Origin of the sequence: Alloalcanivorax mobilis (genome assembly GCF_002864685.1) — a bacterium.
Lineage (GTDB): Bacteria > Pseudomonadota > Gammaproteobacteria > Pseudomonadales > Alcanivoracaceae > Alloalcanivorax > Alloalcanivorax mobilis.
On record NZ_NMQZ01000010.1, the window covers coordinates 1 to 56,357 of the forward strand.

Annotated in this window: 53 protein-coding genes, 1 tRNA gene, 1 other RNA gene and 1 pseudogene (1 of these 56 running past the window's edge); 19 read left to right on the forward strand and 37 right to left on the reverse strand. The window is 64.0% G+C overall.

What is annotated here, in order from left to right:
- The 6 genes from dnaX to CGS25_RS07380 form a co-directional block, all read right to left on the reverse strand.
- On the reverse strand, nucleotides 1–1,277 hold a 1,277-nt coding region (gene dnaX / locus CGS25_RS07355; RefSeq protein WP_101675067.1), incomplete at its 3' end, for a DNA polymerase III subunit gamma/tau.
- Nucleotides 1,278–1,391: 114 nt separating this feature from the next.
- Nucleotides 1,392–1,488, reverse strand: an RNA gene (ffs, locus tag CGS25_RS07360) — signal recognition particle sRNA small type.
- Between the two features lie 98 nt (nucleotides 1,489–1,586).
- Entirely contained in the window at nucleotides 1,587–2,105 is a 519-nt protein-coding gene (locus CGS25_RS07365) for a hypothetical protein (protein ID WP_089032581.1), read from the reverse strand.
- A gap of 267 nt (nucleotides 2,106–2,372) precedes the next feature.
- Nucleotides 2,373–2,813, reverse strand: coding sequence for an Hsp20 family protein (locus CGS25_RS07370; protein WP_089032582.1), 441 nt, complete (start codon nucleotides 2,811–2,813; stop codon nucleotides 2,373–2,375).
- 153 nt (nucleotides 2,814–2,966) lie between these two features.
- Nucleotides 2,967–3,563, reverse strand: coding sequence for a 2OG-Fe(II) oxygenase (locus CGS25_RS07375; RefSeq protein WP_232802306.1), 597 nt, complete (start codon nucleotides 3,561–3,563; stop codon nucleotides 2,967–2,969).
- 116 nt (nucleotides 3,564–3,679) lie between these two features.
- Complete coding sequence (locus CGS25_RS07380) at nucleotides 3,680–4,150, reverse strand: YbjN domain-containing protein (RefSeq protein ID WP_089032583.1); 471 nt, start codon at nucleotides 4,148–4,150, stop codon at nucleotides 3,680–3,682.
- Between the two features lie 160 nt (nucleotides 4,151–4,310).
- Between CGS25_RS07380 and CGS25_RS07385 the strand changes: the two genes are divergently transcribed.
- From CGS25_RS07385 to CGS25_RS07415, 7 genes are all read left to right on the forward strand, one after another.
- Nucleotides 4,311–4,985 (forward strand): hypothetical protein, encoded by a 675-nt coding sequence (locus tag CGS25_RS07385; RefSeq protein ID WP_089032584.1) that lies wholly within the window; start codon nucleotides 4,311–4,313, stop codon nucleotides 4,983–4,985.
- A gap of 335 nt (nucleotides 4,986–5,320) precedes the next feature.
- Nucleotides 5,321–5,869 carry a PadR family transcriptional regulator gene (locus tag CGS25_RS07390; RefSeq protein ID WP_089032585.1) on the forward strand — a complete coding sequence of 183 codons (549 nt, stop codon included), beginning with the start codon at nucleotides 5,321–5,323 and terminating at the stop codon, nucleotides 5,867–5,869.
- Nucleotides 5,866–6,681: a DUF1853 family protein gene (locus CGS25_RS07395; protein ID WP_101675068.1), complete on the forward strand. Its 816-nt coding sequence runs from the start codon at nucleotides 5,866–5,868 to the stop codon at nucleotides 6,679–6,681. Before CGS25_RS07390 ends, CGS25_RS07395 begins: the two co-directional genes overlap by 4 nt.
- 32 nt (nucleotides 6,682–6,713) lie before the next feature.
- Nucleotides 6,714–7,754, forward strand: coding sequence for a DUF2804 domain-containing protein (locus CGS25_RS07400; protein ID WP_101675069.1), 1,041 nt, complete (start codon nucleotides 6,714–6,716; stop codon nucleotides 7,752–7,754).
- Nucleotides 7,748–8,290: a DUF4282 domain-containing protein gene (locus tag CGS25_RS07405; RefSeq protein ID WP_101675070.1), complete on the forward strand. Its 543-nt coding sequence runs from the start codon at nucleotides 7,748–7,750 to the stop codon at nucleotides 8,288–8,290. The genes CGS25_RS07400 and CGS25_RS07405 overlap by 7 nt, the downstream gene beginning before the upstream one ends.
- A gap of 75 nt (nucleotides 8,291–8,365) precedes the next feature.
- A complete protein-coding gene (locus CGS25_RS07410) occupies nucleotides 8,366–9,817 on the forward strand; it encodes a protein adenylyltransferase SelO (protein ID WP_101675071.1) in 1,452 nt (483 codons plus the stop codon).
- Nucleotides 9,818–9,879: 62 nt separating this feature from the next.
- Entirely contained in the window at nucleotides 9,880–10,794 is a 915-nt protein-coding gene (locus tag CGS25_RS07415; RefSeq protein ID WP_101675072.1) for a pirin family protein, read from the forward strand.
- A gap of 64 nt (nucleotides 10,795–10,858) precedes the next feature.
- Here CGS25_RS07415 and CGS25_RS07420 read toward each other — a convergent pair whose 3' ends face one another.
- From CGS25_RS07420 to CGS25_RS07440, 5 genes are all read right to left on the reverse strand, one after another.
- On the reverse strand, nucleotides 10,859–13,012 hold the full coding sequence (locus CGS25_RS07420) for an acetyl-CoA hydrolase/transferase C-terminal domain-containing protein (protein WP_232802307.1): 2,154 nt from the start codon (nucleotides 13,010–13,012) through the stop codon (nucleotides 10,859–10,861).
- Nucleotides 13,013–13,206: 194 nt separating this feature from the next.
- A complete protein-coding gene (locus tag CGS25_RS07425; protein WP_157933795.1) occupies nucleotides 13,207–13,731 on the reverse strand; it encodes a ZrgA family zinc uptake protein in 525 nt (174 codons plus the stop codon).
- A gap of 10 nt (nucleotides 13,732–13,741) precedes the next feature.
- A complete protein-coding gene (locus CGS25_RS07430; protein ID WP_089032592.1) occupies nucleotides 13,742–14,725 on the reverse strand; it encodes a CobW family GTP-binding protein in 984 nt (327 codons plus the stop codon).
- Nucleotides 14,726–14,727: 2 nt separating this feature from the next.
- Nucleotides 14,728–15,765 (reverse strand): dihydroorotase, encoded by a 1,038-nt coding sequence (gene pyrC / locus CGS25_RS07435; RefSeq protein WP_101675074.1) that lies wholly within the window; start codon nucleotides 15,763–15,765, stop codon nucleotides 14,728–14,730.
- Between the two features lie 214 nt (nucleotides 15,766–15,979).
- Nucleotides 15,980–17,158, reverse strand: a complete 1,179-nt coding sequence (locus CGS25_RS07440) for an acetyl-CoA C-acetyltransferase (RefSeq protein ID WP_101675075.1) — start codon at nucleotides 17,156–17,158, stop codon at nucleotides 15,980–15,982.
- Nucleotides 17,159–17,574: 416 nt separating this feature from the next.
- Between CGS25_RS07440 and CGS25_RS19280 the strand changes: the two genes are divergently transcribed.
- Both CGS25_RS19280 and CGS25_RS07445 read left to right on the forward strand, forming a co-directional pair.
- Nucleotides 17,575–17,706, forward strand: coding sequence for a hypothetical protein (locus CGS25_RS19280; RefSeq protein ID WP_255406646.1), 132 nt, complete (start codon nucleotides 17,575–17,577; stop codon nucleotides 17,704–17,706).
- A 16-nt stretch (nucleotides 17,707–17,722) separates the two neighbouring features.
- Nucleotides 17,723–18,781, forward strand: a complete 1,059-nt coding sequence (locus CGS25_RS07445) for a 3-deoxy-7-phosphoheptulonate synthase (RefSeq protein ID WP_101675076.1) — start codon at nucleotides 17,723–17,725, stop codon at nucleotides 18,779–18,781.
- A 30-nt stretch (nucleotides 18,782–18,811) separates the two neighbouring features.
- Here the strand turns inward: CGS25_RS07445 and CGS25_RS07450 are convergent, their stop codons facing one another.
- The 4 genes from CGS25_RS07450 to CGS25_RS07465 all read right to left on the reverse strand — a co-directional run bounded on the left by CGS25_RS07450 (nucleotide 18,812) and on the right by CGS25_RS07465 (nucleotide 26,204).
- The gene (locus tag CGS25_RS07450) at nucleotides 18,812–20,458 is read right to left on the reverse strand and encodes a methyl-accepting chemotaxis protein (protein WP_101675077.1); all 1,647 of its coding nucleotides are present in this window, start codon (nucleotides 20,456–20,458) and stop codon (nucleotides 18,812–18,814) included.
- A 169-nt stretch (nucleotides 20,459–20,627) separates the two neighbouring features.
- Nucleotides 20,628–23,651: a parallel beta-helix domain-containing protein gene (locus CGS25_RS07455; RefSeq protein ID WP_232802308.1), complete on the reverse strand. Its 3,024-nt coding sequence runs from the start codon at nucleotides 23,649–23,651 to the stop codon at nucleotides 20,628–20,630.
- Nucleotides 23,652–23,806: 155 nt separating this feature from the next.
- The gene (locus tag CGS25_RS07460) at nucleotides 23,807–24,304 is read right to left on the reverse strand and encodes a PaaI family thioesterase (protein ID WP_089032597.1); all 498 of its coding nucleotides are present in this window, start codon (nucleotides 24,302–24,304) and stop codon (nucleotides 23,807–23,809) included.
- A gap of 619 nt (nucleotides 24,305–24,923) precedes the next feature.
- Complete coding sequence (locus tag CGS25_RS07465; RefSeq protein ID WP_101675078.1) at nucleotides 24,924–26,204, reverse strand: MFS transporter; 1,281 nt, start codon at nucleotides 26,202–26,204, stop codon at nucleotides 24,924–24,926.
- A gap of 210 nt (nucleotides 26,205–26,414) precedes the next feature.
- On the opposite strand from CGS25_RS07465, the gene CGS25_RS07470 reads away from it, so the two are divergent.
- Together CGS25_RS07470 and CGS25_RS07475 are read left to right on the forward strand one after the other, a co-directional pair.
- Nucleotides 26,415–27,098 carry an ArsR/SmtB family transcription factor gene (locus CGS25_RS07470; RefSeq protein WP_101675079.1) on the forward strand — a complete coding sequence of 228 codons (684 nt, stop codon included), beginning with the start codon at nucleotides 26,415–26,417 and terminating at the stop codon, nucleotides 27,096–27,098.
- A 35-nt stretch (nucleotides 27,099–27,133) separates the two neighbouring features.
- Complete coding sequence (locus CGS25_RS07475) at nucleotides 27,134–27,949, forward strand: thioesterase family protein (protein ID WP_157933796.1); 816 nt, start codon at nucleotides 27,134–27,136, stop codon at nucleotides 27,947–27,949.
- A gap of 12 nt (nucleotides 27,950–27,961) precedes the next feature.
- On the opposite strand, the gene CGS25_RS07480 is transcribed toward CGS25_RS07475, so the two are convergent.
- The 8 genes from CGS25_RS07480 to CGS25_RS07515 form a co-directional block, all read right to left on the reverse strand.
- Nucleotides 27,962–28,420: a TM2 domain-containing protein gene (locus CGS25_RS07480; protein ID WP_101675081.1), complete on the reverse strand. Its 459-nt coding sequence runs from the start codon at nucleotides 28,418–28,420 to the stop codon at nucleotides 27,962–27,964.
- 100 nt (nucleotides 28,421–28,520) lie between these two features.
- On the reverse strand, nucleotides 28,521–29,414 hold the full coding sequence (locus CGS25_RS07485) for an efflux RND transporter periplasmic adaptor subunit (RefSeq protein ID WP_198588719.1): 894 nt from the start codon (nucleotides 29,412–29,414) through the stop codon (nucleotides 28,521–28,523).
- Nucleotides 29,415–29,422: 8 nt separating this feature from the next.
- Entirely contained in the window at nucleotides 29,423–29,635 is a 213-nt protein-coding gene (locus CGS25_RS07490) for a DUF1656 domain-containing protein (RefSeq protein ID WP_101675083.1), read from the reverse strand.
- A gap of 2 nt (nucleotides 29,636–29,637) precedes the next feature.
- Nucleotides 29,638–31,695 carry an FUSC family protein gene (locus CGS25_RS07495; RefSeq protein WP_101675084.1) on the reverse strand — a complete coding sequence of 686 codons (2,058 nt, stop codon included), beginning with the start codon at nucleotides 31,693–31,695 and terminating at the stop codon, nucleotides 29,638–29,640.
- On the reverse strand, nucleotides 31,692–32,162 hold the full coding sequence (locus CGS25_RS07500; RefSeq protein WP_089034533.1) for a MarR family winged helix-turn-helix transcriptional regulator: 471 nt from the start codon (nucleotides 32,160–32,162) through the stop codon (nucleotides 31,692–31,694). Before CGS25_RS07500 ends, CGS25_RS07495 begins: the two co-directional genes overlap by 4 nt.
- A 215-nt stretch (nucleotides 32,163–32,377) precedes the next feature.
- A complete protein-coding gene (locus tag CGS25_RS07505; RefSeq protein ID WP_101675085.1) occupies nucleotides 32,378–33,229 on the reverse strand; it encodes an aldo/keto reductase in 852 nt (283 codons plus the stop codon).
- A gap of 72 nt (nucleotides 33,230–33,301) precedes the next feature.
- Nucleotides 33,302–33,892, reverse strand: a complete 591-nt coding sequence (locus tag CGS25_RS07510) for a flavodoxin (protein WP_101675086.1) — start codon at nucleotides 33,890–33,892, stop codon at nucleotides 33,302–33,304.
- Between the two features lie 16 nt (nucleotides 33,893–33,908).
- On the reverse strand, nucleotides 33,909–34,901 hold the full coding sequence (locus tag CGS25_RS07515; RefSeq protein ID WP_232802309.1) for an aldo/keto reductase: 993 nt from the start codon (nucleotides 34,899–34,901) through the stop codon (nucleotides 33,909–33,911).
- Nucleotides 34,902–34,986: 85 nt separating this feature from the next.
- Here CGS25_RS07515 and CGS25_RS07520 point away from each other — a divergent pair, with 85 nt between their 5' ends.
- Nucleotides 34,987–35,880 carry a LysR family transcriptional regulator gene (locus CGS25_RS07520; RefSeq protein ID WP_101675088.1) on the forward strand — a complete coding sequence of 298 codons (894 nt, stop codon included), beginning with the start codon at nucleotides 34,987–34,989 and terminating at the stop codon, nucleotides 35,878–35,880.
- Here CGS25_RS07520 and CGS25_RS07525 read toward each other — a convergent pair.
- The 9 genes and pseudogenes from CGS25_RS07525 to CGS25_RS07565 all read right to left on the reverse strand — a co-directional run.
- Nucleotides 35,868–36,245 (reverse strand): annotated as a pseudogene (locus CGS25_RS07525) ((R)-mandelonitrile lyase); the annotation flags it as partial. The gene CGS25_RS07520 and the pseudogene CGS25_RS07525 overlap by 13 nt on opposite strands.
- A gap of 321 nt (nucleotides 36,246–36,566) precedes the next feature.
- A tRNA-Ser gene (locus CGS25_RS07530) sits at nucleotides 36,567–36,656 on the reverse strand.
- An 88-nt stretch (nucleotides 36,657–36,744) separates the two neighbouring features.
- On the reverse strand, nucleotides 36,745–36,936 hold the full coding sequence (csrA, locus tag CGS25_RS07535; protein WP_089032605.1) for a carbon storage regulator CsrA: 192 nt from the start codon (nucleotides 36,934–36,936) through the stop codon (nucleotides 36,745–36,747).
- A 172-nt stretch (nucleotides 36,937–37,108) separates the two neighbouring features.
- Nucleotides 37,109–38,335, reverse strand: coding sequence for an aspartate kinase (locus tag CGS25_RS07540; protein WP_101675090.1), 1,227 nt, complete (start codon nucleotides 38,333–38,335; stop codon nucleotides 37,109–37,111).
- Between the two features lie 126 nt (nucleotides 38,336–38,461).
- Nucleotides 38,462–41,062, reverse strand: a complete 2,601-nt coding sequence (alaS, locus tag CGS25_RS07545) for an alanine--tRNA ligase (RefSeq protein WP_101675091.1) — start codon at nucleotides 41,060–41,062, stop codon at nucleotides 38,462–38,464.
- A 139-nt stretch (nucleotides 41,063–41,201) separates the two neighbouring features.
- Entirely contained in the window at nucleotides 41,202–41,969 is a 768-nt protein-coding gene (locus CGS25_RS07550; RefSeq protein WP_089032607.1) for a sulfite exporter TauE/SafE family protein, read from the reverse strand.
- Nucleotides 41,970–42,127: 158 nt separating this feature from the next.
- Nucleotides 42,128–42,637, reverse strand: coding sequence for a regulatory protein RecX (locus CGS25_RS07555; protein ID WP_101675092.1), 510 nt, complete (start codon nucleotides 42,635–42,637; stop codon nucleotides 42,128–42,130).
- Nucleotides 42,606–43,664 (reverse strand): recombinase RecA, encoded by a 1,059-nt coding sequence (recA, locus tag CGS25_RS07560; RefSeq protein ID WP_089032609.1) that lies wholly within the window; start codon nucleotides 43,662–43,664, stop codon nucleotides 42,606–42,608. Before recA ends, CGS25_RS07555 begins: the two co-directional genes overlap by 32 nt.
- Before the next feature lie 89 nt (nucleotides 43,665–43,753).
- Entirely contained in the window at nucleotides 43,754–44,236 is a 483-nt protein-coding gene (locus CGS25_RS07565) for a CinA family protein (protein ID WP_101675093.1), read from the reverse strand.
- 244 nt (nucleotides 44,237–44,480) lie between these two features.
- Between CGS25_RS07565 and CGS25_RS07570 the strand changes: the two genes are divergently transcribed.
- Nucleotides 44,481–45,644: a zinc-dependent alcohol dehydrogenase gene (locus CGS25_RS07570; protein WP_089032611.1), complete on the forward strand. Its 1,164-nt coding sequence runs from the start codon at nucleotides 44,481–44,483 to the stop codon at nucleotides 45,642–45,644.
- A 57-nt stretch (nucleotides 45,645–45,701) separates the two neighbouring features.
- Nucleotides 45,702–45,965, forward strand: a complete 264-nt coding sequence (locus CGS25_RS07575) for a DUF7218 family protein (protein WP_089032612.1) — start codon at nucleotides 45,702–45,704, stop codon at nucleotides 45,963–45,965.
- A gap of 130 nt (nucleotides 45,966–46,095) precedes the next feature.
- On the opposite strand, the gene argC is transcribed toward CGS25_RS07575, so the two are convergent.
- Both argC and hmpA read right to left on the reverse strand, forming a co-directional pair.
- Nucleotides 46,096–47,046, reverse strand: coding sequence for an N-acetyl-gamma-glutamyl-phosphate reductase (gene argC, locus CGS25_RS07580; protein ID WP_089032613.1), 951 nt, complete (start codon nucleotides 47,044–47,046; stop codon nucleotides 46,096–46,098).
- Nucleotides 47,047–47,128: 82 nt separating this feature from the next.
- Nucleotides 47,129–48,337 (reverse strand): NO-inducible flavohemoprotein, encoded by a 1,209-nt coding sequence (gene hmpA, locus CGS25_RS07585; protein ID WP_101675094.1) that lies wholly within the window; start codon nucleotides 48,335–48,337, stop codon nucleotides 47,129–47,131.
- 82 nt (nucleotides 48,338–48,419) lie between these two features.
- Between hmpA and CGS25_RS07590 the strand changes: the two genes are divergently transcribed.
- Complete coding sequence (locus tag CGS25_RS07590) at nucleotides 48,420–48,845, forward strand: Rrf2 family transcriptional regulator (protein WP_101675095.1); 426 nt, start codon at nucleotides 48,420–48,422, stop codon at nucleotides 48,843–48,845.
- A 28-nt stretch (nucleotides 48,846–48,873) separates the two neighbouring features.
- On the opposite strand, the gene CGS25_RS07595 is transcribed toward CGS25_RS07590, so the two are convergent.
- From CGS25_RS07595 to CGS25_RS07605, 3 genes are all read right to left on the reverse strand, one after another.
- A complete protein-coding gene (locus CGS25_RS07595) occupies nucleotides 48,874–50,721 on the reverse strand; it encodes a chloride channel protein (protein WP_101675096.1) in 1,848 nt (615 codons plus the stop codon).
- An 84-nt stretch (nucleotides 50,722–50,805) separates the two neighbouring features.
- Entirely contained in the window at nucleotides 50,806–51,126 is a 321-nt protein-coding gene (sugE, locus tag CGS25_RS07600; protein ID WP_101675097.1) for a quaternary ammonium compound efflux SMR transporter SugE, read from the reverse strand.
- A gap of 107 nt (nucleotides 51,127–51,233) precedes the next feature.
- Nucleotides 51,234–52,079, reverse strand: a complete 846-nt coding sequence (locus CGS25_RS07605) for a LysR family transcriptional regulator (protein WP_101675098.1) — start codon at nucleotides 52,077–52,079, stop codon at nucleotides 51,234–51,236.
- A 104-nt stretch (nucleotides 52,080–52,183) separates the two neighbouring features.
- Between CGS25_RS07605 and CGS25_RS07610 the strand changes: the two genes are divergently transcribed.
- The 4 genes in view from CGS25_RS07610 to CGS25_RS07625 are tightly spaced (at most 16 nt apart) and all read left to right on the forward strand, a layout consistent with a single transcriptional unit that may run on beyond the window.
- On the forward strand, nucleotides 52,184–53,923 hold the full coding sequence (locus CGS25_RS07610) for a diflavin oxidoreductase (RefSeq protein WP_101675099.1): 1,740 nt from the start codon (nucleotides 52,184–52,186) through the stop codon (nucleotides 53,921–53,923).
- A gap of 9 nt (nucleotides 53,924–53,932) precedes the next feature.
- Nucleotides 53,933–55,636, forward strand: a complete 1,704-nt coding sequence (locus CGS25_RS07615) for an NADPH-dependent assimilatory sulfite reductase hemoprotein subunit (RefSeq protein ID WP_101675100.1) — start codon at nucleotides 53,933–53,935, stop codon at nucleotides 55,634–55,636.
- Between the two features lie 16 nt (nucleotides 55,637–55,652).
- Nucleotides 55,653–55,979 (forward strand): DsrE family protein, encoded by a 327-nt coding sequence (locus tag CGS25_RS07620; protein ID WP_101675101.1) that lies wholly within the window; start codon nucleotides 55,653–55,655, stop codon nucleotides 55,977–55,979.
- Nucleotides 55,980–55,987: 8 nt separating this feature from the next.
- Nucleotides 55,988–56,357, forward strand: the 5' portion of a protein-coding gene (locus CGS25_RS07625) for a DsrE/DsrF/TusD sulfur relay family protein (RefSeq protein ID WP_101675102.1). 44 nt of this gene lie beyond the right edge of the window; 370 of the gene's 414 nt are visible here — the first part of the coding sequence; it begins with the start codon at nucleotides 55,988–55,990; the stop codon falls past the right edge of the window.

The following is a 56,357-nucleotide window of genomic DNA, read 5'->3' on the forward strand; positions in this document are numbered from 1 at the left end:
GGGTCCGGCCGGGCGGGCGGCGCGGGCGCCACCGGGCGAGCCGGTTCGGCGGGCGGCGCGGAATCGCTTAGCCCGGCGGCGCTGGAGGCCGCGCGTCCCGTATCGAGCAGCGCACGCAGGTTATTGGAGTCCGCCACCGGCGCCGCCGCCGCCGGTGTGGCCCGTTCAGGCTTTTTTGCCGGGGCGCGGGCCTCCCCGCCCGGCAACACGCCGCGGGGAGAGAACACCACCATGCGCAACAGAATCATCTCCAGCGCCGCGCGGGCGTCGGGGGCGTCCTGAAGGTCGCGGCGGCCACGCAGAGCGACATCGTAATAGAGCTGGATCTGTTCGGCGGCAAAGGCGCCGGCCAGTTCCGTCATGCGCGCTTCCGCGCCTTCGCCCAGCACCTGGGTAATGACCAGTTCATGCAGCGCCGCCACCAACTCATCGAGCAGCGCCTGCTCGTCCGGGGCGTGCTCGGCCACCGTGGCCAGCGCCTTCAGCACCGGCGCCGCTTCACCACCTGCCAGGGCGGTCAGCAAGGTCAGCACGTGGGCCCGGTCGACGGTGCCGAGCATGGCACTGACCGCCTGCTCGGTAAGCTGCTCGCCACCAAAGGCAATGGCCTGGTCGGTGAGGCTCAAGGCGTCGCGCATGGAACCTTGAGCGGCGCGCCCCAGCGACAGCAACGCCGGCGCCTCGAAGCGGATCATTTCGCGCTCCAGCAGCACTTGCAGATGCCCGGCGATCTGCTCGGCGGGCAGGGCCTTGAGGCTGAATTGCAGGCAACGGGAGAGCACCGTGACCGGTAACTTTTGCGGATCGGTGGTGGCGAGCAGGAACTTCACGTGCGGCGGCGGCTCTTCCAGCGTTTTCAGCAACGCATTGAACGAGTGCGCCGAGAGCATGTGCACCTCATCGATCAGGTACACCTTGTAGCGCCCCCGCGTGGGCGCGTATTGCACGTTTTCCAGCAGCTCGCGGGTGTCCTCCACCTTGGTGCGGCTGGCGGCATCCACTTCGATCAGATCCACGAAGCGACCTTCGCCGATTTCCTTACAGGTAGCGCACACGCCGCACGGGCGGCTGCTGACGCCCTCTTCGCAGTTCAGGCAACGGGACAAAATACGCGCGATGGTGGTCTTGCCAACCCCGCGGGTGCCGGTGAACAGATAGGCGTGGTGAAGGCGGTCCTGATCGAGCGCGTGCATCAACGCCCGGGACACGTGTTCCTGGCCCACCAGTTCATCGAAGGTGCGCGGTCGATACTTGCGGGCAAGAACCTGATAACTCATCGCTTTCCAGCCAAATATAGGGACGTCAGGGAAAGCCGTATGCTAGCGAATTCGAGGCGGTTAAGACAGCGCGGAGGGAGGGGCTGAGCACGGCGGCGGAAGGATTGGAGGCCTTCCCGCCAGCCACACCCCGGCACACGAGTCCACTGCTACCGTTGCTCCCTTCCGGGCCTGGCGGAGTTCACAGTTTGTCATTGCGGGGGGACCGGCAGGTCGGCCATTACGCGCCAATCAGCGAGCGCGCATTGTGGCCAAAGCCGTTTGCCAATGCAAGCCATGGCGAACACTTGATCGGCTTCTTGGCGGCACTCAATCGAACGGGCTGTAGTGATCCTCGCGGCCCACTTGGCGGACTTCGCGGTGCTCGCGATTCATCATCTCGTCGATGCGCCGGGCCTGGCGGTCGTCGTCCGCGTCCACCATCACCAGATACTGCCCCTTCTCCACCTCCGCCCAGAATGGGCGCAAATGATGATTGCGCGATGATATGCCGAAGATCCCGCCCATCCAGGCACCGAGGCACAGGCAAAAGGCGGTGGTCACCACCACCACGCTGAGATCGAGCTGCCAGCCCCAGGGATCAAGCCCGGCCAGGGCGAAGCCGAGCACCACCCCGGTCAGGGCACCGAACAGCGCGCCCAGAAACCCGGTGTGCATGATGTCGGTGTCTTCCAACAGGGTGCTGGCGCGCAGGCGGGCGCGCGCCAAAGGCCCCGCGTCCCGGCCGCTGACGTGCACGCGGGCACCGCCAACCCCGGCGCGATCCAGATCCTGGCTGATGCCCTGCACGCTGTCGATGGAATCCGTCAGGTAGTAAAAGCGCTTCATAAAGCCTCTCCTTACCCATCGGGCGGCTGTCCGGAGAGCCACGTGTCGGCGCCCACCGCTGTGCCCGCTGCGCCCGTTACCGCGAGCCCTGCATTGATTTTGCGCCGCTTGGCGCGGGAAGGAAGGAAAAGCACTAGACCGCTTTGCTCTATGGCGGGGATGCTGATAACCGGCGGGAATGAGCGGCCTCTTGCAGGCCTCGGGGAAAAACAGGCAAACGTTGCAGGCGGCCCCTCTCCCGCGTGGGGAGAGGGGCTTTTATCGCGGTTATTGGTCGTTCAGGGTGCGCTCGCCGTTGATCGGCACCTGGCGCGGCTTGTGCGACTCGGGAACCACCCGGGTCAAGGTGACCACCAGCAATCCGTCGTTGAGGCTGGCGTCTTCCACGCGTACGTGCTCGGCCAACCGGAAGGTGCGCTCAAAGGCGCGCCGGGCGATGCCGCGGTGCAGCCAGTGGCGGCTTTCCGAAGGCGTCTGCTCCGCCGGCTTACCGGTGATCCGCAACACGTTTTCCTGCACCGTGATGGTCAGGTCTTCACGGCGGAAACCGGCCACGGCCATCACCACCTGGTAGCTGCCCTCGCCTTCACGCACGATGTCATAGGGCGGATAGCCGTTGGACTGATCGGAGCGCAGCGCTGTCTCCAGCCACTCGTCGAAACGGTCAAAACCCACGGTATGTCGAAACAGGGGTGCCAAAGTATTCATCACATAACCTCCAAAACGTCTCACGGGATCCCCGCAGGCGATCGCGCGAACTCATAGATGGGTGACGTGACTCTCCGGCCGGATTGGGTCACGGAGAATAAATAGGGTCATGCCGAGAATTTTCAAGGGCAGCGAACCGAAGCACTGAAACCGCTATCTGGGCGGGTCGAGCCGTTCGGCGGTGGTGGTATTGCAGCGGAACCAGCCGGCGATGCTGATCCGCTGGCGGTGCGCTTCCAGCACCTCATGGGGAATGCGGTCGCTGAGAAAGCACACCAGGGTGCCGGCGCTGGGCATCACCTCGGTGGCCGGGTGCAGGGCGTTGTTGTCCGGCCAGATGCGCAGCCGCCCGCCTTCCTCGGCCTGCCAGCGATCATTGAGATAAAGCACCACCGACAACACCCGCCCGTTGTTGCCGTTGAAGGCATCCAGGTGGCGGCGGTAATAGGCGCCCGGGTCGTAAAGAGCGAAATGCGCTTCCAGATCGAACAGCCCCAGAAACAAGGCCCGGTTGACCGCCAGCCGCAGTTGCTCCAGCTCTTCCAGCAGGCGGCATTGCGCCAGGGTGGAGCCGTCCAGCCAGCGGGTGCGGTCGCGGCGTACGCGGCGATTGTGCTGGTGGTCCTGGCGGCGGCCAATGCCGGCGACCTGGAATTCATCGCGCCGGTCGCGCAGCAACGCCTCACGGCGCAAGGCGCGAATCAAATGCGGGGGGAAATAGCCGGGCGCCACCGCGAAGTGGCGGGCCACCAGATCCTCGATCAGCCGCTGGCAGCGGTCGCCGCCGGCGCCATCGAACGAGTCAGCTCGGTTTTCCAGGGCCGTATCCTCAGCTCGCCCTTCTCCAGGGCCTATCGGGGAGTCCGCTAGTGCAGAGGCCCGGGTTCGGTCACCGGGGTCTCTTCGTCGGGCCAGAACAACCAATCGGCCTGTTGGCAATCGTCCAGCAACTGCACGGTGCCGTCCACCGTCGCCTGCACGAAGTAGATAAACTGGTCGAACGTGACGCCACAACGGCCAAGCAACAGGTCGCAAGCGACCAGACGTGGCATCGAGTCGTCGTTCACGTCCAGGAACAGTTTCAGCGACGGAAACTCCATGTTCAGACGCGACAACTCCGCCTGCACCGCGAACAGCGCGGCCGGGCGCACTTCCAGTTCAGTGGAGAGCAACAGGCCGTCTTCTTCCACGAACAGGCGCGCATCGACCACCCCTTCCCGGCTTTGCAACTCCGAGAGGTGCAGGCCGTGGCACTGGTCGCAAATATAATGTTGGATGTTGGCCTGTTCCAACCAGCGCGTTACTTGCTCCGCGTCCGGCGTGACAACCGTCAGCATCGGTTCACTCCTCTGTTCGGGGGCGCATCATCCGGCATTCGCTGGCCAAAGGAAAGAGCGCGCCGGCATTTCCGGTCCCGGCGGGCCAAAATCCACGCCGTCTCCGTGCGCCCGTCGCCGGGCGTTATGATACCCCTTCGACCCAGAGCGAGAGGCAGCAATGACAACGACCTATGTGGCGTTCCGTTCCAGCGACGCCCTGCACCGGATGACCGACGGCTTTATTCAGCGCATGCAAGCAGGCGCCAGCGAGCCGGAGCCGAAGCAGGTGGAGAAGATCATGACCACCTTTATCGAAGAGGCTCTGAACGCCTTCTTTCTCGAGCCCGCCTCGTTTTCCGGCCTGAGTGGCACACAGATGCGCCTGATTCGCATCGCCACGGACACCATCAACAAAGCCACCGCGCTGGTGATCGGACGCAGCGCCCGCAAAATGGATTTGCAACAGAACCAGGCCGCCGCCGCCTATATGGACGAGATCCGCATCGCCGCCCCGGACCACAGCTTCTGGTATGTCGCCTTTCCGATCAGCGAGGCGCTCGCCGAGCAGGGCCGCCGGGTAACCGCGACCCACCAGGCCGGCGATGCCGACACCGCCCGCCGTGAGTTGGTGGCGTACCTGCGCGGCGTCACCGATCAGGCTTTGCTCTGGTATTTCGACAAGCCCGTCGAGCTGCTGCGCTTTGGCCCGATTCTGCGCAAGGTCGCTGCGGTTGGCGTGGACACCACCCGCCGCGCCAGCTACGGCGTGATCAACAAGATCATCCCCAATCTCGCCGACGAACAGTTTCTGCAATCCGCCGAGTACTATCGCGGCATGCAATTGACACGCTGAAAGAACGCGCCAGGCGGTCCGCGCAGCGAGCCGCCTTAACCGTAAAATCTTTTTAACCTTCACGCGGCCACGCAAATTCCACGGCAAAATGTTCAGTTGAGTCGACGCGTCTGATCGACACGGAGAAACGCAAACCCGATCACATTTTTTTGTCGTTGTTATCTTTTTGACACAGTCGGTGACACGATTTCACTACAAAACATTACCAGGGTACCGGCGACTCCACGAACGACACTAAGTTTTTACAAAAGTGCTTATACAACGGATTGCGCAGCGCTTAGAGCGCTCTCTACTATCAAACCAGCACTATCATAATCATTAACGAGGAGTCAGCCGTGTCACTGCGCCACGCCATTCTTGTCCTTCTTCAAGACCAGGAAGCCAGCGGCTATGACCTCGCCAGAGAGTTTGCCAACAGCATCGGCCTGGTCTGGAATGCCACGCACCAGCAAATCTATCTGGAACTGGGGAAACTTAACGATCAGCGCATGGTGAATTTCCGTCATGTGCCACAAGAGGGGAAACCGGATAAGAAGCTCTACAGTATTACCGAGGAAGGCCGCCAGGAATTGATTCGCTGGCTGCGCAAGCCCGCCGGGCCGGCGCGCATTCGTGACGCCTTCATGGTGAAAGTGGCCGGCGGAGAACTGGCCGACACTCAAACCTTGATCAATGAACTCGAACTGCTGGCCAAACAACGAAGAGAACGGCTTGCCACGTTCGAGGCACTGGCGAAAAAACTGGATGAACAGGGCCGCGAGCAAAACCTGTTCAGCTACCTGACCGTGCGCCGGGGCATCCTCGATCAACGGGCCTGGCTGCAGTGGGCGGAGGAAGTGCGGCAATCGCTGCACACCGACCTGGCTAACGCCTCCGCCACATGAGCGATCCGGCCGCGCTGGCCGGAGAGTTGCGGTGGCTGCTGGAGGCGCCCGCGCTGTTGAACACACCCGCCGGGGTGGACGACGGCGGGCCATGGCTGGCTCTGGCAAGCGCCGCGCAGCCCGGCCTGATCGAGACGGCGGCGCGGGCGCTGGCACGGCAACCTCGCCCACGCCGCCTCGGCGTGCATTTTGAAAATCTGGTCGCGGCGCTGATCGAACACAGCGAACGTTTCGAGCTGGTGGCCCGCAACCTGCCCTTGCGCAACGGCGGCCAGACACTGGGCGAGCTGGACATGCTGGTGCGCGACCGTGCCAGCGGCGAGCTGGCGCACTGGGAACTGGCGCTCAAATTCTACCTGGGCCTGGCCGATCACGGCGCCTGGCCCGGCCCCAACCCCGCCGACCAACTGGCCGACAAAGCACGTCACCTTCAGCGATATCAGTTAAAGCGCACCCACGAGCCGCTGATCGCCACGCAACTGGCCGGCGCCGGTTATCACGTGCGGCGCCGCGTTCTGCTCACCCGTGGACGGCTGTTTTATCCCGCGCACACCGCCCTCCTCAGCCCGCCCCAGGCTTACGCGGATCATCAACGTGGGCTTTGGTGGCGTAGCGCGCCGCGGCCCGCGCGCTTGATCCCCCATGACCTCTGGCACTGCCCGGAAAGCTTGTCCGACAACCAGACGCCCGAGCTTGCCGCTGCCGCCCTCGCCGACTATGTTGAGCAGCAACACAGACCGATGATGATCGTCACCGAGCAACGGCGTATCGGCTTCCTGGTGCCTTCGCACTGGCCCGGCAGCCGCACCTGATAATTCCAATAACACGCCGGCCAGGAGAAACCATGCATTTCGACCCACCGCCGGAGACCGTGATTGGCGCCGATGGCCGCCCACGCCTGGGCCTGTTCACGGACACCCTGGCGCGCATCAATGGCCGTGATCACGATTACCACACGCCCATGGGGCGGCCCGCCTCACGGTTTGCCCGGCATTTCCACTATAAGCAGTTCCAGTATTTCGGCGTGCTCAGCGACTCGTTGCTGATCGGTTGCGCGCTGGCGGACACCGCCTACCTGGGCATCGCGTTTTTCTATCTTTACGACACCGCCAGCGGCGAGCTCAGCGAATACACCTGGCGCTCGCCCCTGGCCCGGGCGCTGACCCTGAGCGACTCACCCACCCAGGGCGAGAGCCGGTTTCAGCAACGCAACGTGTCGATCCACATGGGCTACCGGGCCACGCCCGACGGCCAGCGGGAAAAAAGCCTGGCCGTGGCGTTACCCGGGCTGGATCTGCAGGCCAGCCTGATCGAGCCGCCCGGGTATGCGCCGATGTCGATTTGCACACGCACCGGCATTAATGGCTGGACCTACGCCAATAAAGTGGCCGGCGTGCCGGTCGCCGGGGTGTTGCGCCGCCACGGTCGCGAACAGGATCTGTCGCGGCTGCAGCGGGCCGGCGCCCACCATGATTTCTCGGCGGGCTACATGCGCCGCGAGACGTTCTGGAACTGGGCCTGCCTGTCCGGTCAGATCGAAGGGCGGCGCCTGGGCGTGAATCTGTCCTGTGGCGTCAACGAAACCAGCGTCACGGAAAACTGCCTGTGGCTGGACGACCAACTGATCAAGGTGGAGGGCGTGGATTTCGACTATCACCCGCGAGACCTGGACCAACCCTGGCGGCTGCGCAGCCACTGCGGCCAGATCGATCTCACCTTCACCCCCCGCGGACGCCACCGGGAACGTCTTAACGCCGGTCTGTTCGCCAGCAATTTCCAACAACTTTTCGGCCACTTCGAAGGGCACATCCGCCCTCATCACCAGGCCGCCATCGCCGTGCGCGATTTGCACGGCTTCGTCGAGGAGCAGTACGCGAAATGGTAGACGATACCCCCAACGATCCGGCCACCCGCACCCCGCCCACTGAATCGGAGCCACCGCCGGCCGCCGGCGAGGCGGTCAACGAAAAGCTGCGTCGGCTGGCTTTCTGGAGCCTTCAGTATTGGCGTGAGCTGTTCAGCTTCAAGTTCGATAAATACATGATCATCCAGGTAATCCCCGGCGTTTACGGGGTCGCCCTGGTGGGCATCGCCCTGGGCCTGCTGTATTTGTGCGTGGACGCCTTCACCGTGTCCACCTGGCGCGGCCTGTTTTTCCTGTTCATCGGCGGCCCGATCGGCTTTCTGGTGCTGGCCTCGACACTGCGTGCCCTGCTTGAGTTCTATATGGTGGTGTTCAAGATCTCCCAGCACGTGGACGAGCTCGCCGGCCTGCGCGACACCGTGGATCGCCTCTCCGGCATCAGCGACTCGGTGGACGAGATGGTGTCGGTAACCCGTCGCATTCCGTTCTGGAAGGCCCTGAGCGGCGGCAAGCCGAATCGCGGCGCGGACCGATCCACCGACCGGGACGGTCCTTAAGCATTGCCTCGTCGGGCGCTGGCGATAGCCGCCCGCGCCCTTGTGAAACGCGCCTCTCACCCCGACTACTGCGACATGAGCCGACTCCAATTCGATAACCGTTTCCGCACCCTGCCCGCCTCGCTGTGGAGCGACGTCTCCCCGCAGCCGCTGGCCAACCCGCGTCTGATCGTGCGCAGCGACGACGCCTTGCAACTGCTCGACGACACACCCAGCGCCTGGAGCGATCAGGACCTGCTGGAGGCTTTCAGCGGCGCCACACTGATGCCGGGCATGGCGCCCATCGCGCAGAAGTACACCGGCCACCAGTTCGGCGCCTACAATCCGGAGCTGGGTGACGGCCGCGGCCTGTTGCTGGGCGAGGTGGTCAACCCGCGCGGCCAACACTGGGACCTGCACCTTAAGGGCGCCGGGCGCACGCCGTACTCCCGTTTCGGCGATGGCCGGGCGGTGCTGCGTTCCTGCATTCGCGAATTTCTCGCCAGCGAAGCGCTGCATCATCTGGACATCGCCACCACCCGCGCGGTGGCGGTGATCGGTTCGGACACGCCGGTGCAGCGCGAGACCGAAGAGCGCGGCGCCATGCTGCTGCGGCTGGCGCGCAGCCACGTGCGCTTTGGCCACTTCGAATACCTGTTTCACAGTGATCAGCAGGCGGCCATGGACGCCCTGCTCGAACAGGTGCTGGCGCTGCATTTCCCCGATCTGGCCAACGATAAAGACCGGCACTTTCTGCTGTTCCAGGAAATCACCCGGCGTACCGCCATCACCGTGGCGCGCTGGCAGGCGGTCGGCTTTGCTCACGGGGTGATGAACACCGACAACATGAGCATTCTTGGCGACACCTTCGATTACGGCCCCTACGCCTTCATGGACGGCTTCGACCCGGGCTTTATCTGCAACCACACCGACGCCGGCGGGCGCTATGCGTTCAATCGCCAGCCCCAGGTGGCGCTGTGGAACCTCAGCTGCCTGGCCCTGGCGCTGTCCAACCGCATCGACCGGGAGCGCCTGAAAGCGGTGCTGGACGGCTACGGCGACATTCTGCACGGCGAATATCTGGGGCTTTTGCGGCAAAAACTCGGGCTGTTCGACACCCAGGCCGACGACGAAGGGCTGATCAACGATCTGCTCACCCTGATGGCCGGCCAACGTGCTGATTACACCCGCACCTTCCGCGCCCTGTGCCAGCTCGACAGCGCCAGCGGCGACACCCCGGCGGAAGACGAATTTTCGGATCGCGACGGTTTCCGCCGCTGGGCCCGCCGTTACGCCGCCCGCCTGCGCGACGAGCCCCTCAACGACGCTCAGCGCGGCGAACGCCTGCGCCTGCGCAACCCCCGCTACATTCTGCGCGGCTACCTGGCCCAGCAGGCCATTGAAGCCGCCGAGGCCGGCGACAACGCGCCCCTGCACACTCTTTTCGCGGTGCTCAGACGGCCGTTCGACGAGCAGCCCGAGCATGCCCGCTACGCCGACCTGCCGCCGGACTGGGCCCAGGGGCTGGCGCTGAGTTGCTCAAGCTGAATCGCGGCGCCGGGTGTATGCTGTCCCTTCACGGCGCCCTCGCGCCGACAGGGAGAGTTTGAATGGAATTGATCAAACCGGTGACCCGGGACATTGGCTTTCCGGTACGTCGCCTGTTGCCGGCGGCCGGCCGGCAGCGGGTCGGCCCCTTTATCTTTTTCGATCACATGGGCCCGCACCGCTTCCCCGAAGGCAGCCACGACGGCGACGTGCGTCCGCATCCGCACATCGGCCTGGCCACCGTAACCTACCTGTTCTCCGGCGCGATGATGCACCGCGACAGCCTGGGCACGGTTCAGCGCATCGAGCCCGGCGAGATCAACCTGATGAGCGCCGGGCGCGGCATCGTTCATTCCGAGCGAATGCCAGAGGATGTGCGCGCCAGCGGGGTGCCGGTGGAAGGCATTCAGACCTGGCTGGCGCTGCCGGAAGCGTTCGAGGACGACGAGCCGGCCTTCAGCCATCACCCCATCGACACCCTGCCGGTCTATCAAGACCGTGGCGTGCGCGCCCGGGTGCTGCTCGGCGAGGCGTTCGAGCTGCGCTCACCGGTGGTCACCGATTCCCCGGCCCTGTACCTGGACATCGAACTGGAAGCCGGCGCCTCGCTGCCGCTGCCGCCCAGTGTTCTGGAGCGTGCCATCTATGTGGTCAGTGGTGAACCGCGCGCCAGCGACGAACCGTTACCCACCCACCATGTGATGGTGCTGGAAAGCGGCCGCAGCTGGTTGCTGGAGGCCCTCGACCGGCCAGCACGGCTGATGCTGTTCGGCGGCGAGCCACTGCCCGGACGCCGCCACATCCACTGGAATTTCGTGTCGTCCCACCCGGAGCGCATCGAACGCGCCCGCGAGGACTGGCGCCACCAACGTTTCGCAGCGGTGCCCGACGAGCACGAATGGATTCCCCTGCCGGAAGATCAGGGCCGCGAGCCGCTGGCCCCCACCGGCGGCGAACGCATCGAAGAAGACAACTGAGGCGTTGTGCCCGCGCCCCGTTTTTTTGTAGGAGAGGCCGGGCTGCTTTTGGGCGCAGGCGGCGCTAGCGGGTCTCGTCCAGCGCCGCCACCAGCAACCGCTGGTAGAGGTGCTCGCGCAGGCCCTGCGGGTCGGCCAGGCCCATGCGCTCCAGTTCCGCCGCGTAATCGCGGGCGTGATGATCCTGAAACAGCGCCCGGCGTCCCAGCGCCAGATATTCTTTTTGGGAAACCCGCTCCTTGAGCCAGGTCAGCGCCTTCATCAGGCGCTGTTCGCGCGCATCGAAGTCGGTGCCCAACGGGAAGGTGGTGAACGCCTCGCGATCTCCGGCTTGCGCGACCTGCCGCAGAAACTCCGGGTTGTTGTGGCGGAAGCGTTCGGGGATCACATAGTCCTTGCGCAGCTTGCCCGCCGCCTGGGCCTGCTCCATCAACTCCGCCTGAAAGCGACTGTCGGCCACGTTCAACATCGCCATCACCACTTCTTCGTCGGTCTTGCCACGCAGATCGGCCACCCCGTATTCGGTCACCACCATGTCGCGCAGGTGCCGGGGGATGGTGTTGTGGGGATAGGAAAACACCACGTTGGAATGGGCCTCGCCACCGCGCTCGCGCCAGGCCCGGGTCATCAGGATCGAGCGCCCACCGGGCAATTCGTGGGCCTGGCTGACAAAGTTGTATTGCCCGCCCACACCACTGAGCACGCGGCCATCGTCGAGCTGATCGGACACCGCCGCGCCCAGCAGCGTGACCGTGAACGCGGTGTTGATAAAGCGCGCGTCGCGCCGCTGCAAGAGGCGCAGGTCCTCGCCGCCGTACAGATCGTTGATAAAGTTGACGCGGGTCATGTTGATCGCCGCCCGGGACTCGTCATCCAGGTCACGCAGCCGCTGATAGAACGACTCCGGCCCCAGGAAGAAGCCGCCGTGCATCACGATCCCGCCGCTCAACGAAGCACCGAACACCGACTTCATTGCTTCCCGGGTAGCGCTGTCGTCCAGATCGTTGGCCACGCGCACGTCGTGGGGCAACAGCAACTCATCACCAGATAACGCCAGCCGCGCATCAACGATGCCGTAATCGACCAACCGCTCGAGCTGCTTGTCGGTGAGCGGCGAGCCCAGTTCACCGGCCTCGCGCAGAGCGTCCAGCAACGGCCAGCCCGGCGTCAGGTCCGGCTGTTCCAGCACCCGAGCCTGCAGCGCCGGCCAATCGTATACGCGGCGGCGGATAATGCCCTCGTCGATCAGTTTCAAAAGACCGTGGGTCATCATCTCACTGCAGCCATACAGGCCCTGGCCGAACGGTGCCTCGCCGCCCTCCGCCTGGATCAGGCGCTGGTGTTCAACGGGCAGATCCAGCGCGGCGATCACCTTGCGGTAATCCTCGGGCTGTTGGTCGCGGCGAATCGTGTGGTGCACCAGCGCATCGCCCAGCGCGCCAATGCCAATCTGCAGGGTGCCGCCGTCACGCACCAGGCTGCTGGCGTGCAGGCCCACGAAATGATCCTGCAACACCACCGGCATATTCGGGGTGCCGAACAGGCGCGTCTGCGCCTCGGGGTCATCGATCAGAATGTCCATCTCGGCGAGCCAGCCACCCAGGCGCGCGTCGTTTTCCATAAACGGCAGCTGATGGTGAATCTGCCCCACCGCGACAATGGTTTCACCGGCGTCCCGACGCGCCTTTAACAGCGGCAGCAATTCCAGGGTCACTTCCGGGTTACAGGCAAAGCTGTATTGCCGCTCGCCGTCGCGCTCCCGGGTGGCCAGCATCTGCGCCACCACGTTCACGCCACGGGCATTGATGTCGCGGGCGGCATGGGTGTAATTCACGCTGATGTAGTGGCGCTGCGCGCTGGTGCTGTTGAGCATGGAACCGGGCTGAAAAAAGAATTCGAACACGCGAATGTTGGCGGGCAAGGCATCCCGTTTGGACGGCTTCAGGTAGGCCAGTTCCTCGTAGTCCGCGAACACGCGCTCGGCGAACGGTTCCAGAAAGCGCCGTTCCAGATCGCTGCCGGCGCCGGGCTTGCCCAGCGACAGCGCGGTATAGATATCCAGCGTAATGTCGGGATTTTCCTCGGCGCGCCGATAAAGCGCATTGACGAACCGGTTGGGCTTACCCAGCCCCAAGGGCAACCCCAGGCGGATCTCGCCACCGGTGAGTTCAATCACTTTATCCGCCGCCGCCAGGGCGCTGTCCATGTTCTCGGGCACGCTGATCTCCCTGTGCTGATTAGTTGCTGTCGCGCCAGTTGCTGTCGTGACCCGCCCGCACCGGGCGTGATTCAAAGACGTCTACCCGAGCATACCGAAAAGCCCGACCGTACCGGGTATAAGGTTTGCAAAAATAAAGAACCAACAGCACCACTGAACACTGAAAACTGAACACTGAAAACTAGAGCAGCCCGCTAAGGCTGCTCAACAATCGGCAATCGCGTCTGCGGCGCCGCCAGTATCAACGAACGCTGCCCCTGATCGGTCACCACCAGGGTATCCAGCGCCACGCCATTGAGAAATTCCAGCAGCGGCACATCCACCGCCAGCAGGGCTTGCGGGGTGGCGCAATGCCAGGCATAGCGGGCCTGGAACGCCGGGTTGGAGGCCGGCTTCGAGGCCGGTGCATCGCCCTGCTCCAACGGCGCCAGGCCGGTTTCCACGCCTTCGCGGGTCACTTCACAGCCGGCCTCGGCGAGCGGCTCCAGCACATTGCTGGCCTTTCCCAGTCGCGCCAGGGCGTCGGTGACCGCCATGTTTTCGTCGTCGCCGGCCGGGGCGTGGTCAAAGCCCACCACCACCGGGGCGGGCAAGCTCAGGTGCGCCACCAGGGCCTGGCCCTTGAGCGCCATCCGCAGCTCGCCCCGGGCGGCGTCCGGCGGGTCCGCCATTGCCATCATTGGCAGCAACGCCAGCAGTATCCAAATCCGTCCGTGCATCGCTCTCTCCTTAGCCGCTGTCCACATCACCAGCATCCACGATCGCGCGCACCCGTTCCAGGCACGCAACCGGGAAATCCGCGTCTCCGTCGGTAATCAACACCAGCCGGCTGTGCCGTCCGTCTTCCGGCCACACCGCCAGCGGCGTCATCTCCAGCGGTTGCGATGCCACCCCCTGCACCAGCAGGGGGCCATCGAGCTTATCGACACACAACAAGCCCTTGAGCCGGATCAGCCGCTCGCCACTGAGGCGCGAAAGCTCATCCAGAGCCTCCCGCCAGAGGGCATAGGGACGCGCGCCGTCAATCCTCAATACCGCTGGATATAGACCATGGGCATGGCGCTGAGTGCCCGACGCGCCAAGCGGGGTCAGCGTGCCGGTGATCCGGCAACGGCGCGAGAACGTGAGCGCCAGAGGGTCCTGCTCGCTGTCGCCGTGGCGTACCGGCCAGCGCGGCGCACCGGGATTGAGGGCGCCGAGCGTTTGCTCCAATGCCTGGTAATCATCGGTACGGTCGGTTTTGGTGAGCAGCAGCAGATCGGCGGCGGTGACCTGCTCCAGGGCCTCCGGGTGGCGTCGCAACACCTGTGGGCCGGCGCTGGCGTCCACCGCGGTGATCACCGCGCTGAGCGCGAACCGCTTGCGCAGCCAGGGGTCCTGCTCGAGCACCCCGATCACGGCGAACGGGTCGGCGACGCCGGTGGTCTCCACCACCACCTGCGTGAACGCCGGCAGATCACCGGCGGCGCGCGCCATGAACAGATTGCGCAGCGTGGTTCGCAAGGTGCCTTGCACCGCGCAGCACACGCAGCCGCCGGCCAGCAAGGTGACCGGCGTGCCGACCGCCCGCGCCAGGTGCTGGTCAATGCCGATCTCGCCCAGTTCGTTGATGATCACCGCCAGGTCGTCGCGGGCGGCGATCCATTGGTTGAGCAGCGTGGTCTTGCCGCTGCCCAGAAAACCGGTCAGCAGCACCACCGGCGTGATCGCCATGGTTATACCGCCAGCGCCCAGGGCAATTGTTCACCGGCCATGAACGGCACCAGCTCTTCGCCGGCGGCGCTCAACCGCTGCGGGACCTGCCAAGGCTGGCGCAGCAGAGTGATGGTGTCGGGATTGGCCGGCAGGCGGTAAAAGGCGGCCCCGAATTCGCTGGCGAACCCCTGCAGTTTGTCCAGCGCGCCGAAGCGATCCAGAAAACTGGCGTACAGCGGCAACGCGGCCCGCGCGGAGTAACAGCCGGCGCAGCCACAGGCCGCTTCTTTCTGGTCACGGGCATGGGGCGCCGAGTCAGTGCCCAGAAAGAAAGCCGGATGCCCCTCCAGCACCGCCTTCTGGATCGCCTGTTGATGAGTGCGGCGCTTCAATACCGGCAGGCAATAATTGTGCGGGCGCACACCGCCCACCAGCAGATCGTTGCGGTTCATCAGCAGGTGCTGCGGGGTCACCGTGGCGGCGGTCAGTTGGCCGGCTTCGCGCACGAAATCCACCGCTTCGCCGGTGGTCACGTGCTCGAAGACAATGCGCAGCGCCGGAAAACGCTCACGGATATCGTTCAGGTAGCGGTCAATAAACACACGCTCCCGGTCGAAGATATCGATCTCCGGCTCGGTGACCTCGCCGTGCACCAGCAAAGGCACGTCGTATTTCTCCATCGCCTCGTACAGATGGAGAATGCGCGCCGGGTTGGTGACACCGCTGTCCGAGTTGGTGGTGGCGCCAGCCGGGTACAGTTTGAAGGCGTGCACGAAGGGGCTGGCAGCGGCCCGCGCAATCTCTTCCACCGGCGTCTGGTCGGTCAGGTACAGCACCATCAGCGGCTCGAATTCCACCCCCGCCGGCACCGCCGCCAGGATCCGCTGCCGATACTCGCCAGCGCGCGCCACCGTGGTCACCGGCGGCGTCAGATTGGGCATCACGATGGCACGGCGGAACACGCGAGCGGTGGCGGGCACGGTCTCAGCCAGCATCGCGCCATCGCGAAAATGCAGATGCCAGTCGTCGGGGCGGGTGATGGTCAGGGTGTCAGGCATATCGAGATCCAATCGGGCGGTGGAGTTTATGATACGGGAAAGCGACTTCATGCGTTGGGTGGGTTGGACGCTGGACGCCAGACGCTAGACGCTAAACCCTGACGTCAAGCCATGAAGTGTTTCCTGACCGGTTTTCATAAACTGTCAGGAAACACTCCGATCATTTCAGGCATGGGTTTAGCGTCCGGCGTCCGGCGTCTGGCGTCCAAGCCCTTTAACGCTCCACCGCGAGCGCCACACCCTGCCCACCCCCAATGCACAAGGTGGCGAGGCCCTTTTTCACATCGCGGCGCTGCATTTCATGGAGCAGCGTTACCAGCACCCGGCAGCCGGAGGCGCCGATCGGGTGGCCCAGGGCGATGGCGCCGCCGTTCACGTTGACCCGCGCCGCGTCCCATTCCAGTTCTTTGCCCACCGCCAGGGATTGCGCGGCGAACGCCTCGTTGGCTTCAATCAGGTCGATCTGATCCAGGCTCCAACCGGCGCGCTCCAGGCAGCGGCGGGTGGCCGACACCGGGCCAATGCCCATGATCGCCGGGTCCACGCCGGCGCTGGCCTGGCCGGCGATGCGGGCGAGGATCGGCAGGCCCAGCTGGTTGGCGCGCGCTTCGCTCATCATCAGCACCGCGGCGGCGCCGTCATTGAGCGCCGACGCATTGCCGGCGGTCACGCTGCCGTCTTTCTTGAACGCCGGGCGCAAGCCGGCCAGGGATTTCGCCGTGGTATCGCCACGGGGCTGCTCGTCGGTGTCGACGATCTTCGGCTCGCCCTTGCGCTGCGGCACCGCCACCGGCGTGATCTCTTCCTTGAAGCGTCCGCTTTCGATGGCGGCGGCGGCTTTGCGATGGGAGGCGGCGGCGAATTCGTCCTGCTGCTCGCGGGTCAGGCCGTATTTGGCCACCAGATTCTCGGCGGTGATGCCCATGTGGTAATCGTTGAAGGCGTCCCACAGCCCGTCCTGAATCATCGAGTCCACCAGGGACGCATGGCCCATGCGCAAACCGGTGCGCGCCTTGGGCAACACGTAGGGCGCCAGGCTCATGCTCTCCTGGCCGCCGGCGATGATCACATCGGCCTCGCCACAGCGAATCGCCTGGCTGCCCAGGTGCACCGCCTTGAGGCCGGAACCGCAGACTTTGTTGATCGTCAGTGCCGGCACCTGATCCGGCAGGCCGGCCAGAATCGAGGTTTGGCGCGCGGTGTTTTGCCCGGCGCCGGCGGTCAGCACCTGGCCAAGAATCACCTCGCTGACGGCGGCCGGCTCCAGGCCGCTGTCCGCCAGTAGCCGCTGCACCACCGCCACGCCCAGGGCGGTGGCGGGCACATCGGCGAGACCGCCCTGAAAGCGGCCGATGGCGGTACGGGTGGCGGCGACGATGACGACATCCTGCATGGTTCTCTCCGAATACGATCAAACGACAAAGGCCCCGGGGGGCGAACGGCGGCTATATTATCACGGCTTCGGCGCGCCGGCGTCTTGCGCCGGGGCCGTGGCTTGGCTAGCATGGAGCTTCGGATTTGGAGATCGTCATGAACGCAGGCCTTATTCACAGCATTGTTCGCACTCACGCCCTGGTGGCGTCGGTGTGCGCTGCTGTCTGCGTTTTTTACGGGTATTGGTTTAGCCGCTCACGCGCCTGACCGCTACCCGGACAGGCGCCCGAAAAGGGACGCCTGCCGAAGATTCTGAAACCCCCGGTTGGCTCCCAACCGGGGGTTTTTCGTTTTCAGGGCACGGCTGTTTCCATGCCGGCAAAATCACGGCAAAGACCGCGCCCAAACCCGACACCGTTAATGAGGACAGCCGCCATGACCACTGAATTTCGTTATCCCACCCGCGCCGCCCTGTGGCTGTTTGACGCCACCGTATTGTGCTTGCCGTGGTTTGCCCGGCAACCGCTGCAACGCCTGACACCACTTTTGCGCTCGTCGCGCCGCTGAACACTAAGGAACGCCCATGAACGCCACGCTTGCCGCCGTCCGCCAGGACACCCCCGCTGCGTCGGAGCACCGCCGCGTGCAGCCACTGCCCGGCCCCGCCACCCTGCGCGAGGCTCTGCCGTTGGACGCCGCCGCCGCGCAGCGGCTTGGCGATCACCGCCAGGCGGTGCGCGCCATTCTCAACGGCGACGATGACCGCCTGCTGGTGGTCACCGGGCCCTGCTCACTGCACGACCCGGAGGCGGCGCTGGATTACGGACGCCGCCTGGCGGCGCTGGCCGGCGAGCTGGACGACCGGCTGCTGCTGGTAATGCGCGCCTATGTGGAAAAGCCGCGCACCACCGTGGGCTGGAAAGGGCTGCTCTACGACCCCCACCTGGACGGACGCCATGATCTCGCCGAGGGGCTGCGGGTTTCCCGCCGGCTGCTGCGTGACCTGGCCGCCCTCGGGCTGCCACTGGCCAGCGAATTGCTCAATCCGCTGGCGGCCGCCTACCTGGAAGACCTGCTCAGTTGGGCGGCGGTGGGCGCGCGCACCACCGAATCCCAGATTCACCGCGAACTGGTCAGCGGTCTGGATCTGCCGGTGGGGTTCAAGAACGGCACCGACGGCGGTGTCGGCGTGGCCCGCGATGCGATGAGCGCGGCCGCCCACCCGCACGCCCATCTGGGCATGGACAGCCATGGCCAGAGCGCACTGATCCAAACCCCCGGCAACCCGGACACCCACCTGGTGCTGCGCGGCGGCCACGGTGGCCCCAATTACCACCGCCAGGCGGTGGACGCCGCCCGCCAGGCGCTGCGCCAGGCCGGGCTGAATCCGCGCGTGATGATCGACTGCAGCCACGCCAACAGCGGCAAGGACCCGCGGCGGCAGGCGCTGGTGCTGCAAGACGTGATCGAGCAACGGCGCGATGGCGACGCCGCCCTGGTCGGCGTGATGCTGGAAAGCCATATCAATGGCGGCAATCAGAAGTTTGGCGAGACGCTCCAATACGGCGTTTCCATCACCGACGCCTGCCTCGGCTGGAACGAGACCGAGCAGGCGCTGCGCCAACTCCACGCCCACCTGTGACGGGGGGCGCCAGAGCGGCGCCAAGCGACTCTAGAACGCTCCGGGGAACATCACAGCCGGCCCGACAGTGGGCTCCGGGGCGCCAAGCAACGGCGGTGGCGCGTCCCGGTGCCGCTCCTGATCCGCCAGCACAACGGTTTCCACCCGCGCCGTCAGTATGCGCACCTGTTGCTCCAAACTTTCCCCGGCATCCGCCGCCTGGCGCACCAGGCGGGCGTTATCGCGGGTCACCTCGTCGATGCGCACCATCGCCACGCCGATCTGTTCCACGCCATGGCTTTGCTCCCCGGCGGCCAGCGCGATCTCCGCCATGATGGTGCTGACGCCGGCGGCGGCGTTTTTTATCTCTTCCATGGTGTGGCCGGCATGGCGGGCACGTTCGGCGCCCTGGTCGGCCTCCGCCAGCGCGTCGGCGACCAGCCGGTTGATGTCCCCCACCAGCCGCGTGCTGTTCTCCGCCAGGGTGCGCACTTCGGCGGCCACCACCGCGAAACCGCGCCCATGCTCACCGGCGCGCGCGGATTCCACCGCCGCGTTCAGCGCCAGCAGCCGGGTCTGGGTGGCCAGCGCCTCGATGGCGCCGCCGATGCCGCCGATGTCGGTGGCCCGTTCGCCGATGCGCTGCATCGCCGCCACCACCTGGTGCACCGCCTGGTCGCCACGCACGGCCACCTCGCGGGCATCACCGGCCAGACGATCGGCCTGGTGCGCGTGTTGTTCGGTCTGCTTGACCGTGGCGGTGATCTGCTCAACGCTGGCGGCGGTTTGTTCCTGGGCCGCCGCCAGTTCGTCGAAGCGCCGCGACAGCTCCGCGTTGCCCCGTGCGATGCGCGCGCTGTCGTGGTCAATCCCGGCGCCACTGGCGCGCACCTGGCCGACCAATTCCGCCAGGCTCCCCTGCATGGTGGCCAGGCCCTGATAAAGCTGACCAATTTCGTTGCCGCCGCGTTTCGGCAGCGGCTCGCTCAGATCGCCGGCGGCGATGCGCCGGAAGTGCCCGACCATCTCGCCCAGCGGACGAATCACGTTGGCGGTCACTTTCCACAGCACCAGGGCCACCAGACCCAGGGCCAGCGCGATGACGCCCGCCAGCGCCAGATCCAGCCGCGCCACCATGCGCTCGAACGAACCCACCAACCCACCGGCCTGCTGCTCGGAGGCATGCAGAAAACCGTCCGCGCTGCCCATGAACGCCTGGCCCATGTCGTTCAAACGGGAGCGCCCGGAGCGATAACCGGCGAAGTCATCGTCTTCGAGCAGCGCCAGTTGCAGGGTCAGGCCGGTGTTCATCAGCGACGCGAACGTGTCTGACAACGCCTTGATCGCCGGCGCCTGTCGCGGTTGGGCGGGCGCGTCGATAAAGCGCTGGAAAGCAGAGCGCGCGGCGACCATGAACGCTTGCGCCTGCTCGATCACCGGGCCCGGCTCATCGAATGACGGCACGCGGATCAACTCCGCCGCGCGGTCCATGGCGACCTGCGCCTGCAGCGCATTGATGTAGGCGCGATGCAACGCCGTGGTCTGCTCCACATGAATGTGATTCAGGGTGCCAAACGCCGAGCGGCTGTAGTGACTGGCGTACAGACTCAAACCGCCGACAAACAGAATCAGCAGGGTGAACGCCAGCAGAACCAGTCCCCAACTGAGTTTCACCGTCATCGAGTCGATCAGTTTCATGGCGCCTTCCGGTCCGGTTGATGAAAGGCGAACACGGTAAGGAAAAAGTATGACGGTTCGGGGAAAGAGGGGGTGGTGTTCAGTTTTCAGTTTTCAGTGGCCAGTGCCCAGTGGCAGTGGCAGTGGCCTCGCCACGGCCGGTGACGGCCGTGGCGAGGGGGGAGCAGTGTCAGGGGCAGGCGGCGCCGTTGATGTAGCTGTCGTCGACCACGGTGTCGATCCATTGCTTCATCAGCGCCACCGCGTCGTCGTGGGCGACGCTGCGGGCAATCGGCGGCATCATGCGCTCCGGGTCCTGCTCGGCGGCGAGCCGGCAGGTGACGATGGAATCGTCGCTGGAGCCGGGCACCACCACGTGTTGCCGTCCGCAGGAGCCGCCGCCGGTGGCGGTGGGCTTCTTGCAGATGCCGTAGCCGGCGTCCACCGCCCGGAAATGATCCAGATAGTAGCCGGTGTTGGACGCCGCGCCACGGTCGTTGTGGCAGTGCTGGCAATTCACTTCCAGGTAGGCACGCAGGCGTTGCTCCACGTCCGCCGCCGAGCCGGCCACTTCGCCGCCGTCGCCGGGCACGTTCCAACGTGGCAGGCGTTCGATGTTGGTGGCCACGCCCTGGCCGTTGATCTCAAGCTCCGGCGCGCCGCTCAGCAGGCCGTGCTCGATCCAGTACTGCAACTGGTTGACCCGTGGGAAGCCACCCTGCCCGCTGCTGCCCATAAAGCTGCTCTCGGGCATATAGGCCCGGTTCAGGTTACGAACTTTGGGGCCAATCGGAGCGCTGCCGCTGGGCCGGTCGTCGTTGCCGTGGCAGGTGATGCACTGGTTGGCGTTGGGCACGGAATAGCGGTCGGTGCTGCCGCTGATCAGGTTGCCGGTGTTGGCGTCGTGGAAGTGCCAGGTCGCGGCGCGGCGACCACCGCCCAGCGCCAGCCGCGCCACGCCATCCTGATCCCAGATGTAGGGCAGCCCGGCCCAGAACGGTTTGCCGCTCTTGCTGGTACGTTTGATCAACAGCCGGGTTTCCACCAATTGCTCGGAGGACGTGGCTTCATCGGTAAACGCGAAGGTCTTGACGATCACCGTGCCCACCGGAAACTCCAAGGTGCCGTTCAGGTTGTTGCCGTTCTGGCCGTCCTTGTAGAGTGCTGGCTGGCCCGGCGGCAGGAACGCCACCCGGTATTTGCTCGCGTTGTCGGAGAACAGCTTGGTGTTGAGCACGAACGGCACGCCGCCTTCATGGGGCAGGCTGCGTGGATCGGCGGCGTCCTCGAACAGGTTGTACTGATCCAGACGCGGGCAGTCCACCTCCAGGGCGCCACGATTGATCTCGCCGGTCTCCACCGGCATTTCGCACAGGTGCGCCACGTATTCGTCGGTGTTGGCCGGGTCGTACTCACCGCTGCGCTCGAACGGCGGGATCGTCACCCTGGGCAGCGGCGCAAGCACTTCGCCAAAGCGGGTCTGGCAGTCGTGATCGGAGAGCCGCGTGTCGGAGGGAAAATTCAATAGCCCGCCAATGATGTCCACCAGCCCGCCCGGGGTCAGGATCGACAGGTCCTGATCGAGCAGGCCGATCACCAGTTCCAGACCATCAGTGCCATGGAAGTTCAGATAAGGGGCGCTGTCGTCGCCCAGGTCGTTATCGTGGATGCACGACCCCCAGGTGGGCAGCTTACGCTCGCCATTGCTGTTGAACTTGTAAGCGTTGTAATGGCAGGACGGGTTCGGGTCCTGGTTGGTGAGAATCGGTTTGCCGTTGGCGTCCTTGGGCACCGGCTGGCCGTTGGCGTCCACCGGGTAGGGGCAATCCGCGTCCAGATCGTCGCGCAGACCGTCCCAGATAATGTGCGCGCCGCGCCCCAGGTTGGCCAGGTTCTGCAAGCTGCCGAGCAGCTCCGCCGGATTGTTCAGGGTGGGCAGATTTTTTAAACCGATCAGCGTCGGCAGCACGCTCTCGATGTCGCCGGCCAGGGTCTTCTGCAGATCCGGCGGCGGCAGGTCGTAACCGGAATGGCGCATCACGTTGTCGTGGATGTGCAGGCCTTCGGTGTAGGGGTCGAGTTTCTTGTCGGCGGTGGCGCCGGGGCCGTCGATCAGCTCATAGCTGATGTGTAGCACCGCGGCGGTGCTGTGGTCTTCGAACAGATTGTCGTAGACCTCGATGTTGTCGTAGCCGAGGGTGATAAAACCGACCCCGCGCGGCACCAGTGACACGATGCCACTCTGCGCGAAGTTGTAGGTGTTGTTGTTGCGGGCCACGTTATTGAGCATCACCGAGGTGTCGCCGTACTGGGTGATGTTCTCCAGATCGTAGATCAGGAAGCCGCCGGTGTTGCACTCGGCCACGTTGCTGTCGTATTCGCCGCCCTGCACATTTTCGATTTCAAAGCCCATCACGTTATACGCCGCGCGGCTGTCGCGGATGATGGCGGTGTTGGTCTGGCCCACGTAGATGCCCGCGTCCGACGCGCCCACCGATTCCGAGCCCTCCACCAGAATGTTTTCCGATTCCACCGGGTAAATGCCGTAGCGGCCGCTGGCGGCGCTGGGCACGTAATCCGGGGTGGGGTCTCCTTCGTTGAGCGGCGGCGCGCTGCAGGACACCTTGATGCGCTGGGCGTAGTTGTCCTGGGTAATCAGGCCGCCACCGCCGGACCAGATCGCCCGCACGTTGCGCAGCGTGCCCCATTTCACGCCCTTGAGTTTGAAAGCATCGCCAGGGGAATCCAGGATGGTCAGATCCTGCACGGTGATGCCGCGCACGTTGAGCGCTTCCAGGCCGGTAACGTTGATGCTGTCGCGAAACGACAGCACGGTCTTGTCCTTGCCGCAGCCCTTGATCAGCACATCTTCGGTGGCCTGGATCAACAGGCTCTCGTCGAGATCGAAAAAGCCGCAGGTGAACGCCAGGGTGTCACCGGGCTTGAGCTGAATCATCGCCTCGACCATGCGTTCGGTGGCGTCCGCGCCCGGTGAAATGGTAAAGGTGCGGCCCTCGGTGAACTGATCCGGATCGTCGCCGTCGCCGTCGCCATTACCGGGATCGTCCGGATCACCCGGCTGATTGGGGGTCGGGCCATCCGAAGCACCCCCGGAACCGCCCCCGCCGCCACCGCAACCAGGCAGCGCCAACACCAGCGCGATCAAGACCACGCCCCAGAACCGCCACAGTGCTCCGCTCGTGCCCATGCCCATGCCCTCTTCTTTTTGTTTTTCGCGCTCCGGCGTCAGGCGCCGGGAGTCGATGATTTCGCGTCTCCTATTGGCACGTTTGTACTATGGGCGGGCGTGAAGGGCTGTATCGTTATTGTGCGCCGTTGGTAAAGAGGGTTGTCGCATTGGCGATGGTGTCAGGAACGACCGTGAGCGGCGGCCTCCAGCCCGGCGGTGTCGACGCGCACGAACACCGAATCGGCCGAGGCGGTCAGCACCTCCCCGGCCCACACTTCGCAGATCACCCGGCTCTTGCGGCCCACCTCGCCTTCCACCCAGGCCCTGAGTGTCAGTTCCACGCCCATCGGCGTGGGTTTGATATAGCGGATATTCAATTGCCCGGTGACGCAACCGATGCGCGGCGCACTGCCCGGCTCGCGCCCCTCCGCCCGGTAGTGATAGGCCATCACCGTCCAGTTGGAATGGCAGTCGATCAGCATGGCGATCAGACCGCCGTACACCAGCCCCGGCCAACCGGTGAAGTCTTCGCCGGGGGTGTGCGTGCAGATCACCTGTTTACCGTCTTCATGCCAGTGGCTTTTCAACCGTAGCCCACGGGGATGGGCGCTGCCGCAGCCGTAACAAATCCCTTCCGGGTGCCCCAGATCCTGCAAAGCGGTGACTTCACTGTTCACTTGTTTCTCCGGTTGAGTTGCTGTCTTTAAGAATGGGCGCTGGCAGCTCGGATTCGCGGTCGATGACCGCTCCCACATAAGAATCCGACCCTATCGCGAGACCGGCTGTTTCCTGTTCCGGTCTCGCTACAACGCCGCTGTAGGAGGTTCTATGGTGTCCTGCAAGAGCAATGACCGTGAGAAGATATCTCATGCCGCTGTTGACGCCCTGCTGGGCGTCCTACTTTCTTGCTTGTCCAAGAAAGTAGGCAAAGAAGGACACCCCGTTGTGTCGCCCTTCGGGTTCCCGAGGCGCGGGAAATTGATGGCTGGGTCGGCGACGAGACGACATCCTGTCGTCCGCCGCCTCAGTTGGCCGTCCCTGGCCAACTGACCCTATCAATTTCCCGCGCCTCGGCGACACAACAAGGGGGAAAGGCCCTCCAGATCGGTACTGGGCGCACCGTAGCGCTGCCCTCTCTACAACGTCGCTGTAGGAGCGGTCCTTGACCGCGAACCGGCGCAAGCCGGACGGCCTGCCAGCTCCCAGCAGGCTTATTTACCGACCGAAACCCGAAGCCCACCGATGGTAGAAATCATGCTCGGGGTCATTCCCGTTAATCCGCGACCAACCAAAAACCTATGACGCCTGCGCGCGCCGGCCCGTCGGCCCCACCACGTGCAGGACCGAAGCGGGCAGGCTCAAGGAGGTGAGCCCCGCCACGATCAGCACCGCCGCGGCGGCGCCGAACGCCACCCAGTGGGTGCCATAGTGGTCAAAGCCCCAGCCGCCCAGCCAGGAGCTGATGGTGGCGCCGATCTGATGGCCCAGGTACGCCCAGCCATACAGCACGCCCACCGTGCGAATGCCGTAGATGTCGGCGAGAATCGCCGACGACAGCGCGATGCTGCCGGCCCACACCACGCCGGCGATGGCGGCGACCAGATACAGCTGGCTGCTGGTGGCCACGGTCAGCAACGCCAGAAAACCCAGCGCCCGAATCAGATAAATCGCCGCCAGCAGATTGCGGCGCGGCAGGCGGTCGGCGAGTTGACCCAGCACCAGGGTGCTGGGGATCGCCACCAGGCCGATCACGCCGATGCCCAGCGAGGCGGTCATGGCGTCGAAGTGATGGTCCACCAGCATCGGCACCCCCTGGGTGCCGAGCAGGTTCATGCTGAAGCCGCAGGCGAACATGCCCGCCACCACTTTCCAGAAGTAGGCGGTTTTCATCGCTTCGCCGGTGCGCAGCACCGCCAGCGGCGCCACGCCGGTTGCTCCCGGAGCGCCGCTCACGGCGCTGCCGTCGCCGCCGGTGTCGGTGCCCGGCGGCGCCTGCTCGCGCATCACCCGAAACGCCACCGGCACCACCAGTGCGATAAACAGAACGTTAAAACCGATCAGGGTGGCCTGCCAGCCCAGGTGTTCGATGGCAAAGTTGAGCAGCGGCGTCATGATGGCGATGCCGGCCATCGAGCCGGTGGAGAGATAGAACAGCGCCTTGCCCCGGCGGCGGGTGAACCAGCGGCTGATGATCGGCGTCAGCGCCACCGGGCTGGTGAACGCCAGGCCCAGTGAGAAAAGAATTCCGAACGAGAGAAAAAAACCAAAGGCGCTGGTGGTCAGTACCGCCCAGATGATCGATACCGTCACCGTGACGACCCCGAGCAACAACACGAAGCGGCTGCCCCGGGTCTGGGCCAGATGCCCGGCCAGCGGCATGCCCAGCCCGTACGCCAGCATACCCAGGGCGACGATGGTGCCCAGCACGGTACGGCTGATGCCCAGATCCTTGACCAACGGAATGAAGAACGGACCGATGCCCATGCGCATGCCCACGGTCAGCAGCGTAATGCAGGTCGACGCCACCACGATGTTCCAGCCGAAATACCACCGGCCTCCAGAATCGGGACTGCTCATTTCTCCGGCCTCTCAAAGTCGTGCTTGTTTTTATGTCAGCGGAATAGCGGCACTTGCGCGGGCAAAACCGGGCCCCTATCATTCAGATATTAATCAATTAAAGCGTTGAATGTTTTAGTGACCCGCGCCGCCGATGTCAAGGGAACCTCTCAACAGGCGACCAATGATTCGTGCGTATCGGCACACTTCACGACGACGATGGCAACAATCATGACCACCCCTCCCGGCTCCCATACCGCGAGCCCCAAACTCACGGTGCTCAAACAGTTCGCCCGAGTCGCCAAGGCGCTCGGCCATGAGTACCGTCTGGTGCTGCTTGAGCTGCTCGCCCAGGGGGAGCAAAGCGTGGAGGGCCTGGCGCGGCACTGTCGCCAGCCGGTCGCCAATATTTCCCAGCATCTGCAGCAGTTGCGCCGTGCCGGCCTGGTGCAGGCCAGACGCGATGGCAAGTACGTGCGCTACCGTCTTTCCGGCGACGAGGTGCTGACGCTGGTCAGCGCTCTGGAGCGGGTGGCCGAACGGAACCTCACGCAGGTGCGTGACACCGTGCAACTTTACTACCACGCCCGCGACGACCTGGAACCGGTCACCGTGGACGAATTGATGAGGCGCCTGCGCGACAGCGAGGTCACCGTGCTGGATGTGCGCCCCGGTGACGAATTCGTGCAGGGCCACGTGCCCGGCGCCATCAATATTCCCTTCCATGAGTTGGAGGCACGCTTGCACGAGTTGCCCGATGACCGCGAAATCGTCGCCTACTGCCGTGGCCCTTACTGCATGCTCGCGTTTGAAACCGTGGCGCGCTTACGCCACGCCGGGCGGGCGGTGCGGCGCCTCAAAGAGGGCTTCCCGAAATGGCGGGAACAGGGCCTGCCAACGGAAGTGGGCGTCTGACCCGCGGGCCACTTAACAATAAAAGGATCACACCCATGACATCCGCTTTGTTTATTCGTGAAGGGCAACTTTTTCTGCCCACCCAGGCCGCGGGCGGGCCCTGGAGCCCCGAGTACCTGCACGGCGGCTCGCCGGCCGGCCTGCTCGCCTGGCAATTGGAACAGGCCACCGCCGACACCGGCCTGCGGCTGGCCCGCCTGAGCGTGGATCTGCTGCGCCCGGTGCCGGCGAAACCCTTGCAAGTGGAGATCGAGGTGGTCCGCTCCGGGCGTCGCCTGCGGCTGCTGGCGGCCAACCTCAACGCGGACGGTGTCACGGTGTGCCGCGCCAGCGCCCTGTATCTTGAGCAGGTGCCCGTGGACGTACCCGATTTCGGCCGCTTCCCGGCCGAGACGCTGCCGCGCGGCGACCACCCCGCCGCCACCCTGGTGGAGGTGGCTCAGCGGCAACGCAAAACGCCGCCATTGACCCTGCCCGGGCTGCACAGCACCGCGCAGGTGGGGCTGATCGATGGGGTCGATGGGCGCGGGTGGGGCCGGGTGTGGATGCGCTTGCCGGTGCCGGTTGTCGCCGGCGAGCCCTGCTCCAGTACCGTTCAGGCGGCCACCTTGTCCGATTTTGGCAATGGCATTGCCCAGCTTCGGGTGGCCGAGAACACCGGCAGCATCAATGCCGACATCAGCCTCTATCTGCACCGCGAGCCGCGCGGCGAATGGCTCGGCCTGGATGCCCGCTCCCGCATGGAAGGCCACGGCAACGGGCTGGTGGAAACCACTCTCTATGATGAAACCGGGCCAGTGGGCCGGGTTCTCCAGGCCACCCTGGCGATGCCGGTGTACGCCGGCGAATAGCCGCCAGCGGCCTCAGAACCAGGGCTTTTTGTTGAGCACATAGGTTTGTTCGAACTCTTCATCACTCTTGGTGAGATAGATGATTCCCTCGACAAACGCGATCACGCCCAGCACCAGATTGGGCAGGCCGAACAAAAACGCGGTGATCACCCACCCCACCGTGTTCACCAGCAAAAAAACCAACCCCGGGCCGATGTAGCCGAGGTAGAACTTGTGAACGCCGAAGCCGCCCAATAGCAACGCGAACAAACCGGCGGCAACCTTGCTCTTGGCACCGGGCGCGCCGGCCACCGCCACCCGGTACACCGCGGTGGCCTCGGTGCCTTCCAGTTGGAAATCCACCGCCATGCCCGGCACCGGCGCCGCCTCACCTTTCCACTGGGCACCGACAAAGGTGTAGCGATAACCGTCTTCGCCAGAGATTATTCCCGCGCCGCTCTGCACGGAAAATTCCAGAATTTGCCCTCTCACCGCACTCTCCCTTGTTCCCATTGAAGACGCCAACGGCACACGGTAACCAGGGCACGCGGCCCCAACAACCTTTTCAACACATGCTGAGTGGGACTCCGCCTCAGCCTTTCTCCGCGTGGTCGGGTCTGACGCTCACGGTGGCGGTCAGGCCGGCCACCAGGCGCACGTCCTCGGGCACATCCTCCAGCGCGATGCGCACCGGTACCCGTTGCGCCAGGCGCACCCAGGTGAAGGTCGGGTTGATGTTGGCGAGCAGCCCGGAACCGGTGCTGCGTTCGCGATCCTCGATGGCGGCGGTGACGCTCTCCACCCGGCCGTGCAACAAGGTGCCCTGCCCCATCAGATGAATGTCCACCGGATCACCGACGTGAATTTTGCCGAGCTTGGTTTCTTCGAAATAACCCTCCACTCGTAAGGTGTCGGTGTCCAGCAACGCCAGCACCGGCTGGCTGGCGCTGACATAGTCACCGGGCTGCAAATTCAGGTTGGTGACCGTGCCGTTGACCGGCGCCACCACCTGAGCACGCTCCAGATTCAGGCGTGCCAGGTCCCGGTCGGCCTGCGCCTTAAGGTAGGCGGCGTTGGCCTTTTCCAGCTCGGTGCGGGCCTGATCCACCGCCTGGCGGGAGATCGCCTTGCCCAACCGGCGATAACGGGATAACTCCCGCTTGGCCTCATTGAGGGCGGCGCTGGCGCCGGCCATGGCCGCGTCCGCCTGGCGCTCCGCCAACTGAAACCGGCGCGCGTCAATGCGAAACAGCACATCGCCCTGCTTGACGCTGGCGTTATCGCGCACCAGCACTTCACTGACCGGCCCGGACACATCGGCGGCGATCGCCACCACGTCGGCGCGCACGTGCGCGTCGCGGGTCCAGGGCGCCACGGTGTAATAATCCCAAAGGCCGTGGCCAATCTGAAAAGCCACGGCCACCACCGCCAGAGTCATCAACACCCGGCCGGTTTTGGCGAATACGGTTTTCATAGGGTTATTCATGCGTTTACTCATGCGTTTATTTGCTCAAAAAGATAAAAAAACGCGCCCAGCAACACCACGTATAAGGCCAGATCGAACAACGCCCGGTGCCACACCAGCCGATAAAACCCGCTGCGTTCCAGCACCAGCCGCAGGCCACGGCTGGCCACGTAGGCGACCAGCATCAGGGCCATGAAGGTGGGCACGAACACGCCGTGGATATCCAGTTCGGCCATCGCCATGATCAACCTGCCTCCGACAACAATGGCAACACCGTGGGCGCCTGCGCGACCGGGCCCGGTGCCTGCGGGTAAAGAGCGCGACGCAGCCCCACCAGCGCTTCCGCCGTGTTGCGCGCGGCGTCGCCGCGGGCGCGGTCGAGCGTGATTGCCAGGGCCCCGTCGATGGTGTCGCGCAACGCCGTCGTCGCGGGCAACGCGGACCGCCGCGCCAGGCGCTCGCGAAACAGCTCGGCCACGCCAGCCAGCACGCCGTTGACGCGCTGCTTGACCGGTTCCGGCAAGATCCGCCGGTCACGTTGCAGCGCCAGAATGTTGTAGCCCACGCGCAGCTCGGCGAGCACGTCCACCCTGGCCAGCTCTTCGCTGTCCCCGTTGGCCAGCCGGGGCATTAATTGCCCGAGCCGATCCACGGTGCGGCTGGAAAGCGTCGCATGGTCGTGCAGCCGGGTTCCGGCGGCCATCTCCGCCATGTCCCGCCAACCCGCGTGAACCAGGCGGCGGGCCACCAGCCCGGCGCCGAACGGCTTGGTGACCAGCGTCCATACCAGCGCGAAGCCGACGCCGCCCATCACCGCCAAACCCTGATCCATGTAGGTCACGAAGTTCATGTTGTAACGGGATTGCATCGCCAGCGAGGCGGCACTGTTGACCATCAGCATCATCATCATCAGGGTGCGCTCCGGGTGCGGCAGAAACGCCGCGCCAATGATGAACGTCGGCGCCAGCACCATCACCACCAACTCAAAATCGTGGATGCGCGGGAACAGCCCGAACAGGTAAACACCGGCCACCAGCTGACTGAACGCGAAGAAAATCAGCATCACCCGCATCGGTACCGCCGGCTGATCCAAGGTGCCGAAGAAACAACAGGCCACCGCGGTCATCGCCATGAAATAGGCGCCGCCGGTCCAGCCACTGGCGATCCAGATCAGGCCGGCGAGGAACGCCGCGCACACCACCGACGCCGCGGAAAACAGCATCAAACCGTAGTCGTAATGGCGCGCCGAGGTACCCAGGGGCCGGTGCCGCAGCGCCGGCTTCCAGACCGGATCATCGTCGTTGGCGGCGATCTTGCGTTGCAGCACCAGACAGTCCTGCCACAGATCCACCAGTTCCTTGAGGCGGGCGAGCAGACTGGCTTGCATCATCACGTGCCAGTGGTGCATGGCGGCACGCTCCGGTTGCAGTGCGGTGATGGCGGCGGTGAACCGCTCGGCGCGAGCTTCGTCCTCGTCACCACCGGCAATCCAGGCGGCGATCTCGTCGCTGAGCGTCTGTAGCCGCGCGGGCATAGCCGGGCCGTCCATGCGCACCGCATGCAAGCGATCCGCCAACGACGACAGCACCGGCAACAACAGCAGCAAGCGGCCATGCAGAGCCCGCGCCCAATGGCGCACGCCCCGCGAACCGCTGTCATGGGCGAGTTGGCTGATCAGCATGTCCAGCTCGCCGATTCCAGAGGCCAGCCGTTGTCGGCCCAAAGAGGCCGACGGCTCGACGCCGCCGACCAGAATGTCCCGGGCCCAACCGCCCGCTTCGTTCAGCCACTGGCTGGCGCGGGCGCCCACCTGGGGGCCAACGCTGAACGGAAACACCACCGCCCCCACCACGCTGGCGCACACGATGCCGACAATGATCTCCTCGGCGCGGGCCACCGCCACCTCGAAGATCGCCCCCGGGGTGTTCAATTCCGGCAGCGCCACCAGCGACAGGGTGTAGCCCGCGAGCATGAACACATAGCTGCGCGGCGTGCGATCCAGCATCGAAAAATAGAGCAGACAGCCGGTCCACACCGCCACCGCCAGAATCAGCAGTTCCGGCGCATTGACCAGCGCCGGCACCATCACCACCGCCGCGCCAGCGCCCAGCAACGTGCCCAGGGTGCGATACAGTGCCTTGGAAAGGGTGGCGCCGGTGAGTGGATTGGCGACCACGTAGACAGTGGTCATCGCCCAATACGGCCGGGGCAGGTCAAACAGCAGCGCGATGTACAGGGCCAGCATCGCCGCGGTAAAGGTCTTCGCGGAGAAGATCCAGTCTCTCCAACCCGGCCAGGTCATCGCGTTGAATCAGCGTCCGAATCGTCCGCTGTCTCCTCGCTGGCGCGCTGGATCGCCTCGAACACCCGCAAGGTGGCCTTGATGTCCTCCGCCGGCAGTTTGCCCAGCACCTGTTTGCGCAGGCCGGTCAGCTCATCTTCAATCAGCGCCACCAGCCGCTCGCCGTCCCGCGTCAGCCAGATGGTCTTGGCGCGGCGGTCTTCCGGATCGTCGCGCCGCTCCAGCAACCCGGCCTCGCCGAGCTGATCCAGCAGGCGCACCAGCGAGGTGCTCTCAATGCCGATGTAACCGGCCAGGGTAATTTGCCGGACCCCGCCGCCCAGGCGGCCGATCCAGATCAGCACCGCCGCGCGGGCTTCGGAAATGCCATGCACCGCCAGCCGCTGCTCCGCCAGGCGGCGCCATTGGCGCCCGGCTTGCAGCAACGAGGCGGTCAGGGTCTGTCGATCTTGGGGAGGTGTTTTCATGATGGGCAGATTGTACGTATAAACATTGTTCGCATGCAAACTATTATTTCGGAGAACGCCGCCTTCCACCTCTGCCCCTCGGTGGCGGAAGATCGGAACTTGAACGATTGGCTGGGGCCTCACCCTCAGCCCCAGGCCTTCGGCCCAACTGCCCCGGGGACCACACTGCCATCACCGATTTCCCAACCGGAGCATTGAAATAGTTACAAACCCAATCAGATGTCGAGCTGACGCTCGCTCATCCACTTCACCATGCCCGGATCACGGTGCGAGAAGAAGCTGCTTTCGCCCGTTTCAAGCTGCGCGATGCGGGTCATGTCGGCGTCGTCCAGCGCGAAATCAAAGACCCCGAGATTCTCCTCCATGCGCTCCCTGCGCACCGATTTGGCGAGCGCCACGATGCCTCGCTGCACGACCCAACGCAGTACGACCTGGCCGACTGATCGGCCGTGTTTGCGGCCGATGTCCGCCAGCGCTTCATTCTGGAACAGGTTATTGCGGCCCTCGGCAAAGGGCGCCCAGGCCTCGGCCTGCACGCCGTTCTCGTGCATGAAGGTGACGCTTTCCTCCTGCTGATGAAAGGGGTTGACCTCGACCTGGTTCACGGCCGGAACAACGTCGTTGAAACCGATGATGTCCATCAGCCTGTCGGGGTGGAAGTTGCTGACGCCGATGGCGCGCAGCTTGCCTGCTTTCAACGCATCCTCCATCGCCCGCCACGACCCATGCACGTCGCCGAAAGGCTGGTGGATAAGATAGAGGTCGAGATAGTCCATTTGCAAACGACGCAGTGATTTGTCGATGGCTTGCTGGGTCTGTTCGTAACCAGTGTCCTGCACCCACAATTTGGTGGTCACGAACAGGTCGGCGCGCGGCACACCGGCTTTCTTGATACCCCTTCCAACCGCTTCCTCATTGAGGTAAGACGCCGCGGTGTCAATCAGCCGGTAGCCGGTGTCGATGGCCTCGGCAACGCAGCGCTCGCATTCTTGCGGATCGGGAATCTGGAAAACGCCGTAGCCGAGGATCGGCATCACGATGCCGTTATTCAAAGTGACCTGTTGCATTGTGAGTTCCTATTCAGGCGGATGTTGAAAGAATCGAGCAGGACCCTGCTGAGCCACCATGAGCGGAACGCTTCATGTGCGCGGGACATCGCTCAACCAGCTCGTCACACGTTCCATCGTTCGCCGCTCCTGGTCCATCTCCATGACGAAACCGTCGAGCAGTCGTGCCTTCGGTGCGTGGCTGGCGAGCACGGACTTGCTGTTGCCTGCCCCGTAGCCACCGTGGGTAATGAATGGGATCAGGGTCTTGCCCGACAGGTCATGCGCGGACAGGAAAGATCGGATCACCGGAGGCACGCTCGTGCCCCAGATGGGAAAACCGAGGAACACCGTGTCGTAGCCCGCCATGGCGGATACCTCCGCTTCCAGTGGCGGTTGATAGCCGCTGTCACGTTCCTTGCGGGCCTGTTCGACCGTTTGCTCGTAGTCTTCGGGATAGGGGCTGGCGGGCCGGATTTCGAACAGGTCAGTACCACGCTGCCGGTGGATCAGACCGGCGACGACGCGCGTATTGCCGGACCGCGAGAAATAGACAACCAGTGTTCGCGAGCCCACCCGGCGCATCTCGCCGCCACGAGTATTGGATGCCGCCACGACTCCGAGAGGGAGTGCGGCCAGCGCAGCGATCACGGTACGTCGGGTCGAATCATGGGCAGAAGTCATCGGAGCCTCTCTGAAGTTATCGTCCCACTCGGGCCTGCAACGCGGCGGGATAGCGGTCGCCCTGAATCCTGATGTCCGCCAGAGCCTGCTCAACCTTGCCGAGATCAGTGTGCGATAACTCAACGGCGGCGGCGCCCAGGTTCTCCTCCAGCCGGTTCAACTTGGTCGTTCCAGGGATTGGCACGACCCACGGCTTTCGCGACAACAGCCATGCAAGAGCAATCTGCGCAGCCGTCACGCCCTTGTCCCTGGCGATCTGGTCGAGCAAATCCACCAAGGCCTGATTCGCCCGGATCGCCTCTGGTGAGAAGCGCGGCACCTTGCTGCGGAAGTCGTCACTCCCGAAGGTCGCTCCATCCTTGATGGCCCCCGTCAGGAACCCCTTGCCCAGTGGACTGAAGGGAACGAAACCGATGCCGAGTTCTTCAAGGGTCGGTAACACTTCCTGCTCGGGCTCACGCCACCACAGCGAGTATTCGCTTTGCAAAGCCGTGACGGGTTGCACGGCATGCGCGCGACGGATTGTCTGAACACCCGCTTCGGACAGGCCGAAGTGCTTTACCTTGCCTTCGGCGATCAGGTTCTTGACCGTGCCAGCGACCTCTTCAATAGGCACATCGGGATCAACCCGATGCTGGTAGAGCAGGTCGATCACGTCGGTCTTCAGGCGCTTGAGCGAACCTTCAACAGCCCAGCGGATATGCTCGGGCCGGCTATTGAGGATTTGTTGCTTGTTGTCATCGCCGAAAGTGAAACCGAACTTGGTGGCGATCACCACCTGATCGCGTACTGGCGCGAGAGCCTCGCCGACCACCTCCTCGTTGAGATAGGGGCCATAAACTTCGGCGGTATCAAAGAAAGTCACGCCACGATCCACCGCGGCACGGATTAGCGACACCGCCCGTTGAGTATCCGTGGCTGGCCCATAGCCATGACTCAAGCCCATGCAGCCAAGACCGATGGCGGACACTTCGAGTCGGCTGTTACCGAGCTTTCGGGTCTTCATCATATTTTCCATATAGACCAATCTAAACCCGCGCGATTAGCAACACTAGATGGCATAATTGGAAAAGGTTAATAACCGGAGCGCATAAATGCCGATCAAGGGTTATGAGCAACTCGCGATTTTTTCGGTCGTGGCACGTGAACGTAGCTTTACTCGCGCGGCGGCTAAACTCGGCATGTCACAGCCCGCCCTGAGCCGGTCCATGCGTCAGTTGGAGGAACGTCTGGGCATTCGGCTCCTTGCACGCACAACCCGTAGCGTTTCCGCCACCGAAGCGGGAGAGCATCTGCTTCAGGTGATCACCCCCCGATTTGAAGAGATCGACGCAGAGCTGGGGCTGCTCAGTAAGTTTCGGGATAAACCCGCGGGCAAGTTGCGCATCACCGCTGGAGAACATCCAGCCATCACGATTCTGCAACCCGCGCTCGCGAAAATCTTGCCGGAGCATCCAGACATCCACATCGAAGTAATTATTGACTATGGCCTGACCGATATCGTGGCCGAAGGCTACGACGCGGGTGTGCGGCTCGGTGAACAAGTCGCCCGGGACATGATTGCGATGCGTATCGGCCCTGACGTGCGGATGGCCGTGGTCGGTTCTCCTGACTACTTCGCTCGGCATCAGCGGCCCAAGACCCCGCGCGATCTGATCTCGCACAACTGCATTACTATCCGCCTGCCGACCTACGGCGGCATCTTCCCCTGGGAGTTCGAAAAGAAAGGGGTGGAGTTGAAGGTGCGTGTCGAAGGCCAGCTTATCTTTAACAATATCGCTATGCGACTGGACGCTGCTCTCAAGGGGTTGGGCCTGGCCTACATGCCCGAGGATTTGGTACAGACGCACGTCGAGGCAGGTAGATTGACACGCGTGCTCTCGGACTGGTGCCCTCCGATCCCGGGATACCAGCTCTACTATCCAAGCCGGCGCCAAAGCTCGCCCGCCTTCACGGTGCTACGTGACGCCCTGCGTTACTTGGGCTGACTCGCCAGATAGCGGGCCTCAGTCACCCGCTCCATCCAATCGACCGATTTCCCGTCCTGCGCTTTCGAGATTGCAATGTGCGTCATGCTGGTTGTACGGGTCGCGCCATGCCAGTGCTTGACCCCCGGCGGAACACGGACGACATCACCGGGCCTGATAACCTGAACCGGCCCGTGCCACTGCTGCACCAGCCCCATGCCCGCTGTTACAACCAGCGTCTGACCCAGTGGATGTGTATGCCAGGCGGTACGAGCGCCCGGCTCGAACATAACACTCGCGCCGCCGATGCGCGCGGGCTCCTCTGCTTGGAATCTTGAGCCAACCTTCACCGAGCCGGTGAAATGGTCGGCAGAACCGCGCGTTACTGCGCGGCTGTTGCCGCTTGTTCGAACCGGCGGGTTCTCATCAGATCAGCCCTCTTCGCCATACATAAAAAAGCCCGGCGCGGGGCCGGGCTTTTTTTTAACGCAAGCAAGAGTGCACTGCAACGTTTGGGCGCGCCAGCGGCGCGCCGAGAGGGCGGGATTGATTCGCGGCTGCGCCGCTCACCCCTTCGGGGCGTCACCGCAAGCGGCGACGTCCTGCGCCGGCCCTTGGCCGGCTGGTCGAACCGGCGGGTTCTCATCAGATCAGCCCTCTCCGCCAGACATAAAAAAGCCCGGCGCGGGGCCGGGCTTTTTTATGTCTGGCGGAGAGGGCGGGATTCGAACCCGCGATACGGTAACCCGTATGGTTCCTTAGCAGGGAACTGGTTTCAGCCACTCACCCACCTCTCCGGAACTCGGTCTTTATTTCATCTCACGGGGCGGCCCCGTGATGTGCCGCGCATGATAACCATGTTCGGCGGAAATTACAGCTCAAAAATCAAGCACTCTCGCCGGAGTCGTTGGTTTTTTCGTGCTGAATCCGCTGGTAAATCTCTTCACGGTGTACGGCAACTTCCTTGGGAGCATTGACGCCAATGCGAACCTGGTTGCCTTTCACTCCGAGCACGGTAACAGTGACGTCATCGCCTACCATCAACGTCTCTCCGACCCGACGCGTAAGTATCAGCATGGAAGGTCCCTCCTGGGTCCATCAGATTGTTCTGTGAGCGCAATGTTAAGGTTCCGCACACCGGTTACCGGTACTCTCGCGTCTACCGACGACTCCCTGATTCGAGAGCACAAATACCCGCCCCGTGTGCGACGAGGCCGGTATTATGCCGCATCAGAATTGTAAAGTCTCGCTAGGCCGCGGGCTGGTCCAGCTCGAAGGCCTGGTGCAGAGCGCGCACCGCCAATTCCAGGTATTTCTCCACCACGACCACGGAAATCTTGATCTCGGAGGTGGAGATCATGGTGATGTTGACACCCTCGGCGGCCAGGGTTTCAAACATCTTGCTGGCCACGCCGGCGTGGGAGCGCATACCGACGCCCACCAGCGAAATCTTGGCGATCTTGTCGTCGCCAATGATTTCCGGGTTGCCCAGTTCGCCGGCCGATTTCTTGAGCGCTTCCTTGGCCTTGGCGAAGTCGTTGCGGTGCACGGTGAAGGTGAAGTCGGTGGCGCCGTCCGCGCCCACGTTTTGCACGATCATGTCCACTTCGATGTTGGCGTCGCTGACCGGGCTGAGAATCTTGGCGGCGATGCCGGGGGTGTCCGGCGCGCCGCGCACGGTGATTTTCGCTTCGTCACGGGTAAAAGCGATGCCAGAGATTACCGGCTTTTCCATATCCACCTCGTCGTCGACGGTAATGAGGGTGCCCGGGCCCTCTTGAAAGCTGGAGAGTACGCGCAGGGGCACATTGTATTTGCCGGCGAACTCCACGGAACGGATTTGCAGTACCTTGGAGCCCAGGCTGGCCATTTCCAGCATCTCTTCGAAGGTGATGCTGTCGAGACGGCGGGCGGTGTCCACCACCCGCGGGTCGGTGGTGTAGACACCGTCCACGTCAGTATAGATCTGGCACTCGTCCGCTTTCAGCGCCGCCGCCAGGGCCACCGCCGTGGTGTCGGAGCCGCCCCGGCCCAGGGTGGTGATATTGCCGTCGTCATCAATGCCTTGGAAACCGGCCACCACCACTACCCGGCCGGCGTTGAGGTCCGCGCGCATCCTGGCGTCGCCGATGTCTTCAATGCGCGCCTTGGAATGGGAGCTGTCGGTGCGAATCGGAATCTGCGCGCCGGTGTAGGAGCGCGCGTCGACACCGCGCTTGTGCAGCGCCATGGAGAGCAGCGCGATGGTCACCTGTTCACCGGTGGACACCAGCACATCCATTTCCCGGTTGCTGGGGCTGTCGGTGATGCCATTGGCGAGCTCGATCAGGCGGTTGGTTTCGCCGCTCATGGCGGACACCACGACCACCACCTGGTCCCCCCGTTCCTGGAAGCGCGCCACCCGTTCGGCAACGGCATGAATGCGTTCGACGGTGCCTACCGAGGTGCCGCCGTATTTCTGGACGATGAGTGCCATAAATGACTTTGTCTGCAAAAAGGGCGCGAAAGTGTAGCATTTCAGCGCCGGTTTTTCATTTCGGGATTGTAAGCAACCGCTAAATCCGCCCTCTCGCGGGCCGTTGCCGGCCCCCGGGGAGCGGTGTCAGCTTTGGCTCGCCACCCAGTCGTAAACCCCTTCCAGGGCCTGGGGCAGCGCGGCCACATTGTTGCCGCCGCCCTGCGCCATGTCCGGACGCCCGCCGCCCCGGCCGTCCACCTGCTCCGCCACCTGACGCATCAGGTCGCCGGCCTTGAAGCGGCCGGTGAGATCCTTGGTGACACCGGCCACCAGGGCCACTTTGTCGTCTTCCACGGCGGCCAGCAGCACCACCGCCGAACCGAGCTTGTCTTTTACTTTGTCCATGGTGACGCGCAGCGTCTTGGCGTCGGCGCCGTCGACGCGGGTGGCCAGCACCTTCACGCCGTTGACGTCGCGGGCATCGGCGGTCAGATCGCCGCCGGCGCCGGAGGCCAGCTTCTGTTTAAGGCGCTCGATCTCCTTTTCCAGCTCGCGCACCCGGCGCGCCTGCGCGCCCACCCGCTCAGCGGCCAGTTCGGGGCTGCTTTTCACGGTGCTGGCGATCTCCGCCAGCGCGCTCTCCTGGCCACGCACGGCGGCCAGGGCGCCTTCGCCAGTGACCGCTTCGATGCGGCGCACGCCGGCGGCGGCGGAGGTTTCCAGCGAGATCATGAACAGGCCGATGTCACCGGTGCGCTGCACATGGGTGCCGCCACACAGCTCCATGGAGAAACCGTCGGTGCCCATGGTCAGCACGCGCACCTGATCCGCGTATTTCTCACCGAACAGGGCCATGGCGCCGGCTTTTTTGGCCGCGTCCATGTCCATCAGCTCGGTGCTGACCACGGCGTTGGCGAGAATCTGCCGGTTTACCAGAGTTTCCACTTCCTGGCGCTGCGCCAGGCTCAGCGCTTCGCCGTGGGAGAAGTCAAAGCGCAGGTAGTCCGCGCCCACCAGCGAGCCCTTTTGCTGCACGTGGCCGCCCAGCACTTGCCGCAGGGCGGCGTGCAGCAGATGTGTGGCGGAGTGGTTGCGCATGATCGCGCGGCGCCGTTCCACGTCCACGTAGGCGTCCAAGGTGTCGCCCACGCGGATCACGCCGCTGCGCACGGTGCCCACATGAATATGGGCCTGGCCGCGTTTGCGGGTGTCTTCCACGTCGAAGCGCTGGTCGTCGCCACTGGCCAATGTGCCCCGGTCGCCCACCTGGCCGCCGGACTCGGCGTAGAACGGCGTGCGCTTGAGCACCACCATGCCGGTCTCACCGGCGTTCAGGGCGTCCACCGCTTCGCCGTCGCGGTACAGGGCGTCCACCTGTGTCTGATCCTGATGCTTCTCATAACCGGAGAAGTCGGTGACCGCGTCGATGTTCAGACGATCGCTGTAATCGTTCGCGAACGCGCCGGCGCCACGGGCCCGTTCACGCTGGGCGGCCATTTCTTTCTCGAAACCGTCCATGTCCACGGTCAGGTCCCGTTCGCGGGCCACGTCGGCGGTCAAATCCGGCGGAAAGCCATGGGTGTCATAGAGTTGGAACACCACCTCGCCGGGCAGGGTATCGCCGGCCAGGTCGGTCATCGCCGCCTCCAGCACCTTCATGCCGGCGGTGAGGGTGCGGCCGAACTGTTCTTCCTCGGCCAGCAGCGCCTTTTCCACCCGCGCCTGTTCGCGGCGCAGTTCCGGGTAGGCGTCGCCCATTTCCGCGACCAGCGTGGCCACCAGACCGTGAAAGAACGGCTTGTCCTGCCCCAGTTGGTGGCCGTGGCGCAGGGCGCGGCGGATGATCCGGCGCAGCACGTAACCGCGCCCCTCGTTGGAGGGGATCACGCCGTCGGTGATCAGGAAACTGGCCGAACGGATGTGATCGGCGATCACGCGCAGTGACTTATTCTCCAGATCGTCGCAGCCGGTGGCCCGCGCCGCCGCCTTGAGCAGCGCCTGGAACAGGTCGATTTCATAGTTGGAGTGCACGCCCTGCTTGACCGCGGCGATGCGTTCCAGCCCCATGCCAGTGTCGACGCTCGGTTTGGGCAGCGGCACCAGCTCGCCATCGGGTTGCCGGTCGTACTGCATGAACACCAGATTCCAGATCTCGATGTAACGGTCCAGATCGTCGCCATCGGAGCCCGGCGGCCCGCCCGGTATGTCAGCGCCGTGGTCGTAGAAGATCTCCGAGCATGGCCCACAGGGGCCGGTGTCGCCCATCTGCCAGAAGTTGTCCTCGTCCAGCCGCGAGAAGCGCTCGGCGCTGACGCCCATTTCCTTGAGCCAGATGTCGGCGGCTTCGTCATCGGAGACGTGTACGGTGACCCACAGCCGTTCCTCGGGCAGGCCGAGGGTGCCGGTGAGAAACTCCCAGGCAAAGCGGATCGCCTCGCGCTTGAAGTAATCGCCGAAACTGAAGTTGCCCAGCATCTCGAAGAAGGTGTGGTGGCGGGCGGTGTAGCCAACGTTTTCCAGGTCGTTGTGCTTGCCGCCGGCGCGCACGCAGCGCTGGGCGCTGGTGGCGCGGGTGTAATCCCGCTTTTCGCGGCCCAGGAAAACATCCTTGAACTGGTTCATCCCCGCATTGGTGAACAGCAGGGTGGGATCGTTCTCCGGTACCAGGGAGGAGGTGGCAACCACCGCGTGCCCCTGGCCGGCGAAGTAGTCAAGAAAGGCCTGGCGAATTTCAGCGCTCTTCATAAGGATGACATTGCTTGCTGGGTTGAAAGTGACCGGCAAGTATAGCGTTGTAATCCGGCGGTTGCGATGGGGGAAACCGGCCGCCAGCGGCGCTGATCCGGAGGTTGTGGACCGCCCGGCGTCCGTTACCCGGCGCTCGCTAACCCTTGATCGCCGCCGCCGCGCACACCGCCACCACCATTACCAGCAGAATCCACTTCAGCATGCGCTGCGAGACCCGGTGGGCGAAGCCCACGCCGAAGCGCACCCCGACCACCATGCCCGCCGCCAGCACCAGCCCCGGCAACAGCGCCACCTGACCCCGCCAGGCGAAAATGGCCAGCGCCAGAATGGTAAAACCGGTGGTAATGGCCAGTTTCAGAGCATTGGTGCGCACCAGGTCGTAACGCAGTTGCCCGGCCAGCACCGCGATCATGATGAACCCCACCCCGGCCTGGGCGAAGCCGCCGTAGGCGCCCACCAGGAACAGCCCGGCCCAGGCGGCCGGTGTGTTTTTCAGGTCACGGGGGGCTTCGTCGGGGCCCGGCATCAACGTGGAGGGCTTCACCACCATGATTACCGCCATCACGATCAGGGTGGTCAACAGCACCGGCTTGAGGATTTCCGGTGGCAGAAACGAGGCCGCCAGAGTACCCACCAGTGCCCCCGCCAGGGTAGGAATCATAATCCCCGGCAGCACCGCGAAGGTCATCGACCCATGGCGGTGAAACTGCCGCACGCCCTCGATCCCCTGCAGCAACACGCCCACCCGCATGGTGCCGTTGGCCAGCGCCGGCCCCATGCCGGTGAGCATCAGCAAAGGCAGAATCAGCAGGCCACCGCCGCCGGCCAGGGTGTTGACGAAACCGGCGATCACACCAGATACCAGCAACGCCGCCACCAACCAAGGATCGCTCAGATATTCCACGGCTTGCCCCGGGGTTGTGAAAAAAGGGAAAGCATTATGACGCTGTTGCACCGCAAATAAAGAGGTTGATCGCGGTTTACCGGAAAGCGGCTTTTGGATCGCCCATCGGGAACGCGGAGCAAGACAGCTGGCCTCAGCGGCATCGGACGGCGCCGGCCTCAGAAATCCGGATCGTCTTCCTGGTGGTCCAGAGCGTGGAAGCTCTGTTCCGCGTTAAACCCCCGTGACTGCAAAAAACGAAGTTGCTTGGCTTTTTCACGGCGGTCCGCCGGTGGTTGTCGAAACCGCCGGCGCCGCACCTCAATGGCCAGCGCGAACCAGTCGCAGTCCGCCTCGCTAAGCGCTTCGCTGGTCAGGGCCTCTGAAATGCCCCGCTGATTGAGTTCGGCGCGAATGCGCAACGGGCCCTGGCCCCGATCAATACGCGAGCGCACGAAAAAACCGGCGAAACGCCGGTCATTCAGAAAGTCGTGCTCTTCGCACCATGCCAATACCGGCTCCACCGCCGCCTCGGCACCGAATTTGCGGACCATCTTGGTGCGCAATTCGCTGCGGCCATGGTCCCGGCGCGCCAGCAGCCCAACAGCGTACTGACGCAGGCTGGCCGGGTCGTCCGCCGCGGGCGCGGCGGCTGGCTTATTCGCCCGTGGTTTCGGGTTCCACGACATCCTGTGCTGCCTCTTCACCGGGGCGCACCGGCACACTCAACAACCGGGTGCGAATTTCTTTCTCAATGGCCTCGGCCACCTCGGGATGCTCGGACAGGTATTCGCAGGCGTTCTGCTTGCCCTGGCCGATCTTGTCGCCCTGATAGGCGTACCAGGCACCGGACTTGTCCACCAGCCCCTGCTGCACACCCAGGTCCAGCACTTCGCCAAGCTGGTTGATGCCCTGGCCATAGAGAATCTGGAACTCGGCCTGCTTGAACGGCGGCGCCACCTTGTTTTTCACCACTTTCACCCGGGTCTCGTTGCCGGTCACCTCGTCGCCTTGCTTGACCGCGCCGATCCGGCGGATGTCCAGGCGTACCGAGGAGTAGAACTTGAGTGCGTTACCGCCAGTGGTGGTTTCCGGATTACCGAACATCACGCCGATCTTCATGCGGATCTGGTTGATGAAGATCACCAGGCAGTTGGCGTTCTTCACGTTACCCGTGATCTTACGCAGCGCCTGGCTCATCAGGCGTGCCTGCAGGCCCACGTGGGTGTCGCCCATCTCGCCTTCGATCTCCGCCTTGGGCACCAGCGCCGCCACGGAATCGACGATCACCACATCCACGGCGCCTGAGCGCACCAGCATGTCGGAGATCTCCAGGGCCTGCTCGCCGGTATCCGGCTGGGAGACGATCAGATCGTCCACGTTGACGCCCAGTTTCTCGGCGTAATCCGGGTCCAGGGCGTGCTCGGCGTCGACAAAGGCGCAGGTCGCGCCTTGCTTCTGTGCCTGGGCGATCACGCTCAGCGTAAGGGTGGTTTTACCGGAGGATTCCGGGCCGTAGATTTCAACGATACGACCCTTGGGGAGACCACCAATGCCCAGGGCGATATCCAACCCCAGGGAACCGGTGGAAATGGCGGGAATGCGCTCGCGCTTCTGATCGCCCATGCGCATCACCGACCCTTTACCGAACTGGCGCTCGATCTGAGACAGCGCCGCGGACAATGCTTTGCCTTTGTCGCTACTTTTGTCGCTCATGTTGACCCCTCTCTCGGCGCTGGCCCTCCGGCCAGCACTGTCAATTTGAACAGTATTGTGCGGTCTTTTTTGATCCGGTGCAAGCGCTCTCAACCAAGCCGCGCATTCAGCCCTTCCAGAGCGGCACGAATCGCCTGGGAACGCACCACATCACGCCCGCCAGGAAAGTGGAATCGCTGTGCCTCGGTGTGCTCCGCACCCAAGCCCCAGGCGATCCACACCGTGCCCACCGGCTTCTCCGGGGAACCCCCATCCGGACCCGCCACACCGCTGACCGCCACGCTCACATCGCCGTTGGAATGCCGCAATGCACCCCGGGCCATGGCCAGCACCACCTCTTCACTGACGGCGCCATGCTCTTCAATCAAGGCCTCGGGCACATCCAGCATCTGTTGCTTCGACAGGTTCGAATAGGTCACGAAGCCCCGCTCGAACCAGCTTGACGCACCGGGCTCGTCGGTGAGAATGCGGGCGATGCCGCCACCCGTGCAGGATTCCGCCGTGACCACCGAAAGGCGCCGGGTTTGCAATACCAGGCTTAACTTCTCGACCTGCTCTTTGATGCCCTGCATCGGACTTCCTCCCTGTATAAGTACCGCGCCTATAATGCCGTCGTTTGCCGTGCTTGCCCACTATGCGTGGCGCACAGGCGGCCGGCAGCCAGGTTGTGCGCCAGAGCACATAAAAATCGCGGCGACAGGGGTTGTGAGACCGCCACGGGCCCCCCAGGGCTTGACTCAGTGACGCCTGGAGCATGTGGCAACGCGGGCCCTGGGCTGACCAACCTTACACGGAGGCAACACAACAGGAGGTTTCATGAGAGCCCTTACCTGGCACGGTACCCACGATGTTCGCGTCGACACCGTTGACGATCCGCGCATCGAAGCCCCCCGCGACGCCATCATCAAGGTCTCGGCGACCGCGATCTGCGGCTCGGATCTTCATTTGTACAACGGTCTGATGCCAACCATGCAAGCCGGCGATGTGCTCGGCCACGAATTCATGGGCGAAGTGGTCGAAACGGGTTCGCAAGCTGGTGGCCTGAGCCCGGGCGACCGGGTCGTGGTGCCCTTCACCATCGCCTGCGGCGACTGTTACTTCTGCAATAAGCGGCTTTATTCGCTGTGCGATGAAAGCAACCCGAACAGCGACATCGCCGCTGACGCCATCGGCCATTCACCCTCTGCCCTGTTCGGCTATTCACACATGCTTGGCGGCATCGCTGGCGGCCAAGCGGAGTATGTGCGTGTCCCCTACGCCGATGTCGGCCCGCTTAAGGTGGAATCCGACCTCAGCGACGAGCAATTGCTGTTTCTTTCCGACATCTATCCGACCGGCTATATGGCCGCCGCTAATTGTGACATCGAGCCTGGCGATACCGTGGCGGTGTGGGGCTGCGGCCCGGTCGGCCAGTTCTCCATCGTGAGCGCCTGGATGCTCGGTGCCGGCCGGGTAATCGCCATCGACCGGGTCGCCGAGCGTCTGGCCCTGGCCGAGCAGAAAGCCGGCGCCGAAGTGATCAACTTCGAGCGCGAAGACGTCTACTCACGTTTGATGGAAATGACCGGCGGCCGCGGACCGGACGCCTGTATTGATGCGGTCGGCGCCGAAGCCCACGGCGCCGGTGACCCGGAAGCCGTGCCCCGTAAAGCGGACTCCTCCGAACCCAACCACGCGGACGCGCTCAACCAACTGATTCGTTGTTGCCGCAAAGGCGGGCGACTTTCCATTCCCGGCGTTTACACCGACAACGTCGATGGCGTGGCACTCAACGGCCTGATGAACAAATCACTCTCGGTGAAAACCGGCCAAACCCACATGCAGGCTTATATGCCGGCACTGCTGCGCACCATCGAGCAAGGCAACATCGATCCTTCGTTCATTATCAGCCACCGCTATAAGCTCGAGGATGCGCCCGGAGCTTACGCGGACTTCAATGCCAAGAAAGACAACTGCATCAAGGTGTTCATGACGCCGTAACCGACTGGCCAGGCCTGGACCGGCGTGGCTGATACGAGCACATCAAGGAGGTGCCCCATGGCAACGCAAAATCATGGAAAGCAGATCAAGAACGACGATCAATACGAAGCTCTTCGCGATCAGGGCGTGAGTAAATCCAAGGCTGCGCGCATCGCCAACACCCGCGATGCCGGCAAAAAAGGCGGCCAGCAACCGCCCTACGAAGACTGGAGCCGCGACGAGCTTTACCAGAAGGCAAAGGAAGTAGGCGTGTCCGGCCGCAGCAAGATGGACAAGGCTGAATTGAAAAAAGCGCTGCGCCAGGGCAGCCAACAGTCGTGAAATGGAGCAGGACGGAGCCGGGCGCGGTAAGCGCCCTGCTTGATGCCAGTGGCGGGCGCTCGATCACTCTGCTCCATGCCACTCGCGACCGAACACAACAACGCCGTGGCGCTAAAAAAATTCCTGCGGGCTAAGCGCTGAGCAGCCCGGTGGTTTCGTCGATGCCCAGGTGCACGTTCATGTTTTGCACCGCGGCGCCGGCCGCGCCCTTGCCGAGGTTATCCAGCCGCGCCACCACGCACTGACGTTCGCCATTGCCGAACACGAACAAATCCACGCGGTTGGTGCCGTTGCTGCCCTGTACATCAAAAAAGCCGCCATCCAGGCTGCTCGGGTCGTCCGGCGCGTGCGCTTTCACAAAGGGTTCGCCAGCGTAATACTGCCGGTAGGTGTCGTACAACGTTCGCGCATCGGTACCGGCTTTAAGGCACGACAGGTGCAGCGGCACCGTCACCGCCAACCCCTTCAGAAACGGCCCCACCGTCGGCACGAACACCGGCGCCATCGCCAACCCGGCGTAGCGTTGCATCTCTGGCAAATGCTTATGGGCCAGACCCAGAGCGTAGGCCCGTGGCGCATTGAGCCGGCCGGCGGCGTCCGCCTCATAGTCGGCGATCATGCCCTTGCCGCCGCCGCTGTAGCCGGTCAGCGAGGACGCCGACAGTGGGTAATCCGCCGGCACAATGCCCGCCTCCACCAGCGGCCGCACCGCCAGAATAAAAGCACTGGCGTGGCACCCCACATTGGCGATGCGCTTGCTCGCGCGAATCAAATCGCGCTGGCCCGGCGCCAGTTCCGGCAGCCCATAGACCCAGTCGTCCGCCACCCGGAAGGCGGTGCTGGCATCAATCAGGCAGGTGTGCGGGTTGTCCACCATCGCCGCCGCCTCGCGGGAGGCCGCGTCCGGCAGACACAAAAAGGCCACGTCCGCGGCGTTCAACAACCGCGCCCGCTCGGTCGGGTCCTTGCGCAGGGCACTGTCAATGCGCAGCAATTCGATGTCCTGGCGTTGCTCCAGGTAGTCGAACAGCCGCAGACCGGTGGTGCCTTCCTGACCGTCCACATAGACCTTGAATGCCATTATCGAATCTCCCGGAGTCTGAGACCGCAAAGCCTAGGCATAAGGCCCCCGCGATGCAACGGGGGCAGGCCGTTTCCGCGTTTCAAGCGGCCAGCGAGCCGGCCGGACCGAAGAACTCGTAATGGATATCGGCCTCATCCACGCCACGCTCGCGCAGCAGACCGTGGACCGCCTGGAGCATCGGTTCTGGCCCGCAGAAGTAATACTCCGCCACGCAATCGCCAACCAGGTGGTCCAACAGGCCCGCGTCGATCAGGCCGTCGCTGTCGTGGGACACACCGGCACGGTCACCCGGCAACGGCTCACTGTAGCGCAGGTGCGCGGTCAGATTGGCGTGGCGGCGCTTGAGCTCGGCCAGCTCCTGCTGAAAGGGCTGCACGGCACTGTTCAACGCGCCCTGGATGAACACCACCGGCCGCCTCGGCGAGGATGCCAACGAAGCATGCAGCATGGACAGAATCGGCGTGATGCCCACCCCGCCCGCGATCAACACCAGCGGCTTTTCGGCCTGGTTTTCCTGCAACACGAACTCACCGCAGGGCGGGCTGAGTTCCACCTGCTGGCCCACTTTCAGTTGGTCGTGCAGGTAGTTGGAGCACACGCCGGCGGGCGTGCCCTCCTCGCGTTTCACGCTGATCCGATAAAAGGCCTCGCCGGGACGGTTGGACAAGCTGTAGTTGCGCATCTCGGTACGCCCGCCGGGTGGGGTCACGCGGATCGTCACGTACTGACCGGGGCGGTGCGGCCGCAGCGCCCGGCCGTCTTCCGGTTCCAGGTACAACGACAGGATATTGGTGCTGACCGGCTCGCGGCGCGTCACCACGAACCGCTTGAACCCCTGCCATCCGTGGGCCTGCTCCTGGGCCTGATAAATCTCCGCCTCGCGTTGAATGAAGATATCCGCCAGCGCGCCGTAAGCGGCCGCCCAGGCGTTGATGATATCGTCGCTGGCGGCCTCGCCCAGCACCTCGCGGATCGACGCCAACAGATTGGCGCCAACGATCGGATAATGCTCGGGACGAATCCCCAGAGAGGCATGCTTCTGGGCGATCAACTCCACCGCGCCCATTAGTGCCGCCGGGTTATCGACATGCTGGGCGTAGGCGCAGATGGCCCCGGCCAAAGCGCGCTGCTGGGAGCCGGAACGTTGATGGGCCGGGTTGAAGTATGCCTTCACTTCGGGGTTTTCACGGAACAGACGCTGGTAGAAATGGCGGGTCAGCGTTTCTCCATGTTCCTGAAGAACCGGGACGGTCTGTTGGATCACCGCGAGCTGCTCGGCTGTGAGCATGGTATCTCTCCCATAATAGGTATTTTGCATGCCTCTTTTAATAGGAATACTATCTACCTCTTTAGGGACGGTCAAGCGACTTATGCAACTGACAACGCACACCGACTACGCTCTGCGGCTGCTCATTTATCTGGCGATCTCGGAGCAGAAAGCACCGGCCACGGTGCAGGAAATCGCGCTGAGCTATGGGATTTCGGCGAATCACATCGCCAAGGTCGCGCAAACCCTGGTGCAACTCGATTATGTGAAGAGCCTGCGCGGACGGGGAGGCGGTTTGGTGCTGGCACGGCAAGCGCACACCATCCGCATTGGCAGCGTGGTTCGAGAAACCGAGAATCTCAAATTGCTGGAATGCTTCGGCCCGGATTCATCCTGCCCGATCGATCCCGCCTGCACGCTGAAGAAGATACTGGGGCGCGCCCAAGAAGCGTTTCTTGAAGAGCTGGACCGCCACACCCTGGCGGACCTGGTCACCAACGGCGGCGAGCTGCGCCAATTGCTGGCGTAACCCGGCGCGCCGTTTTTTCCGGCCGCGCCTAGCGGTTACCCCGCAAAGAAAAGGTTCGCAGGCGCGTGTCCTGCTCGCCAAGGCGGCGCTGGTGCGCTTTCAAAATGTCACTGCGCGTGAGCACGCCCAATACCTGCTTACGATTCGCCGCCTCGACCACCACCAGCCGACCCACCCCATGACGGACCATATGATCGGCCGCGTCCCGCAAGCTGTGATGAATGGACACCACCACCGGCGCCCGCTGGATCAATGACTGCACTTCCACATCGGGCTCAACATCCAGAGCCATCAAGTCACGGCGCGTGACCACGCCCTGGAGCAAGCCCTGCCCGTCCAGCACCGGAAAACCCTGATGGTGGCTCTGCCGATCACCTTGCAAAAGCCAGCTGCGCACCTTGTCCAGACGGTCCTCGACATTGAGCGTAACCGGATCGGGCGTGTAAACCTCCGCCACCGTTACCTGGCCGAGCGGATCGGCGGCGTATTCGTCCGGCACACGCACGCCACGGCGGGTGATTTTTTCGGTCATGATGGTGTTGCGCATCCACAAACTGGAGACCAGATAAGCCAGCGCGCAGCCGGCCAATAACGGCATCAGCGCATTGGGCTGGTGCGTGACTTCGATGGCGAAGATCACCGAGGTCAGAAACGCCCGGGAAGCCCCGGCGAACATCGCCGCCATGCCGACCAGCGCGGCAACGCGGGGGTCGATAAGCAACGCGGGAACGTAATGCGCGGCGATCAGGCCGGCGCAGCCGCCGATGGCCCCGCCGATAATAAACAACGGTGCCAGGGTGCCGCCGGAGGTGCCGCTGCCCAAAGCGATGGACCAGGACAAAAATTTCATTACGCACAGGAAAGCCAGCGCCGTCAGCCCCATCTGCGCGTTCAGAATTGCCTGGATCAGCTCATAGCCCACGCCCATGGTCGCCGGCGCTACATAGCCGACCAGCCCCACCGCGAGGCCACCCAGCGCCGGCCACCACATCCAATGCAAAGGCAGCCGCTCGAAGCCGTCTTCGATCCAGTACAGAACCCGGGTCACGCCCACGCTGAGCAGCCCGATCACCGCGCCCAGCAGCGCATAGCCGAACATCGCCTGAAAAGCGGCCGGCGCCACCGCGGCCATCGGGAACACGGCGTCAGAGCCCAATAACAGGTAGCGCACACTGGTGGCGGTCGCGGCGGCCAGCGCCACCGGGATCATCGAGCGCCCACGGAATTCGAACAACAACAATTCCACCGCCAGCAACACGGCGGAAAACGGCGCCGAGAACACCGCCGCCATGCCGCCCGCCGCGCCGGCAGCGAGCAGGGTTTTGCGCTCCACGGCGGTCACGTGCAGCAACTGCCCCAATAGAGAACCCAGGGCGCCGCCGGTGGCGATGATCGGCCCCTCCGCGCCAAACGGCCCGCCGGTGCCGATGGAAACCGCCGAGGACAACGGTTTCCACAGCGTGATACGCGCCGGAATGCGGCTCTGGTTGAGCAATACCTGCTCCATGGCTTCGGGAATGCCATGACCGCGAATCGCCTTGGCGCCCCAGCGCGCCATCAGGCCAATGATCAGACCGCCCAGCACCGGGATCAGAATCACCCAGGCGCCAAGATGATGCTGTGCCGGCGTCGCCGGCTCGAACGACAAATGCCCGTAGAAAAACAGTTGCGTGAAAAAGTGGATCAATTCCAGCAACACCTTGGCCACCGGCCCGGCGACCAAACCGATGACGACCGCCAGAACGCTGATCCAGACCAGCCGCCGATCCGCGCCGGTCGCCACCGGTGGGCTGTTTTCCGCAAGCGTCTGCGCCAAAGAGGGAGAAACAGGCACCGAATCACGGTGGGTGTGTGAGGACGAGTGGGAACGGGCCATGGGCGTCTCCTTCTGCGAGGGGCGCGATCATAGCGCACCGATCTGGCGCACTCCAGGAGACGACACCACCGCCCTATCAACCAATCAAGACGGCGACAACAACTTGAGACCGAGGATACCGGCCAGGATCAGCGCCACGCAGATCAACCTTCCAACCGCCGCCGGCTCACCCAACAGAACGATGCCCAACAGCACCGTGCCGACGGCGCCAACACCGGTCCAGACCGCATAGGCGGTTCCCACCGGCAGCGTTTTCACGGCGATGCCCAGCATGCCCATGCTGAGAACCATGGCGATAACGGTAATCAGGGTTGGCCAGGGCCGGGTGAAACCCTCGGTGTATTTCAGGCCCACCGCCCAGACGATTTCAAACAAGCCCGCCAGCAACAATAACCACCAGGACATAACCGCGCCCCTCAATGATCGGGGCCGTCCCCGGTGCGTCGTCAGTGGCAAGGTCGTCCTCACGGGCACCATGTTAGTGCATAAATCCCGAAAGACCAGTTTCCGCACTACCTTGGCGCACCGCCTTGCTCCGCCGCCACCTCTCGCAGGATATCGATGGCCGCGCTCATCAGCGGCGAGACCTGATTTCGTGAATAGACCAGATAGACCGGATAGCTGAATTCCGGGGCAGCGTCCACGCGCTCCAGCGCGCCGCTTTCCAGGTGGGGTTGCACTACCCGGGTACGGAAATAACCACTGCCGCCTTGCTGCAACAGGTACTGCAATGCCAACGGACCGAGGTCCACGTTGACGCTGGCCCGTGAACGCTCCGGCCAGGCGCTGTCATGCTGCTTGCGGAAATCCGCGCCCCAATCCACGTACACGTAAGGGCCGTCGTTATCGCGATGGCGGACCAGAATCAGCTTCTCTTCCATAAGTTGCTCCACCTGCATCCCCGGCCAGTAATCCGGCTGATGCACCAGCGCCGCATCGACCACGCCGTGTTCTACTTTTTCATGCAGGCTGGCGCGTTCGCCCACCTCCACGCGCACCGCCACATCCTGGTACCGCCGGCGCAGCGCCAACAGCCAGTTCTGCAACAACGGGTTCCAAAGGCTGATCTCGCCACCCAGGGTCAGAACCTGTCCGGCGCCCTCGGGCAACGGCAGGGCCCGTCGTGCCGCGTCCCAGGTGCGAACCAGTTGGCCGGCGTGCGCGGCGAACTGCTCGCCGTTGGCGGTCAGCCGCGCCCCGCCCCGATTACGCACAAACAGCCGGCAGCCCAGCTGCCCTTCCAGGTTTTGCACGCGCGCGGTCACCGTGGTCTGAGTAACGTGCAGCCGTTCGGCGGCGGCCATGAAACTGCCGGTGCGAACGATTTCCAGGAAAGTGCGAGCCAGATCGATATCCATTTCAGTTCAACATCTTCGATAATAAACTGCATTCTATTTCATTATTCACCATGAAAGCAGCCCGCCATACTGCCCCGCACTGGATTCACCATGGAGCCGGCTCTATGACGGCGCACGCTCTGGCGCACCCTTTTTCCGCCCCTCACTGGAAACAGATTCATCAACTTCTCGACGGTCTCGATGACCGTCAGGCGTTCTGGTTGAGCGGCTACCTCGCCGCCCGCGCGCCGGCGGACAACCCGACCCTCACTCCCAGCGCTGGCAACCTGGTGCTGATCGGCTTCGGCACCGAAACCGACAACTGCCGCGCCCTGGCACACCGTCTGGCCGAACAGTGCCGGGCAGTAGGCATCGATGCGCAAGCCCAGGATCTCGGCCAGGTTCGTCTTCGCCAGCTCGCCAAGCGTGAGTATCTGGTCATCATCACCGCCACTCATGGCGACGGCGACCCGCCCGAGCCGATCGTCGATTTTTACCAGGCGCTGATGGGCGAGCAGGCCCCGACGCTGGAAGGCATCAAGTTCGCGGTACTGGCCCTCGGCGACAGCAGTTATGAACGTTTCTGTGTCACCGGCCAGGAGATCGACGCGCGCCTGGAAGCCCTGGGCGGGCAACGGCTGATCGACCGCCAGGACTGCGACGTGGATTTCCAAAACCCCGCGAAGAACTGGATGGCGCGGCTGCTGGAGAGCTTGCCCAAGTCACGTCAAGCCACCCCGGCCAGCGCCACGCCGGCGGCGCCGGCCGTGGCGGACGGCTACAGCAAAGCCCGCCCTCTCACCACCGAGGTGCTGGTGAATCAGAACCTCAGTGGCGCGCACCGCCAGGCGCCGATTCATCATCTCGAACTGGCGCTCGATGACCCCGCCTTTACCGTCGCACCCGGTGACGCGGTCGGTATTCTCGCCGACAACCCGCCGCGGCAAGTGGCGGCGGTGCTCGACGCCCTCGAGCTCTCCGGTGAGGAGCCGGTGACGGTGCAAGAACAAGCCTTGCCCCTGGTACAAGCGCTGCGCCAATATTGCGATCTGACCATTCCCGGCAGCGCCTTCCTGAAGAGCTGGGCCGAACTCACCGGTGATGCGACACTGACCACGGTGGTGGAAGCCGGCACCGCCGAGCAGCGGGCTTTTCTGAAACGGCATCAGGTGCTCGACCTGCTGCGCCGCTATCCCGCCCACCCCGACGCGCAGACCCTGGTCGACACCCTTCGCCCCTTGCAGCCCAGGCTCTATGACGTGGCCAACAGCCTGGCCGCCATCGACGACGAACTGCACCTGACCGTGAAACGGTTTCAGTACGATTTCGAAGGCCGCCGCGAAACCGGTGTGGCGTCGCGCTACTTGCTCGATCTGCAGCCCGGCGACAGCGTCCGGCTCTACCCGCATGCCAATACCCGATTTCGTTTGCCCGACGATGCCAACCTGCCAGTGATTCTGATCGCCGAGGGCACCGGTATCGCCCCCTACCGGGCCTTCTTTCAAGCGCTGGCCGCCGAGAGCCGTGCCACGCCGTGCTGGCTGGTGTTCGCCGAACACCACTTCGAAGATGACTTCCTCTACCAGTTGGAACTGCAGCAGGCACGCACCGATGGTCACCTGGAACGCATCGACACCGTGTTCCAGGACCAGCACCCGGGCCGGGCTCTCGCCGACCCGCTGCTGGAACAGAGCGACGAGCTGCTGCGGTGGCTGGACCGTGGTGCCCACCTCTACCTGTGTGGCGACAAAGCCCGCCTCACCGAGGTCGAAAAGGCCTTGCAAGAGCGTGTGGACGGCCAACTGGGCCAGGGCCACTGGAAACAACTGTCGAAGGCCAAACGCCTTCACCGCAACCTGTACTAGGAGGCGATCATGATCGACCGACAATCCGATCTCACCCAGCCCCTGGCAACGCTGAACGACAACGAACAGCTCAAGGCCCGCAGCCGTCACCTGCGCGGCGACATCGCCACGGGTCTGGCGGACCCGCTGACCGGCGCGGTGCCCGGTGACGACCCGCTGCTGATGAAGTTTCACGGCATCTATCAACAAGATGATCGCGATGTTCGCGCGGACCGGCGCCAGCGGCATTTGGAGCCGATCCATCAATTCATGGTTCGCATGCGCATTCCCGGCGGCGTACTCACGAAAGCGCAATGGTGGGGCATCGACGATCTGTCCCGGCGCTATGCGGAACGGGGTATCCGCATCACCACCCGCCAGACCGTGCAGTTGCATGGCATCCGCAAGCGCACACTGCGAGCCCTGATGCAGGGCCTTCGCGATATCGGCCTGGACACCATCGCCGCCTGCGGCGACGACAGCCGGGGCGTGGTCTGTGGCGCCAACCCGTCTCTCTCCAACGCTCACCGCCGGGTCGCGGAACTGGCCCGGGCCACCAGCGACCGGTTGATTCCGAAAACCCGTGCTTACCCGGAAATCTGGTATCAACAAACTCCGTCGGGCAATGATGCCGCCAGTGAGGAACCGGTTTACGGCGAGTTGTATCTGCCACGCAAATTCAAAGTTGGCTACGCCCTGCCGCCGATCAACGACATCGACGTCTATGGCCAGGATCTGGGCCTGATCGCGGTGGTCGACAACGGTGAGCTGCACGGCTTCAACGTTTGCGTGGGCGGCGGCATGGGCCAGTTGGATACCCGCGAGGACAGCTACCCACGCCTGGCCGAGGAAATCGGCTTTATTGATGCCGATCAAGCGCCCGAATTCGCCGAAACGGTAATGACCATTCAACGTGACTTCGGCGACCGCAAGGATCGTCACCGCGCCCGCTTCAAATACACCCTGGACCGACTTGGCCTGAACTGGTTTCTCGATGAACTGGCCCGGCGCCGGGGCGTACCGCTGGAGCCGGCCCGCCCGCAACGCTTCCAACACAACGGCGACCGGCTCGGTTGGCAGCAAGGCGATGACGGCCTCTGGCACGCCACCCTTTACGTGGAAAGCGGCCGCGTCGACGACGCCTTGCGCAGCCAGATCAGCGGTCTGTTGCAGCAATACGGTGGCCGCCTGCGGCTGACCACCAACCAAAATGTGCAACTGACCCACGTCGAAGACCATGAGCGCGAACAGGTTCAATGGCGGCTCGATGATCTTGGTCTTTCCTGGCGGCTGCGCCCCGACAGCCAGGCGGCCCACACGCTCAGTTGCGTGGCCCTGCCCACCTGCGGTTTGGCGATGGCCGAAGCCGAGAGATATACGCCCCGATTGCTGGACGTATTGCAACGCCTCAAGACGCAATACCACGTCGCGGACACGCCCATTACCCTGCGCCTCACCGGCTGCCCGAACGGTTGTGCCCGCCCCTATCTGGCCGAAATCGCACTCACCGGGCGTGCCCCGGGCCTTTATAACCTTTATCTCGGCGGCAGCTTTCACGGCGACCGCCTTGCCCGGCTCTATGCCGGCAACGTGGACGAAGAACAATTCCTCGGGCTGTTGGCACCGATGCTAGAGGATTTCGCCGCCGCGCGGCACAGCGGCGAACACTTCGGGGATTTCCTGATGCGCCGACACTGGCTGGACACCACCCCGGTGGCCCTGACCCATTTATAAATCGCGGGAGTCGATCATGTCCCATTATCTGTTCATACAAAGCCAGGACCCGTTCACGGAGACCCGGGCAGCCCGACAATACGAACTGGTTGGCGACCTCTACGACGCCGGTCACGACGTCACCTTGCTGTTGGTACAAAACGGTGTGACGCCAGCGCGCCAAGCCGCGCGCTCACCGGTCTTCGACCGGCTGCTGGAATGGGGCGTGCCGGTGATCGCCGACGGCTTCTCGCTCCGCCAACGGGAAATGCAAGAGAGCGACCTGAAAGACGCGGTGGAAATCGGCGATGTGTCCCTGGCCATCGACGCCCTCCTCGACGGCCACAAAGTGATCTGGAACTAGGAGCCCTCATGAGCGACAACACACTTCTGACGTTCGCCTTCATGGACCCGCCGTTCGAAAGCGAACGTACGGTTACTTTTTTTCGCCTGCTCGACGCGGCGCTGGAAAAAAACGCCAGCGTGCGGGTATTCGCTTATGAAGGCGCCGTGGCCCTGGCGTTCGCCCGCCAGCAGCAGCATGGCAACGCCGTGCACGGCCGCGACACCGGCGAGGAAGATCACCCCCTGACCCGCGAATGGATCGCCGCCCTGCAACAAAAAGCGGAACAAAAGGGGCTCAGCTTCGAGTGGATCAATTGCGGCCTGTGCGTTGACGAACGCGGCGTCAACGAGGTCATCGACGGCTGCGGCCGTGGCGGCCCGCCGGATCTATGGCGCT

Excerpts from the sequence above, each read along its gene's own strand:
- CGS25_RS07470 (WP_101675079.1), top strand. The coding sequence starts at position 26,415 with ATGACCACCCCTCCCGGCTCCCATACCGCGAGCCCCAAACTCACGGTG.
- CGS25_RS07475 (WP_157933796.1), top strand. The coding sequence starts at position 27,134 with ATGACATCCGCTTTGTTTATTCGTGAAGGGCAACTTTTTCTGCCCACC.
- CGS25_RS07595 (WP_101675096.1), bottom strand. The coding sequence starts at position 50,721 with ATGGCCCGTTCCCACTCGTCCTCACACACCCACCGTGATTCGGTGCCT.
- sugE (WP_101675097.1), bottom strand. The coding sequence starts at position 51,126 with ATGTCCTGGTGGTTATTGTTGCTGGCGGGCTTGTTTGAAATCGTCTGG.
- CGS25_RS07570 (WP_089032611.1), top strand. The coding sequence starts at position 44,481 with ATGAGAGCCCTTACCTGGCACGGTACCCACGATGTTCGCGTCGACACC.
- CGS25_RS07505 (WP_101675085.1), bottom strand. The coding sequence starts at position 33,229 with ATGCAACAGGTCACTTTGAATAACGGCATCGTGATGCCGATCCTCGGC.
- CGS25_RS07500 (WP_089034533.1), bottom strand. The coding sequence starts at position 32,162 with ATGAAAACACCTCCCCAAGATCGACAGACCCTGACCGCCTCGTTGCTG.
- CGS25_RS07395 (WP_101675068.1), top strand. The coding sequence starts at position 5,866 with ATGAGCGATCCGGCCGCGCTGGCCGGAGAGTTGCGGTGGCTGCTGGAG.
- CGS25_RS07605 (WP_101675098.1), bottom strand. The coding sequence starts at position 52,079 with ATGGATATCGATCTGGCTCGCACTTTCCTGGAAATCGTTCGCACCGGC.
- CGS25_RS07620 (WP_101675101.1), top strand. The coding sequence starts at position 55,653 with ATGTCCCATTATCTGTTCATACAAAGCCAGGACCCGTTCACGGAGACC.
- CGS25_RS07400 (WP_101675069.1), top strand. The coding sequence starts at position 6,714 with ATGCATTTCGACCCACCGCCGGAGACCGTGATTGGCGCCGATGGCCGC.
- CGS25_RS07370 (WP_089032582.1), bottom strand. The coding sequence starts at position 2,813 with ATGAATACTTTGGCACCCCTGTTTCGACATACCGTGGGTTTTGACCGT.
- CGS25_RS07365 (WP_089032581.1), bottom strand. The coding sequence starts at position 2,105 with ATGAAGCGCTTTTACTACCTGACGGATTCCATCGACAGCGTGCAGGGC.
- CGS25_RS07385 (WP_089032584.1), top strand. The coding sequence starts at position 4,311 with ATGACAACGACCTATGTGGCGTTCCGTTCCAGCGACGCCCTGCACCGG.
- CGS25_RS07415 (WP_101675072.1), top strand. The coding sequence starts at position 9,880 with ATGGAATTGATCAAACCGGTGACCCGGGACATTGGCTTTCCGGTACGT.
- CGS25_RS07405 (WP_101675070.1), top strand. The coding sequence starts at position 7,748 with ATGGTAGACGATACCCCCAACGATCCGGCCACCCGCACCCCGCCCACT.
- CGS25_RS07440 (WP_101675075.1), bottom strand. The coding sequence starts at position 17,158 with ATGCAGGATGTCGTCATCGTCGCCGCCACCCGTACCGCCATCGGCCGC.
- CGS25_RS07445 (WP_101675076.1), top strand. The coding sequence starts at position 17,723 with ATGAACGCCACGCTTGCCGCCGTCCGCCAGGACACCCCCGCTGCGTCG.
- CGS25_RS07575 (WP_089032612.1), top strand. The coding sequence starts at position 45,702 with ATGGCAACGCAAAATCATGGAAAGCAGATCAAGAACGACGATCAATAC.
- CGS25_RS07555 (WP_101675092.1), bottom strand. The coding sequence starts at position 42,637 with ATGTCGTGGAACCCGAAACCACGGGCGAATAAGCCAGCCGCCGCGCCC.
- CGS25_RS07515 (WP_232802309.1), bottom strand. The coding sequence starts at position 34,901 with ATGATGAAGACCCGAAAGCTCGGTAACAGCCGACTCGAAGTGTCCGCC.
- CGS25_RS19280 (WP_255406646.1), top strand. The coding sequence starts at position 17,575 with ATGACCACTGAATTTCGTTATCCCACCCGCGCCGCCCTGTGGCTGTTT.
- CGS25_RS07520 (WP_101675088.1), top strand. The coding sequence starts at position 34,987 with ATGCCGATCAAGGGTTATGAGCAACTCGCGATTTTTTCGGTCGTGGCA.
- alaS (WP_101675091.1), bottom strand. The coding sequence starts at position 41,062 with ATGAAGAGCGCTGAAATTCGCCAGGCCTTTCTTGACTACTTCGCCGGC.
- CGS25_RS07495 (WP_101675084.1), bottom strand. The coding sequence starts at position 31,695 with ATGACCTGGCCGGGTTGGAGAGACTGGATCTTCTCCGCGAAGACCTTT.
- hmpA (WP_101675094.1), bottom strand. The coding sequence starts at position 48,337 with ATGCTCACAGCCGAGCAGCTCGCGGTGATCCAACAGACCGTCCCGGTT.
- CGS25_RS07380 (WP_089032583.1), bottom strand. The coding sequence starts at position 4,150 with ATGCTGACGGTTGTCACGCCGGACGCGGAGCAAGTAACGCGCTGGTTG.
- CGS25_RS07430 (WP_089032592.1), bottom strand. The coding sequence starts at position 14,725 with ATGGCGATCACGCCGGTGGTGCTGCTGACCGGTTTTCTGGGCAGCGGC.
- CGS25_RS07615 (WP_101675100.1), top strand. The coding sequence starts at position 53,933 with ATGATCGACCGACAATCCGATCTCACCCAGCCCCTGGCAACGCTGAAC.
- CGS25_RS07540 (WP_101675090.1), bottom strand. The coding sequence starts at position 38,335 with ATGGCACTCATCGTCCAGAAATACGGCGGCACCTCGGTAGGCACCGTC.
- CGS25_RS07425 (WP_157933795.1), bottom strand. The coding sequence starts at position 13,731 with ATGCACGGACGGATTTGGATACTGCTGGCGTTGCTGCCAATGATGGCA.
- recA (WP_089032609.1), bottom strand. The coding sequence starts at position 43,664 with ATGAGCGACAAAAGTAGCGACAAAGGCAAAGCATTGTCCGCGGCGCTG.
- pyrC (WP_101675074.1), bottom strand. The coding sequence starts at position 15,765 with ATGCCTGACACCCTGACCATCACCCGCCCCGACGACTGGCATCTGCAT.
- CGS25_RS07565 (WP_101675093.1), bottom strand. The coding sequence starts at position 44,236 with ATGCAGGGCATCAAAGAGCAGGTCGAGAAGTTAAGCCTGGTATTGCAA.
- CGS25_RS07490 (WP_101675083.1), bottom strand. The coding sequence starts at position 29,635 with ATGGCGATGGCCGAACTGGATATCCACGGCGTGTTCGTGCCCACCTTC.
- CGS25_RS07485 (WP_198588719.1), bottom strand. The coding sequence starts at position 29,414 with ATGAATAACCCTATGAAAACCGTATTCGCCAAAACCGGCCGGGTGTTG.
- CGS25_RS07450 (WP_101675077.1), bottom strand. The coding sequence starts at position 20,458 with ATGAAACTGATCGACTCGATGACGGTGAAACTCAGTTGGGGACTGGTT.
- CGS25_RS07590 (WP_101675095.1), top strand. The coding sequence starts at position 48,420 with ATGCAACTGACAACGCACACCGACTACGCTCTGCGGCTGCTCATTTAT.
- CGS25_RS07610 (WP_101675099.1), top strand. The coding sequence starts at position 52,184 with ATGACGGCGCACGCTCTGGCGCACCCTTTTTCCGCCCCTCACTGGAAA.
- CGS25_RS07410 (WP_101675071.1), top strand. The coding sequence starts at position 8,366 with ATGAGCCGACTCCAATTCGATAACCGTTTCCGCACCCTGCCCGCCTCG.
- argC (WP_089032613.1), bottom strand. The coding sequence starts at position 47,046 with ATGGCATTCAAGGTCTATGTGGACGGTCAGGAAGGCACCACCGGTCTG.
- csrA (WP_089032605.1), bottom strand. The coding sequence starts at position 36,936 with ATGCTGATACTTACGCGTCGGGTCGGAGAGACGTTGATGGTAGGCGAT.
- CGS25_RS07510 (WP_101675086.1), bottom strand. The coding sequence starts at position 33,892 with ATGACTTCTGCCCATGATTCGACCCGACGTACCGTGATCGCTGCGCTG.
- CGS25_RS07465 (WP_101675078.1), bottom strand. The coding sequence starts at position 26,204 with ATGAGCAGTCCCGATTCTGGAGGCCGGTGGTATTTCGGCTGGAACATC.
- CGS25_RS07455 (WP_232802308.1), bottom strand. The coding sequence starts at position 23,651 with ATGGGCATGGGCACGAGCGGAGCACTGTGGCGGTTCTGGGGCGTGGTC.